The 48,486-nt window shown below is 72.1% G+C and carries 50 protein-coding genes, 1 pseudogene and 2 riboswitches; of the genes and pseudogenes, 28 read left to right on the forward strand and 23 right to left on the reverse strand.

Going from position 1 to position 48,486, the window contains the following annotated elements:
• The 3 genes from ABZ215_RS26295 to ABZ215_RS26305 form a co-directional block, all read left to right on the forward strand.
• A partial coding sequence (locus tag ABZ215_RS26295; protein WP_354952391.1) for a transporter substrate-binding domain-containing protein occupies positions 1-403 on the forward strand: 403 nt, incomplete at its 5' end.
• The gene (locus ABZ215_RS26300; protein WP_354952393.1) at positions 400-1,044 is read left to right on the forward strand and encodes an amino acid ABC transporter permease; all 645 of its coding nucleotides are present in this window, start codon (positions 400-402) and stop codon (positions 1,042-1,044) included. The genes ABZ215_RS26295 and ABZ215_RS26300, both read left to right, overlap by 4 nt.
• 504 nt (positions 1,045-1,548) lie before the next feature.
• On the forward strand, positions 1,549-2,445 hold the full coding sequence (locus tag ABZ215_RS26305; protein WP_354952395.1) for an amino acid ABC transporter permease: 897 nt from the start codon (positions 1,549-1,551) through the stop codon (positions 2,443-2,445).
• On the opposite strand, the gene ABZ215_RS26310 is transcribed toward ABZ215_RS26305, so the two are convergent.
• Together ABZ215_RS26310 and ABZ215_RS26315 are read right to left on the reverse strand one after the other, a co-directional pair.
• The gene (locus ABZ215_RS26310; protein WP_354952397.1) at positions 2,354-4,894 is read right to left on the reverse strand and encodes a nitrate- and nitrite sensing domain-containing protein; all 2,541 of its coding nucleotides are present in this window, start codon (positions 4,892-4,894) and stop codon (positions 2,354-2,356) included. The two genes, ABZ215_RS26305 and ABZ215_RS26310, sit on opposite strands and share 92 nt — an antisense overlap.
• A 236-nt stretch (positions 4,895-5,130) precedes the next feature.
• Positions 5,131-5,769, reverse strand: coding sequence for a TetR family transcriptional regulator (locus ABZ215_RS26315; RefSeq protein WP_354952399.1), 639 nt, complete (start codon positions 5,767-5,769; stop codon positions 5,131-5,133).
• A 72-nt stretch (positions 5,770-5,841) separates the two neighbouring features.
• Here ABZ215_RS26315 and ABZ215_RS26320 point away from each other — a divergent pair, with 72 nt between their 5' ends.
• From ABZ215_RS26320 to ABZ215_RS26340, 5 genes are all read left to right on the forward strand, one after another.
• The gene (locus ABZ215_RS26320; RefSeq protein ID WP_237336485.1) at positions 5,842-7,308 is read left to right on the forward strand and encodes an FAD-dependent monooxygenase; all 1,467 of its coding nucleotides are present in this window, start codon (positions 5,842-5,844) and stop codon (positions 7,306-7,308) included.
• 8 nt (positions 7,309-7,316) lie between these two features.
• Positions 7,317-8,954 (forward strand): DNA repair helicase XPB, encoded by a 1,638-nt coding sequence (locus ABZ215_RS26325; protein ID WP_020416947.1) that lies wholly within the window; start codon positions 7,317-7,319, stop codon positions 8,952-8,954.
• Positions 8,955-9,082: 128 nt separating this feature from the next.
• Positions 9,083-9,547, forward strand: a complete 465-nt coding sequence (locus tag ABZ215_RS26330) for a hypothetical protein (RefSeq protein WP_237336484.1) — start codon at positions 9,083-9,085, stop codon at positions 9,545-9,547.
• 137 nt (positions 9,548-9,684) lie between these two features.
• Positions 9,685-10,461, forward strand: a complete 777-nt coding sequence (locus ABZ215_RS26335; RefSeq protein WP_354952402.1) for a DUF4253 domain-containing protein — start codon at positions 9,685-9,687, stop codon at positions 10,459-10,461.
• A gap of 37 nt (positions 10,462-10,498) precedes the next feature.
• On the forward strand, positions 10,499-11,338 hold the full coding sequence (locus tag ABZ215_RS26340) for a DUF72 domain-containing protein (RefSeq protein WP_354952404.1): 840 nt from the start codon (positions 10,499-10,501) through the stop codon (positions 11,336-11,338).
• Between the two features lie 28 nt (positions 11,339-11,366).
• On the opposite strand, the gene ABZ215_RS26345 is transcribed toward ABZ215_RS26340, so the two are convergent.
• Positions 11,367-11,939: a type 1 glutamine amidotransferase domain-containing protein gene (locus tag ABZ215_RS26345; RefSeq protein WP_027935703.1), complete on the reverse strand. Its 573-nt coding sequence runs from the start codon at positions 11,937-11,939 to the stop codon at positions 11,367-11,369.
• 64 nt (positions 11,940-12,003) lie between these two features.
• On the opposite strand from ABZ215_RS26345, the gene ABZ215_RS26350 reads away from it, so the two are divergent.
• The gene (locus ABZ215_RS26350) at positions 12,004-12,825 is read left to right on the forward strand and encodes an IclR family transcriptional regulator C-terminal domain-containing protein (protein ID WP_237336481.1); all 822 of its coding nucleotides are present in this window, start codon (positions 12,004-12,006) and stop codon (positions 12,823-12,825) included.
• Positions 12,826-12,828: 3 nt separating this feature from the next.
• On the opposite strand, the gene ABZ215_RS26355 is transcribed toward ABZ215_RS26350, so the two are convergent.
• A complete protein-coding gene (locus ABZ215_RS26355; RefSeq protein ID WP_354952406.1) occupies positions 12,829-13,794 on the reverse strand; it encodes an alcohol dehydrogenase catalytic domain-containing protein in 966 nt (321 codons plus the stop codon).
• Positions 13,795-14,141: 347 nt separating this feature from the next.
• On the opposite strand from ABZ215_RS26355, the gene ABZ215_RS26360 reads away from it, so the two are divergent.
• Entirely contained in the window at positions 14,142-15,095 is a 954-nt protein-coding gene (locus tag ABZ215_RS26360; protein WP_354709300.1) for an o-succinylbenzoate synthase, read from the forward strand.
• A gap of 24 nt (positions 15,096-15,119) precedes the next feature.
• Here ABZ215_RS26360 and ABZ215_RS26365 read toward each other — a convergent pair whose 3' ends face one another.
• A complete protein-coding gene (locus tag ABZ215_RS26365; protein WP_354952408.1) occupies positions 15,120-17,453 on the reverse strand; it encodes a xanthine dehydrogenase family protein molybdopterin-binding subunit in 2,334 nt (777 codons plus the stop codon).
• 106 nt (positions 17,454-17,559) lie between these two features.
• On the opposite strand from ABZ215_RS26365, the gene ABZ215_RS26370 reads away from it, so the two are divergent.
• Complete coding sequence (locus ABZ215_RS26370; RefSeq protein ID WP_027935706.1) at positions 17,560-17,760, forward strand: PspC domain-containing protein; 201 nt, start codon at positions 17,560-17,562, stop codon at positions 17,758-17,760.
• 56 nt (positions 17,761-17,816) lie between these two features.
• Here ABZ215_RS26370 and groL read toward each other — a convergent pair whose 3' ends face one another.
• The 4 genes from groL to ABZ215_RS26390 all read right to left on the reverse strand — a co-directional run bounded on the left by groL (position 17,817) and on the right by ABZ215_RS26390 (position 22,361).
• Positions 17,817-19,448: a chaperonin GroEL gene (gene groL / locus ABZ215_RS26375; RefSeq protein WP_020416957.1), complete on the reverse strand. Its 1,632-nt coding sequence runs from the start codon at positions 19,446-19,448 to the stop codon at positions 17,817-17,819.
• Positions 19,449-19,663: 215 nt separating this feature from the next.
• Positions 19,664-21,397, reverse strand: a complete 1,734-nt coding sequence (locus ABZ215_RS26380) for a serine/threonine-protein kinase (protein WP_354952410.1) — start codon at positions 21,395-21,397, stop codon at positions 19,664-19,666.
• Positions 21,398-21,472: 75 nt separating this feature from the next.
• Positions 21,473-21,679 carry a cold-shock protein gene (locus ABZ215_RS26385; protein WP_017985292.1) on the reverse strand — a complete coding sequence of 69 codons (207 nt, stop codon included), beginning with the start codon at positions 21,677-21,679 and terminating at the stop codon, positions 21,473-21,475.
• A gap of 94 nt (positions 21,680-21,773) precedes the next feature.
• Positions 21,774-22,361, reverse strand: coding sequence for an AIM24 family protein (locus ABZ215_RS26390; RefSeq protein WP_020416959.1), 588 nt, complete (start codon positions 22,359-22,361; stop codon positions 21,774-21,776).
• 69 nt (positions 22,362-22,430) lie between these two features.
• Between ABZ215_RS26390 and glp the strand changes: the two genes are divergently transcribed.
• Positions 22,431-23,654, forward strand: a complete 1,224-nt coding sequence (glp, locus tag ABZ215_RS26395) for a gephyrin-like molybdotransferase Glp (RefSeq protein ID WP_354952412.1) — start codon at positions 22,431-22,433, stop codon at positions 23,652-23,654.
• A gap of 63 nt (positions 23,655-23,717) precedes the next feature.
• Here glp and ABZ215_RS26400 read toward each other — a convergent pair whose 3' ends face one another.
• A complete protein-coding gene (locus ABZ215_RS26400) occupies positions 23,718-23,927 on the reverse strand; it encodes a hypothetical protein (RefSeq protein WP_037322861.1) in 210 nt (69 codons plus the stop codon).
• A 215-nt stretch (positions 23,928-24,142) separates the two neighbouring features.
• On the opposite strand from ABZ215_RS26400, the gene ABZ215_RS26405 reads away from it, so the two are divergent.
• From ABZ215_RS26405 to ABZ215_RS26420, 4 genes and pseudogenes are all read left to right on the forward strand, one after another.
• The gene (locus ABZ215_RS26405; RefSeq protein ID WP_020416961.1) at positions 24,143-24,862 is read left to right on the forward strand and encodes a phosphatidylserine decarboxylase; all 720 of its coding nucleotides are present in this window, start codon (positions 24,143-24,145) and stop codon (positions 24,860-24,862) included.
• A gap of 2 nt (positions 24,863-24,864) precedes the next feature.
• On the forward strand, positions 24,865-25,818 hold the full coding sequence (pssA, locus tag ABZ215_RS26410; RefSeq protein WP_020416962.1) for a CDP-diacylglycerol--serine O-phosphatidyltransferase: 954 nt from the start codon (positions 24,865-24,867) through the stop codon (positions 25,816-25,818).
• A gap of 242 nt (positions 25,819-26,060) precedes the next feature.
• Positions 26,061-26,324: pseudogene (locus ABZ215_RS26415) on the forward strand (nitroreductase family protein); the annotation flags it as partial.
• Complete coding sequence (locus ABZ215_RS26420; protein WP_354952414.1) at positions 26,269-26,667, forward strand: nitroreductase family protein; 399 nt, start codon at positions 26,269-26,271, stop codon at positions 26,665-26,667. The pseudogene ABZ215_RS26415 and the gene ABZ215_RS26420, both read left to right, overlap by 56 nt.
• Here the strand turns inward: ABZ215_RS26420 and ABZ215_RS26425 are convergent.
• Positions 26,660-27,595 carry a zinc-binding dehydrogenase gene (locus tag ABZ215_RS26425; protein ID WP_354952416.1) on the reverse strand — a complete coding sequence of 312 codons (936 nt, stop codon included), beginning with the start codon at positions 27,593-27,595 and terminating at the stop codon, positions 26,660-26,662. The two genes, ABZ215_RS26420 and ABZ215_RS26425, sit on opposite strands and share 8 nt — an antisense overlap.
• Positions 27,596-27,679: 84 nt before the next feature.
• On the opposite strand from ABZ215_RS26425, the gene ABZ215_RS26430 reads away from it, so the two are divergent.
• Positions 27,680-28,273: a TetR family transcriptional regulator gene (locus tag ABZ215_RS26430; protein WP_354952418.1), complete on the forward strand. Its 594-nt coding sequence runs from the start codon at positions 27,680-27,682 to the stop codon at positions 28,271-28,273.
• Between the two features lie 4 nt (positions 28,274-28,277).
• Positions 28,278-30,515, forward strand: a complete 2,238-nt coding sequence (locus tag ABZ215_RS26435; protein ID WP_354952420.1) for an AAA family ATPase — start codon at positions 28,278-28,280, stop codon at positions 30,513-30,515.
• 52 nt (positions 30,516-30,567) lie between these two features.
• On the opposite strand, the gene ABZ215_RS26440 is transcribed toward ABZ215_RS26435, so the two are convergent.
• On the reverse strand, positions 30,568-31,239 hold the full coding sequence (locus tag ABZ215_RS26440; RefSeq protein WP_354952422.1) for a LytR C-terminal domain-containing protein: 672 nt from the start codon (positions 31,237-31,239) through the stop codon (positions 30,568-30,570).
• Positions 31,236-31,553, reverse strand: a complete 318-nt coding sequence (locus tag ABZ215_RS26445) for a DUF3263 domain-containing protein (protein ID WP_020416968.1) — start codon at positions 31,551-31,553, stop codon at positions 31,236-31,238. The genes ABZ215_RS26440 and ABZ215_RS26445 overlap by 4 nt, the downstream gene beginning before the upstream one ends.
• 128 nt (positions 31,554-31,681) lie before the next feature.
• Here ABZ215_RS26445 and ABZ215_RS26450 point away from each other — a divergent pair, with 128 nt between their 5' ends.
• Positions 31,682-32,236, forward strand: a complete 555-nt coding sequence (locus tag ABZ215_RS26450; protein ID WP_017985307.1) for a peptide deformylase — start codon at positions 31,682-31,684, stop codon at positions 32,234-32,236.
• A 94-nt stretch (positions 32,237-32,330) separates the two neighbouring features.
• On the forward strand, positions 32,331-33,245 hold the full coding sequence (locus tag ABZ215_RS26455; RefSeq protein ID WP_039791290.1) for a trypsin-like peptidase domain-containing protein: 915 nt from the start codon (positions 32,331-32,333) through the stop codon (positions 33,243-33,245).
• On the opposite strand, the gene ABZ215_RS26460 is transcribed toward ABZ215_RS26455, so the two are convergent.
• Positions 33,242-33,793: a Uma2 family endonuclease gene (locus ABZ215_RS26460; RefSeq protein WP_354952424.1), complete on the reverse strand. Its 552-nt coding sequence runs from the start codon at positions 33,791-33,793 to the stop codon at positions 33,242-33,244. The genes ABZ215_RS26455 and ABZ215_RS26460 overlap by 4 nt on opposite strands.
• Positions 33,794-33,857: 64 nt before the next feature.
• A complete protein-coding gene (locus ABZ215_RS26465; RefSeq protein WP_354952426.1) occupies positions 33,858-34,580 on the reverse strand; it encodes an alpha/beta hydrolase in 723 nt (240 codons plus the stop codon).
• An 81-nt stretch (positions 34,581-34,661) separates the two neighbouring features.
• Between ABZ215_RS26465 and ABZ215_RS26470 the strand changes: the two genes are divergently transcribed.
• Positions 34,662-35,231, forward strand: coding sequence for a TetR/AcrR family transcriptional regulator (locus ABZ215_RS26470; protein WP_354952428.1), 570 nt, complete (start codon positions 34,662-34,664; stop codon positions 35,229-35,231).
• Here ABZ215_RS26470 and ABZ215_RS26475 read toward each other — a convergent pair.
• Complete coding sequence (locus ABZ215_RS26475) at positions 35,174-36,367, reverse strand: MFS transporter (protein WP_354952430.1); 1,194 nt, start codon at positions 36,365-36,367, stop codon at positions 35,174-35,176. The two genes, ABZ215_RS26470 and ABZ215_RS26475, sit on opposite strands and share 58 nt — an antisense overlap.
• 107 nt (positions 36,368-36,474) lie before the next feature.
• Positions 36,475-36,601: riboswitch (TPP riboswitch) on the forward strand.
• On the opposite strand from ABZ215_RS26475, the gene thiC reads away from it, so the two are divergent.
• The 3 genes from thiC (at position 36,594) to thiD (ABZ215_RS26490) (ending at position 39,911) form a co-directional block, all read left to right on the forward strand.
• Entirely contained in the window at positions 36,594-38,237 is a 1,644-nt protein-coding gene (thiC, locus tag ABZ215_RS26480) for a phosphomethylpyrimidine synthase ThiC (protein ID WP_354952432.1), read from the forward strand. It overlaps the preceding riboswitch by 8 nt.
• A complete protein-coding gene (thiD, locus tag ABZ215_RS26485) occupies positions 38,237-39,052 on the forward strand; it encodes a bifunctional hydroxymethylpyrimidine kinase/phosphomethylpyrimidine kinase (protein WP_020416975.1) in 816 nt (271 codons plus the stop codon). Before thiC ends, thiD (ABZ215_RS26485) begins: the two co-directional genes overlap by 1 nt.
• A gap of 25 nt (positions 39,053-39,077) precedes the next feature.
• Positions 39,078-39,911: a bifunctional hydroxymethylpyrimidine kinase/phosphomethylpyrimidine kinase gene (gene thiD, locus ABZ215_RS26490; protein ID WP_354952434.1), complete on the forward strand. Its 834-nt coding sequence runs from the start codon at positions 39,078-39,080 to the stop codon at positions 39,909-39,911.
• A gap of 258 nt (positions 39,912-40,169) precedes the next feature.
• Here thiD (ABZ215_RS26490) and ABZ215_RS26495 read toward each other — a convergent pair whose 3' ends face one another.
• The 4 genes from ABZ215_RS26495 to thiO all read right to left on the reverse strand — a co-directional run bounded on the left by ABZ215_RS26495 (position 40,170) and on the right by thiO (position 42,759).
• Positions 40,170-40,601: a MarR family transcriptional regulator gene (locus ABZ215_RS26495; RefSeq protein ID WP_020416977.1), complete on the reverse strand. Its 432-nt coding sequence runs from the start codon at positions 40,599-40,601 to the stop codon at positions 40,170-40,172.
• 85 nt (positions 40,602-40,686) lie between these two features.
• Positions 40,687-41,448 carry a thiazole synthase gene (locus ABZ215_RS26500; protein WP_051123488.1) on the reverse strand — a complete coding sequence of 254 codons (762 nt, stop codon included), beginning with the start codon at positions 41,446-41,448 and terminating at the stop codon, positions 40,687-40,689.
• A gap of 4 nt (positions 41,449-41,452) precedes the next feature.
• Positions 41,453-41,653, reverse strand: coding sequence for a sulfur carrier protein ThiS (gene thiS, locus ABZ215_RS26505; RefSeq protein WP_020416979.1), 201 nt, complete (start codon positions 41,651-41,653; stop codon positions 41,453-41,455).
• Entirely contained in the window at positions 41,653-42,759 is a 1,107-nt protein-coding gene (gene thiO / locus ABZ215_RS26510) for a glycine oxidase ThiO (RefSeq protein ID WP_354952437.1), read from the reverse strand. Before thiO ends, thiS begins: the two co-directional genes overlap by 1 nt.
• Positions 42,754-42,862, reverse strand: a riboswitch (TPP riboswitch). Its footprint overlaps the gene before it by 6 nt.
• Positions 42,863-42,893: 31 nt before the next feature.
• On the opposite strand from thiO, the gene thiE reads away from it, so the two are divergent.
• Positions 42,894-43,550, forward strand: coding sequence for a thiamine phosphate synthase (thiE, locus tag ABZ215_RS26515; RefSeq protein WP_354952439.1), 657 nt, complete (start codon positions 42,894-42,896; stop codon positions 43,548-43,550).
• A 322-nt stretch (positions 43,551-43,872) separates the two neighbouring features.
• Here thiE and ABZ215_RS26520 read toward each other — a convergent pair whose 3' ends face one another.
• Positions 43,873-44,457 (reverse strand): TetR/AcrR family transcriptional regulator, encoded by a 585-nt coding sequence (locus ABZ215_RS26520; RefSeq protein WP_237336464.1) that lies wholly within the window; start codon positions 44,455-44,457, stop codon positions 43,873-43,875.
• A gap of 75 nt (positions 44,458-44,532) precedes the next feature.
• Between ABZ215_RS26520 and ABZ215_RS26525 the strand changes: the two genes are divergently transcribed.
• Entirely contained in the window at positions 44,533-44,757 is a 225-nt protein-coding gene (locus ABZ215_RS26525; protein WP_354709333.1) for a hypothetical protein, read from the forward strand.
• Positions 44,750-45,661, forward strand: coding sequence for an alpha/beta fold hydrolase (locus tag ABZ215_RS26530; RefSeq protein ID WP_354952441.1), 912 nt, complete (start codon positions 44,750-44,752; stop codon positions 45,659-45,661). Before ABZ215_RS26525 ends, ABZ215_RS26530 begins: the two co-directional genes overlap by 8 nt.
• Before the next feature lie 53 nt (positions 45,662-45,714).
• Here ABZ215_RS26530 and ABZ215_RS26535 read toward each other — a convergent pair whose 3' ends face one another.
• On the reverse strand, positions 45,715-46,611 hold the full coding sequence (locus ABZ215_RS26535; protein WP_354952443.1) for a hypothetical protein: 897 nt from the start codon (positions 46,609-46,611) through the stop codon (positions 45,715-45,717).
• 168 nt (positions 46,612-46,779) lie between these two features.
• The gene (locus ABZ215_RS26540; RefSeq protein WP_017985323.1) at positions 46,780-47,508 is read right to left on the reverse strand and encodes a GntR family transcriptional regulator; all 729 of its coding nucleotides are present in this window, start codon (positions 47,506-47,508) and stop codon (positions 46,780-46,782) included.
• A gap of 127 nt (positions 47,509-47,635) precedes the next feature.
• Here ABZ215_RS26540 and ABZ215_RS26545 point away from each other — a divergent pair.
• The coding region (locus ABZ215_RS26545; protein WP_354952445.1) for an SIS domain-containing protein at positions 47,636-48,486 on the forward strand (851 nt) is incomplete at its 3' end.

Raw genomic sequence — 48,486 nt, forward strand, 5'->3', positions numbered from 1 at the left:
GGACCTGAAGGGCAAGCGGGTGCTGGCGGTGACGAACTCGACCGGCTCGGCCATGGTCCAGCAGTTCGAGCCGGCGCAGGTGATCACGCTGAGCACGAACTCGGAGTGCGTGACGGCGCTGGAGCAGGGGCGCGGCGACGCGTACGTGAACGACCTGACGCAGCTGGCCGGGAACGCGCAGACGAACGACAAGGTGCAGATCGTCAGCGGGACCTTCGGGCAGGACCCTTACGGCATCGGCATCCACCACGGCGACGAGACGTTCAAGCGGTTCGTCAACACGTGGCTGGAGAAGATCCAGGCCGCGGGGCTGTGGCAGGAGGCGTACAAGCAGACGCTGGGGTCGGTCATCCCGGGTGACGCGCCTGTTCCGCCCAAGACGGGTTCCGTCCCGGGCTCGTGACCGGGTGGGGCGATCACCTCGGGGAATTCGCCGAGGGCGCGCTGAACACGGTGCTGCTCACCGTGTTCAGCGCTGTTGGCGCCGTGGTGCTCGCGGTGGTCATCACTGCATTCCGGATTTGCCCGGTTCGCCCGCTGCGAGCATTTGGCACCGGTTACGTCCAGTTGTTCCAGAACATTCCGCTCGCGGTGTGGCTGGTGCTGTTCGTATTCGGCCTGCCGACGGTGGGCATCCGGTTCGAACTGTTCACGACGGCCATCCTCGCGACCGCGTTGTACATGGCTTCGTATTACGCGGAAACACTGCGGGCCGGCGTGAACGGCGTGGAGCGAGGCCAAGCCGAGGCGGCGCGCGCACTGGGGCTCGGCTTCGGACAGTCACTGTCGGCGGTGGTGCTGCCGCAGGCGCTGCGCACGATCATCCAGCCGCTCGGGAACGTCACCATCCAGCTGCTGATGAACACCGCCCTGGCCGCGGCGGTCGGAGTGGTCGAACTGACGGAGGCGACGAACAGGGTCAACCTCGCGCTGGCGGAGCCGCTGCCGCTGTACATCGGCGCGGGGGTTTGCTACGCCGTGCTGGCGCTGGTGATCTCCGCGGGGGCCGGCGTGCTGGACCGGAAGCTGGCGATCCCACGGTGAGAGGGGTGGCGACGGCTGCGCTGGGCACGGCGGGCGCGGCGGTGGTTCGTTTGAAGGACACCGCGCCAATTGGTGGAATCATCAGCGCCACACGATTGACTCAACCGACGCGCGACCGGCCCAGCGCCACACGACCCGCGCAGTCGCACGCTCCGCCGCGCCGCCGTGCCACCCACCCAGGCAGGCTGCACCAGCCGGTGCGCCCAGCCACGCCAGCCGGCCCGCTCAACCTCACCCGCCGCCGCGCCACCAGCCCAGCCAGGCCACACCAGCCGCCCCGCCCACCACGCCAGCCGGCCCGCCCAGCCTCACCCGCCGCCGCGCCACGCCACGCCAGCCGCCCAGCCGTGCCGGCAGGCCCGCCCAGTCACACCCACCGCCGCGCCGCGCCACGCCACCGGCCCAATCGCAGCGGCACGACCTACCCACTCACCCACCAGCGCATGAACCGTCCGACCACCGCTCCACGAGAGGGCCAATCGTGCTGAAACAGGCAGGCCGGCCATGACCTCCGTGCTCTTCGACGATCCCGGTCCGCGCGCCCGGCGGCGCATCCGCATCGCCACCGTGGTCGCGGTCCTGGCCGGTCTCGTGCTCGTCGCGCTGGCGGTGCGGCAGTTCGCGATCAACGGGGAGCTCTCGGCGGAGCGCTGGGCGCCCTACGGCTCCTGGCCCATGTGGCGCTACCTCCTCGGCGGCCTCGGCGGCACGGCTCTCGCCGCGGTGCTGGCCATTGCCATCGCGATGGCGGCCGGGCTCGTGCTCGCCTTCGGGCGCATCTCCCGGCACGCCGTGGTCCGCGCGCCGGCCCGGGCGTACGTCGAGGTCGTCCGCGTCGTCCCGTTGCTCCTGCTGATCTACTTCGCCATGTTCGCGCTGCCCCGGTACGGCCTGGACCTGCCGCTGCTCTGGAAACTCGTCCTGCCGATCGCGGTGTCCCGCGCGGCCCAGTTCGCCGAGATCTTCCGCAGCGGCTTCCGCTCACTCGAATCCGGCCAGGGCGAGGCCGCGGCCGCGCTCGGGATGCGGCCGTCCCAGTCGATGCGGTACGTGATCTTCCCGCAGGCCATCCGCCGCGTGGTGCCCGCGCTCATCAGCCAAGCCGCCGGCGTCGTCAAGGACACCTCGCTCGGGATCGTCGTCAGCTACGCCGAACTCCTGCAGAGCGGCAAGGTCCTCGCCGGCTACAACCGGCTCCTGATCCAGACCTACCTGATCATCGCGCTGCTCTACTTCGCGATCAACTACGCCCTGTCCCGCCTGGCCCGCACTATCGACGCCCGGCAGCGGCTCGCCGGGATCGAACCCGTCAGCTCTCCCGCGCGTCGCGGGCTCGGGCGAACCCGTTCTGCAGCCGCGACATCCGGTGACGAACCTCGTCGGGATCGAGTGAGAGCGTAGGCGGGTCGAACGAGTCGGGCCGCCGCCGCACCTGCTGCGGGAAGTCCGGCGCCTTCCCGTCCACCTCGTCGTCGTCCGCCGACGGCCACTCCGGCTCGGCCGGCCAATCCGGCTGCCCGTTGCCCGCGGCGTCGCGCCGGATCGGCCAGTGCTCGCCCGTCGTGAACCACCGCGACAACACCGCCTGGTACGCCGGCATCCGCTCGGTCGGCTCCTCGTCCTCCGGCGGGAAGGCGTCGTTGTCCGCCGTCGGCCAGTCGACCCGGTCCTCGGTGCGCGCGCGGCGTGGCTCGTCCCGCACCACCGGGATCAACACCGTGTCGTCCGGCTCCGGCTCCGGTTCCGGTGCGGGCTCAGTGTCTGGCGGCGGCTCGGGCAGCGGGATCGGCTTGAGCGACGGCAGCGAAACCGGCACCGGCGGCGGCTCGGGAGCGGCCACCGGCGCGGGCAGCGGCTCCGGCACCGGCGCCACGTTCTCGATCACCAGCTCCGCCGGGACGACGACCGTCGCGACCAGCCCGCCACCGTCCGCCGACCGCAATCGCACCTGGATGTCGTGCCGCTTCGCCAGCGTCGCGACCACGAACAGGCCCATCCGCCGCGACACCTCGACGTCCACCGCGGGCGGGTTCGCCAGCCGCTTGTTGGCGCGGTCGATCTCCGGCTGCGGCATGCCCGCGCCCTGGTCGGTGATGTGCACGTGCCAGGCGCCGTCCTCGGCGAGCGAGCTGACCACCGTCACCGTCTTGTCCGACGGCGAGTAGAGGGTCGCGTTCTCCAGCAGCTCGGACACGACGTGCACCAGGTCGTTGCACGCCTCGCCGCGGATCGCGATCTCCGGCATCGCGGTCAGCTCGATCCGCTGGTAGTGCTCCACCTCGGACAACGCCGCGCCGATGATCTCCTCGGCGGCCACCGGTTCGGCCTTCTCGTCACCGAAGTCGTGCCCGGACAGGACGAGCAGGTTCTCGCTGTTGCGGCGCATCCGCGTCGCGAGGTGGTCGAGTTCGAACAGGCCGCCGAGGGTCTCCGGGTCCTGCTCGTCGGCCTCCATCCGGTCCAGCACGGCCAGCTGCCGTTCGACCAGGTCCTGGCTGCGCTTGGACAGGTTCACGAACATCGCGTTGATGTTCTCCCGCAGGAGCGCCTGCTCACCGGCCAGCCGCACCGCCTGCCCGTGCACGGCATCGAACGCGCGGGCGACCTGGCCGACCTCCTCACGCGTGAACACCGGCACCGGCGCCACACCGCGGTGCGCGGTCATGAAGTCGGGATGCGGGTCGGCGAGGATCTCGTCAACCGCCGCGGGCAGCCGGTGCTCGGCGACGTCGAACGCGTTGTTGCGCAGGATCCGCAGCGGCCGCAGCAGCGATCGCCCGATGACCACGGCGAGCACCGCGCACAGCAGCAGCACCCCGAAGACCACCGCCGCGTTGACGATCGCCGAGCGCCGGGCGTCGGTGGCGAGCGCGTCGCACCGCTGCTGCGTCTGCACCTGCAGGGTCTGCTGGAACTGGTAGGCGAGGTCGATGGTCCCGGTGATCGCCTGGTCCCACTGGCGGGAGTCGAGGCCGGACAGGCTCTGCCCGTTCTCCGTCCTGGTGATGGCCAGCTCGAAGAGCGCGTTCGCCGACTGCACGGCCGGTCCGGCGACGGTCTGCTCGTAGGAGCGCTGCTCGGCCGCGGTGGCGAACTTGCGGTAGTCGTTCTGCGCGGCGGCGAGCTGGGCGTCCGCGCCGAGGAGCTTCCGCAGCCGGTCGTCGGAGACCTCACCCTCCGCGAACGCCTGCCCGAGCACCGCGCGCTTGACCGACATCTGATCCTTCACGCGGGCGAGCGCGTTCGCGGCCAGCCGAAGCCGTGCGACCTCGGCGTCCGCGATCTCGGCGACGGCCTGGTCCGACAGGTCGAGGACACCCGAGATGAGGTCGCTGTAGGAGGTCAGGATCGAATCCGCCGACGAGTTCGAGAACTCACCCGAGTAACGCAGTCCTGGCAGTGCGTCGAGCCGGGACTGGGCTTCCTTCAGCCCCGCGGCGCTGGCCGGGGAGAGCCGCGACTGCTGGGCGGCGAGCTCGCGCGCGAACGCACCGGCGGCCTGGTCCACGCGGGTGCGCTGGTCCCGCACGTCGCTGAGCCCGTTCCGTCGCTGCCCGGCGACGTACCGCACGGTGACGTCCCGCTCGCGCTGCAGTTCGTTGACCACCGCGTTGACGCCCGCATCGACACGAGCGTGCGCGGCGAGCTCGGCCAGCTGTTCCGCGTGCCCGAGGTCGGAGCGCACGTGGAGGGTGATGAGCGCCAGCACGGTCAGCATCGGGATGAGCAGGACGGCGATCAGCTTCGTGCGCAGCCGCCAGTTCCGCAGCCGCCACCGGCTGCCTGCACGGTTGTCCGGCCGCCGGTCCAGCGCCTCACCGCTCTCGGGACGCTTGTGCCGCCGGGCCACCTGACTTCCTTCTCTAGCCGTTCTGCCGGACTCGGATCGGCACCGGCTGGGTCGCCAACCCCGGAGAGGGTAGCGACCCCGGACACACGCGCCCCGCCCGCGCTACTCGTGAAGAGGTCCGCCGGGCGATCGTATTGGCCCGGGAGCGCGGCTTCCACCCACCAGCCGAAATCTTTCGCTGGGCAAGACGTCCGACACTCCCCGTGTCGTTCCCCCGCTGTGGCCTTCGCCACGATCTACCGCGCGCCGAGCCTGCCGAAGCCACTGTCCAGCAGCCTGAACGCCTCGTCCGCGTCCGCCTTGGCCTGCGGAAACACCTCGTCGGCCGACCGGCCGGACGCGATGGACCGGTGGTTCTCGCGCGCCAGGGCCCACAGCACCGAGACGATCGCCGCCGCGGCCACCCGCGCCTCGCCGGGCCCCACCCCGGCAGTGTCCGCCAGGGCGTCTGCCAAGGCCTCCTCCGCCGCCTGGTTGAACTCGAGCATCCGCGCGAGCAACGCCTGCGTGGCGAAGATCATCCGGTACAGCGCGAGGATCTCCGGGGCGTCGTTGAGCCCGGTGATCGGGTCCCGCCGGTCGAGCCCGTCGAAGAAGTGGTCCCGGAGCGCCTCCAGCGGCGTCCGGTCGCCCGGACGTCCCCGGACCACCCGGGCGCTTTCCGTCTCGTGGTCGGCGAACCGGTGGACGACCAGCGACTCCTTCGTCGGGAAGTAGGCGAACAGGGTGCGTCGTGAAACCTCCGCCACGTCGGCGATCTGCGCGATGGACACCTGGTCGAACCCGTGCTCGAGGAACAGGCGGATCGCGGCGCTGGAGATCGCCTCGCGAGTGCGCTGTTTCTTCCGCTCGCGAAGTCCGGCCGGCTCGATCATCACCCCAGACTACCAACTCCTTTCACTCGGTAGTAATTTGCACTCAGTCTACTTTTACACTCGGGAGGATCCATGGACGCCGAGGTCGTCATCGCCGGAGCCGGACCGACCGGCCTCGCCCTCGCTCACGAACTCGCGCTGGCCGGAGTCGGAACCGTGGTCGTCGAACCACTGACCGACCGGATCGAGCAGACCAAGGGCGGCACGATCCAGCCCCGGACCGCCGAACTGCTCGAACAGCGCGGCCTGCTCGACGCCATGCGGGACCGCGCCCACGAACGCGAACCTGTGGGCGGTCACTTCGCCACCCTGCCGGTCCCGCTCGACTACTCGTCCTGGCCGACGCGGCACCCCTTCCCCCTTTCCATTCGCCAGGACCTCGTGGAAGAGGTCCTGGAACAAGCCACCCTCGCCCGTGGCGCGGAACTGCGGCGCGGACAGCCGGTCACCGGCGTCGCGCAGGACACCGAAGGCGTCACGGTCACCGCCGCCGACGACACGCTTCGCGCCCGCTACCTCGTCGCCTGCGACGGCGCGCACAGCCCCGTCCGCAAGCTGCTCGGCTTGCCCTTCCCGGGCCGACCCGGCACCTTCCAGGCCGTGCTGGCCGAAATCCGGCTCGCCTCGGCGTCCGCGCTGGTGCCCCGGCGCGCCGGCCATATCAGCGACCTGACTCGGCACGCCGGCGGCTACTGGTCGATGCTCGTCCCGGTCGGCGGCGACCGCTACCGCTTCACGTTCGGCCGCGAGGACCAGTCCACCGCCCACGACCCGGTGACGGACAACGAGATCACGGACGCCCTGACCGCGGTCTACGGCCAGGACACCGAGCTCGCGCGCGTCCTCACCGCGTCCCGGTGGAGTGACGCGACCCGGCAGCTGGAGCGGTACCGGCACGGCCGGATCCTGTTCGCGGGGGATGCGGCGCACATCCATCCGCCACTGGGCGGCCAGGGCCTGAACCTCGGCGTGCAGGACGCCGTCAACCTCGGCTGGAAGCTGGCGGCCACCGTGCACGGCTGGGCCCCGGACGACCTGCTGGACACCTACCAGGAGGAACGGCATCCGGCGGCGGCCCGCGTGCTCCACCACACCTCGGCCCAGCGCGTGCTCGCCGTGCCGAACCCGTCCGAAGACGTCGCCGCGCTGCGCGACATCTTCACCGACCTCCTGCGACTGCCCGACACGAACCACTACCTGGCCGGGATGATGTCCGGTTTGGACGCCGCGGGCCGGGTGCCCGACGCCGACCTGCGCACCGGCGCCGGAAGCACCCGCCTGTCGGCGCTCTTGCGCTCCGGCCGCGGCCTGCTGCTCGACCTCACCGGCGGCCACCCACTGCCGCCGGGCTGGTCCGATCGCGTCGACCGGGTCCGGGCCGAACCGGACCACCAGCTCACCGAATCCGCCCTGCTGATCCGGCCGGACGGCTACCGGTGCTGGACCCCGGACGGCGGTCCCCTGGACACCGCGCTGACCCGCTGGTTCGGCGCTCCCGCCGATGACCAGCACGGCTCGGCCTCCCGCAACGCCGTATAAAGGAAGACGTGACCGATGGCCCGTTGATCGTCCAATCCGACAAGACCGTGCTGCTCGAAGTCGACCACCCGATGGCCGACGACGCCCGGATCGCGATCGCCCCGTTCGCCGAACTGGAACGGGCCCCGGAGCACGTGCACACCTACCGCGTGACCCCGCTCGCACTGTGGAACGCCCGCGCCGCCGGCCACGACGCCGAGCAGGTGGTGGACGCCCTCACCACCTACTCGCGCTTCCCGGTTCCGCAGCCCTTGCTGATCGACATCGTCGACACGATGGCGCGGTTCGGGCGGCTGCAGATCACCAACAACCCCGCCCACGGCCTGGTCATGACCACGACCGACCGCGCGGTGCTGGAAGAGGTGCTGCGCAACAAGAAGATCAGCCCGATGCTGGGCACCCGGATCGACGACGACACCGTCCTGGTACACCCCTCCGAGCGGGGCCGGCTCAAGCAGGCGCTGCTCAAGGTGGGCTGGCCCGCCGAGGACCTGGCCGGCTACGTCGACGGCGAAGCGCACCCGATGCAGCTGGCCGAGACCGGCTGGGGCCTGCGCGACTACCAGCGGCAGGCCGCGGAGGCGTTCTGGGCGGGCGGCTCCGGCGTCGTCGTGCTGCCTTGCGGCGCGGGCAAGACGCTCGTCGGCGCAGCCGCGATGGCCCGCGCGCAGGCCACCACCCTCATCCTGGTCACCAACACCGTCGCGGGGCGCCAGTGGAAGCGCGAGCTGGTGGCCCGCACCTCCCTGACCGAGGACGAGATCGGCGAGTACTCCGGCGAAAAGAAGGAGATCCGCCCGGTCACCATCGCCACGTACCAGGTGATCACGCGCAAGTCCAAGGGCGAGTACAAGCACCTGGAGCTGTTCGACTCCCGGGACTGGGGCCTGATCGTCTACGACGAGGTGCACCTGCTGCCCGCGCCCGTGTTCCGGATGACCGCGGACCTGCAGTCCCGCCGCCGGCTCGGCCTGACCGCGACGCTGGTGCGCGAGGACGGCCGCGAGGGCGACGTGTTCTCGCTCATCGGGCCCAAGCGGTACGACGCGCCGTGGAGAGACATCGAGGCGCAGGGCTGGATCGCCCCGGCGGAGTGCATCGAGGTGCGGGTGACCCTCACCGACAACGAGCGCCTGCTGTACGCCACTGCCGAATCCGAGGACAAGTACAAGCTCGCGGCCACCGCCCGCACGAAGATCCCGGTCGTGAAGTCCATTCTGGACAAGCACGCGGGCGACCAGACATTGGTGATCGGCGCGTACCTGGACCAGCTCGAGGAACTCGGCGCCGAACTGAACGCGCCGGTGATCCAGGGGTCCACGCGGAACAAGGAGCGCGAGGCGTTGTTCGACGCGTTTCGGCGCGGCGAGATCGACAAGCTCGTGGTGTCGAAGGTCGCGAACTTCTCGATCGACCTGCCGGAGGCGACCGTCGCCATCCAGGTCTCGGGCACGTTCGGCTCCCGTCAGGAAGAGGCCCAGCGACTCGGCAGGCTGTTGCGCCCGAAGGCCGACGGCAGGCAGGCGCACTTCTACTCCGTGGTCTCGCGGGACACGCTCGACACCGAGTACGCCGCGCACCGGCAGCGGTTCCTCGCCGAACAGGGCTACGCGTACACGATCCACGACGCGGACGCCTACCTGTAGCGCTGCCCCGAGAAGGCTCCGCGCGCGTGCCCCGCCTCCGGGCGGAGGCGGCCACAACCCGGTGACCGCACGGTGGACTGCGGCACCCGCGAGGCATAGTCCGCGCGAAACCGTGGAATCCCCTGGACGTGGTTTGGGCAGGGGTGTGCTTCGTCGTCGTGGTGTTCGCCGTAGCGGCCACGGCGATGTGGCGCCGTGCCCGTCGCTCGGACGCGTCGGTGGCGAGCCGTCTGTCGCTCGCGTCGTCGTGGGCCGGCTTCGTGCTCGCGGCCGTGCCCAGCACGGTGTGGCTGGTCCTGTGGCTCTCCGGCGGTGAGCCGAAAGCGCTGATCGGTCTGGCGGGGCTGGTGCTCTCGGCGGCTCCGGTGGTCGCCGGGTACCGGTGGCCGCGCCTGGTCGTGCCGTCATTGGTCCTGTGTCTCCTGGCTTCGATCGGGATGGCTGTCGCCTGGCAGCACTTGTTCGTGTTGCTGCCGCTCGCGCTCGCGTTGACGGGGGCCTGGCTGCTCGCCCTCGCCCTGCACGTGCGGTCCGGTACTCACGCAGGTGCAGGCGAAACCCCAGTTCAACGGCGGGGTGCGACCCGCTCGTGACCGAAGCTACCACGAATCTCGAACACCCGTTCGACCGATCGGGTGAACCGGCGAAAACCAAATCTCGGGGCCGGAAACTGTCGTACCCTCGAACTACTGTTCGACCTCATCGACGCAGTCCATCCCGAGGAGGTCTCGTGACCACCGCCGCCACACCCGAGGAAAGCCTCGTCGCCGAGGCCCTCACCGACATCGAACTGCCGCCCGGCCGCTGGATCGGACGGATGTGGGTCTCCGACGATCCGCTGGCCGACCCCGGCCGGTACCGGGCCTGCATCGCCGGGTTCGACCGGTCGGGGCTGTGGCCCGTCCTGATCCCGCACGACCCGCGTTTCGCCGCGACGGGCGAGGACTGGCTGACCGACCGCGGCCGTCTCGCGCCCGCCGTCCACCGCGTCGGCGACGTCGACGTCGCCGCGACGCTCGCCCGGTGGTGGGACCCGTTCTGCTGCCCGGACGGCACCGGCTGCCTGCGCCCGTACAGCGCCGGTTTCCCCGGCCTGGCGAAGAAGTCCCAGCTGCGGGTGGACCCGCTGGCCGAGGCGGGCAACACCGGCTCGATCCTCGTCCGGCGCGCGCCCCACCGACTCGGCCTGGTGCCGGTCGAACGGCCCGCCGACGTCCCCGCCGCGCTCGGCTGGACGGGCATGATCAAGTCCACGGACGAGGTCGCCGCCCTGTCCGCGGTCCTGCGCAGCTGGGAGGACCGGTTCGGGGCGACGCTCGTCGTGCTCGGGTTCGACGAGCTGGAGCTCTCGGTCGCGGCGCCGCCACGCAACCAGAACCGCTCGCTCGTGCTGGCCGCCGAGCACCGCGCGTTCAGCCTGCGCAGCTTCTCCGGGCAGCCGGGCACCCTCCGCGAGTACGCCGCGGGCCTGGTGCACCGGCGGCACTGGAGGTTCTCCTGGGACTGACGGAAGGGTTGAGGAGGTCACCATCGCCGAAATCCGGGTGGGCACCTCGGGCTGGCGGTACCCGCCGTGGCGGGGCACGTTCTACCCGAAGGGCCTGGCGCAGCGCCGCGAGCTGGAGTACATCTCGCGGCAGGTGAACTCCGTGGAGATCAACGGCTCGTTCTACTCGCTCCAGCGTCCGGAGCGGTACCGGGCCTGGGCGGAGCAGACGCCGGACGACTTCGTGTTCGCCGTGAAGGGCGGTCGCTTCATCACCCACATGAAGCGCCTGGCCGACACGGAGACACCGCTGGCGAACTTCTTCGCGTCGGGGGTGCTGGCGCTGGGCCACAAGCTCGGGCCCATCCTCTGGCAGCTGCCTGCGAACTTCGCGTTCGAACCCGGACGGTTCGCGGAGTTCTTCGCCGGACTGCCCCGGGACACCCGGGCGGCCGCGGAACTGGCCCGCAAGCACGACGACAAACTGAAGGGAGAGGCCCACACCGAAGCCGGAACCAACCGGCCCCTGCGCTACGCGCTCGAACCGAGGCACCCGAGTTTCTCCTCGGACGAGTGCCGGAAACTGTTGCAGGACAACAACATCGCGCTGGTGGCGGCCGATTCGGCCGGCACCTGGCCGAGTTTCGAGGAGGTGACCGCGGACTTCGTCTACGTCCGCCTGCACGGCGACGAGGAGCTCTACGCGAGTGGGTACACCGACGAGGCCCTCCAACGGTGGGCCGACAAGATCCGCCGCTGGCGGCGCACCGGCGGCGGGAAGACACGCGACGTGTACGTCTACTTCGACAACGACATCAAGGTGAAGGCGCCCGGCGACGCCATCGCGCTCGCGACCCGGCTGGGGGTCACGAGCCGCCCGATCGACCTGCCGTCCTGACAAGCCGACCGGGCGTCCTGAAACCGGGTCAGGCGCTCTTCGCCTGGGCGCGGTGCTTGCCCTCCGCGAACTCCTCGACCAGCTTGCGGCAGAAGGCGGGCAGGTCGTCCGGCTTCCGGCTGGTGACGAAACCGGAGTCGGTCACGACTTCCTCGTCCACCCACTCGGCGCCGGCGTTGCGCAGGTCTGTCTGCAGGCTCGGCCAGGACGTCATCCGGCGGCCGCGCACCACGTCGGCCTCGATGAGCGTCCACGGCGCGTGGCAGATCGCCGCGACGGGCTTCTGCTGCGAGAAGAACCCGCGGACGAAGCGGACGGCGTCGGGAACGGTGCGGAGGAAGTCCGGGTTCGCCACACCGCCCGGCAGGACCAGCGCGTCGAAGTCGTCCGGCGAGACGTCGGTGACGACCTTGTCGACCGGGAACGTGTCGGCCTTGTCGAGGTGGTTGAACGCCTGGATGCTGCCCGGCGAAGTGGACACCAACTCGGGCTGCCCGCCCGCTTCCTGGACCGCCTTCCAGGGCTCGGTCAGTTCGACCTGCTCGGTGCCCTCCGGCGCGACGACGAAGGCCACTCGCTTACCGGAGAGTGTGTTCGCCACGATTGCACTCCTTCCGTTCCGGGGATTCAGCGGTGAACTACCCGCGTCCGGGCGGGCGTGAAACATGCGGACGTACGATGAGAACAAGCCGATCGGGTGGCAGTCGGAGGGTTCGATGACGAGCACGACGGCCGGCGAAGGCCCTGGCCACGGCCCGCATTTCGTGCAGGCCGTCGGCCGCGCGTTCGCGATCCTGCGCTGCTTCGGGGCGGACCACCCGGCCCTGACGGCGGGCGCGGCGGCCAAGCGGACGGGGCTGGACCGGGCGACCGCGCGGCGGTTGCTGCTCACCCTCGCCGACCTCGGGTACGTGCGTTACGACGGGCAGGCGTTCCGGCTCACGGCGCAGACCCTGGACCTGGGGTACTCCTACCTGTCCGGGCTCGCCCTGCCCGAGATCGCGCACCCGCACCTGCACGACCTGGCGCACAGGCTGAACGAGACGGCGTCGCTCGCCCTGCTCGACCGGGGCGACGTGGTGAACCTGGCCGTCGTGCCCGGGCACCGGCACGCTCCGCCGACGCTCACCGTCGGCGCGCGACGGCCCGCCCACGTCACCTCCAGCGGGCAGGTCCTGCTCGCCGCGTTGCCCGAGGACGAGCTCGCACGGAGGCTCGACGCGCTGCCGGACATCGCCGGGCTGCCGAAGGAGATCGAGCAGGTCCGGGAACGCGGGTGGGCGATGGCGGAACACGACGTCGACGACGACCTGCGGGCGATCGCCGCGCCGGTGCGGCACCGGCGCGGACGGGTGCTCGCCGCGGTGACGGCGTCGGTGCACCCGGACCGGCTCGGACACGGCCTGGTCGAGCGGGACTACGTACCCGAGCTGCTGCGCGCGGCGTGGTCGATCGAGGCGGATCTGGCGAACCTGCCCGAGGCGTGAGCGTCAGTCGAAGCTGATCCAGGACTTGCCGGCGACCGACTGCACCGACGCGAACGCCTGCGCGGCCTCTTCCAGTGGGAACCGCGCCTGCAGCACCTTGCCCGGCCGGACCTCGTCGCGGTTGAGCAGGCCGACGGTCGTCTCGAAGTCGACCGGGTGGTCGTAGATGAGCGAGCCCTTGAGGGTGTGCTGGCGGTAGACCAGGTCGGCGGTGGTCAGGTCGAGCGGGCGCGAGTTGATGCCGACGAGCAGGGCGGTGCCGCCGCGGCGCAGGCGCTCCAGGCCGGCGCGCAGGGCCTGCGGGACGCCGGAGGTTTCGAAGAGGAGGTCGAACTCGCCCTCGACGCCGGTCTCGGCGCCGAACGAATGGGCCAACTCCGCGCGCCCCTCGTGTGGTTCCTGGACCGCGACCGTCGCACCGAGCGCCCGCAGTGCCAGGCACAGCAGCAGGCCCTGCGAGCCGGCGCCGACCACGAGGACCCGCTGAGCAGGCTCGACGCCGGACCGGCGAATCGCCGACCGCGCGACGGTCAGCGCCTCCGTGCAGACGAGGTCCTCCAGCGCGACCGTCTCCGCCGCGGGCCAGGCGAACTCGGCCGGGACCGCGACGTACTCGGCCAGCAGCCCGGGGTGGTTCATGCCGACGATCACCCGGTCGGTGCAGGCGGAGGTGAAGCCGGCGACGCACGCCGCGCACCGGCCGCAGCAGTAGTTCGGCTCGATCGCGACCTGCTGCCCGACCACGCGGTCCGCCACGTCCGCCCCGACGGCCACGATCTCGCCGACGCCCTCGTGCCCCATCAGCCACGGCCGCTCGGGCACCTCGCGGGCGCCGCGGTAGACGCCGAGGTCCGACCCGCACAGGCCGAGGCCCCGCATGCGCACGAGCACCTCACGCGGCCCGATCTCGGGTTCCGGCAGGTCGACGAGCCGCATCACCTCGGGCTCGGCCAGCACTACGGCCTTCATTCGCTACCTCCACATGTCCGCACCTCGCATGCTAACCGCTAATTAACCAGTTAGTCCATTAGCTGTGAGGCAGGGGCCGGATGGTTCGGCGCTTCCGATGGGTGGTGCACAGGAGGGGCCGATGCAGGTCGGGGTGGTGTGGCAGGCCGGTGCGAGGGGATGACCTTGACCGTGATCGGGTGACGCGGGGCTCTGGAATCGAGCGACACGGCAGGGTTGGGAGATGGTGGTTTCGGGCAGGCGCAGGGTGAGAGAGTGCCTCATACAGGAAAGCCCCACCAAGCCGAGTCGGGCACCACTGCCGTCTCTCCGCGTCTGCGCATGTTCGTACCGCCCGGCGTGCGAGGATGGTCGCCGTGGATGAGCGCCTGGTTTACGCGATCCCGCTGCGGAACCGGTTCCGTGGGATCACCGTGCGCGAAGGGGTGCTCCTGCGCGGCCCCGCCGGCTGGGGGGAGTTCTGCCCGTTCGCCGACTACGACGACCGCGAATCCGCGCCCTGGCTCGCGGCCGCGGTGGAGGCTGCCCAGGTGGGGTGGCCGGCTCCGGTGCGGGATCGGGTCGAGGTGAACACCACCGTGCCCGTCGTGGGCGCCGACGCCGCCTACGAGATGGTCGCCGCGTCGGGGTGCCGGACCGCGAAGGTCAAGGTCGCCGATCCGCGGGCGTCCATTGTGGAGGACTGCGAGCGCGTCGCGGCCGTCCGGGACGCGCTCGGGCCCGGCGGGGCCATCCGCGTCGACGCCAACACGGCCTGGGATGTCGACACCGCGGTGAAGGCGATCCGCGAGCTGGACCGCGCCGCGGGTGGGCTCGAGTACGTCGAACAGCCGTGCCCGTCCATCGACGAGCTGGCCGCCGTGCGGCGGAAGGTGGACGTGCGCATCGCGGCGGACGAGTCGATCCGGCGGGCCGAGGATCCGCTCCGGGTGGCGGTCGCCAACGCGGCCGACGTCGCCGTGATCAAGGTCGCTCCCCTCGGCGGTGTCCGGCGGGCACTCGAGGTCGCCGAGGCCGCCGGTCTGCCGTGCGTGGTGTCGTCCGCGGTCGAAACCAGCGTCGGGCTGGCGGCTGGCCTCGCGCTGGCCGGGGCGCTGCCCGACTTGGAGTTCGCCTGCGGGCTGGGCACGATGTCCCTGCTCACCGACGACACCACCAGCCAACCACTGTCCCCTGTGGACGGTTACCTGCCGGTCCTGCGACAGGCGCCGGAACCGGACCGCGCAGCCGAAACCGCCGCCGACGAGGTCACCACGAAGGCCTGGCTCGATCGGCTCCGTCGCGTCGAGGGTCGACGGTAGACACGACGGCTGACAACCGGTGGGCTAAGCCACTGCCTCGTCCGCGTCCGAAGACGCCGCCGACGAGCGCACGGGCAACGTCTCGAACGCTGGAGGCGGCTCCCGCCACGAAACGGACTCTCCAGCCCTCACAGCGCGCCACACGCGCTGCGGCGTCAGCGGCATGTCGATGTGCCGCACGCCCAGATGAGCCAGCGCGTCGATCACCGCGTTCTGGACCGCCGGCGTTGAACCGACCGTCGCCGACTCGCCGATTCCCTTGGCGCCCAACGGGTTCCGCTCGGTCAGTGTCTCGGTGTTGCTGACCTCCAGCGCCGGCACGTCGGCGGCCGTCGGGAGGTGGTAGTCGGCGAAGGTGGCGGTCACCGGGTTGCCGTCCTCGTCGTAGGAGACCTGCTCCCACAACGCCTGCGCAATCCCCTGCACCGCGCCGCCGTGCTGCTGCCCGCGCACGATCATCGGGTTCAGCACGCGCCCGCAGTCGTCCACGGCGATGTGCCGCAACGGTTTCACGAAGCCCGTCTCGACATCCACCTCGACCACCGACACGTGCGCCCCGAACGGGAACGTCGCCCCGCCCGGCTTGAAGTCCGTCGTCTCCAGCAGCGGACGCCCCTCCGCCGCGGCGGCCTCCACCAGCTCCGCCCAGCCGATCGTCGCCTGCGGGACGCCCGCCACGCCGAGCCGCCCGTCGGTCAGCACGATGTCGTCCACGCCCGCCTCCAGCCGCGACGCGGCCAGCTCGCGAGCGCGCTCCAGCACCAGGTCCGCCGCCTGCCGCACCGCGCTGCCGCCCACCTGCAGCGCGCCACGCGGCACCGCGGCCGTGTCCGACTGCACGAACTCGACCGACTCCAGCGGGATCCCCAGCGCGTCGGCCACCAGCATCGCGAACGACGTCGCGTGGCCCTGACCGTGCCCGGACGTGCCGACCTTGATCGCCGCCGTCCCGTCCGCCCGGACCTCCACCGACGCGAACTCGCCGCTGCCGCCGCCGGTGATCTCGACGTACGCGCTCACGCCGATCCCGAGCAGCCGCGACTCGCCGGCCTCGATGCGCCGCCGCTGCTCGGCCCGCAGCTCGTCGTAACCCGCGACCTCCAACGCCTTCCGCAGCGGCAGGTCGTAGTCGCCGCTGTCGTAGCTCGCGCCGCTGAACGTCGTGTCCGGGAACTCCTCCGGGCGCAGGAAGTTGCGTCGCCGGATCTCCGCCGGATCCATGCCGAGCTCCGCCGCGGCCAGGTCCATCAGCCGCTCCAGCATCGCCGTCGCCTCCGGACGGCCCGCACCGCGGAACGCGCCGACCGGCGCGGTGTTCGTCAGCGCCGCTATCGCCGCGTAGCTGATCTTCGGGATCCGGTACACGCCCTGCGCCATCGTCCTGGTCGGACCGAGCGCCAGCCCGCCGCCGAACCCGGCGTACGCGCCCGCGTCGCCGACCACCCGGCAGCGCAGGCCGACGATCGTCCCGTCGCGCCGCAGCCCCAGCTCGCCGTACTGCACCTGCGCCCGGCCCTGCGGCGAGGCCTGCAGGTTCTCCGACCGCGTCTCCGTCCACTTCGCCGGCCGCCCGAAGCGCCGCGCCGCCTCGATCACCACCGCGTGCTCGGCCGTGACCCCGACCTTCCCGCCGAACGCGCCACCCACGTGCGGCGCGACCACGCGGATCCGGTCGCCGTCGTAGCCGAACAGCTTCGCCGCCGCGGCCCGGAAGCCGTGTGGCATCTGGGTCGACACGTAGACCGTCAGGTCGAACTCGCCGTCGCCGGGCAGTGCGACGATCGCGTTGCCCTCCATCGGCGCCACCGCCAGCCGCTGGTTCTCGATCCGCGCTCGCACCACGACGTCGGCGCCGTCGAGCACCTCGCCGCCCACGGCGTCCCGCTCGCCGGCCGCGATGTTCGAGCCGATTTCCGGGAACTGCAACGGCGCGCCGTCATCCAGAGCCTGCTCCGGGTCGACCACGGCGGGCAGCGGTTCGTAGTCCACATCGACCAGTTCGAGCGCGTCCACCGCGGCGGCCGCGCTTTCCGCGACCACGGCGGCCACCGGCTCCCCGGCGAAGCGCACCCGGTCGGTGGCCAGCGCGTACCGCTTCGCCCGCGGGTTGAGGTCCAGGAACACCGGCAGCTCGGCCAGGTCGAAATCCGCGGCGGTGAGCACCGCGATCACCCCCGGCGCGGCGGCCGCCTCCGCGGTGTCGATGCCGTTGACCAGCGCGTGCGCGAACGGCGACCGGACGAACGCGACATGGCAGACGCCCTCGAACTGCAGGTTGTCGACGAAGGTTCCACGGCCACGCACCAGATCCGGGTCCTCGACCCGCCGGACCTCGGTGCCGAGCAAAGATCCCGCCATGTGATCGACCTTAACCGTCCCGGAGCACCCTGGCCCAGAGGTTTCCGGGTGCGCTCCGGGTTCGTCCCCGATGTGCTGCCCCCCCGCCGCGGCCGACGATGGGGACATGACGAACACAGTGACCACGAAGAAGCTCCGCCGCAGCTCGACCGACAAGATGATCGCCGGCGTGGCGGGCGGCTGGGCCGACCTGCTCGGCGTCGACGCGGCGATCATCCGCATCGTCCTCGTCGCCGCGACCCTGCTCGGGTTCGGCGCGCCCATCCTGCTCTACGCGATCTGCTGGATGCTCATGCCGCAGGAGTAGCGCAGCAAAAAGCCCGGATGCGCTGTGCGCACCCGGGCTTTCGCCGGACTAGTGGATCAGAAGTCCATGCCGCCCATGCCACCGGTCGGGTCGCCACCCGGAGCGGCAGCAGCCTTCTCCGGCTTGTCGGCGACGACGGCCTCGGTGGTCAGGAACAGGCCCGCGATCGAAGCCGCGTTCTGCAGCGCCGAACGGGTCACCTTGGCGGGGTCGATGACGCCGGCCGCGACCAGGTCCTCGTAGTCGCCGGTCGACGCGTTCAGGCCGTGGCCCTCCGGCAGACCCTTGACCTTCTCCGCCACGACGCCGCCCTCGAGACCGCTGTTGACCGCGATCTGCTTGAGCGGAGCCTCGACGGCGACCTTGACGATGTTCGCACCGGTCGCCTCGTCACCCGAGAGGCGCAGGCCCTCGAAGGCAGCCTTGGACGCCTGCAGCAGGGCCACGCCACCACCGGCGACGATGCCCTCCTCGACGGCGGCCTTCGCGTTGCGAACGGCGTCCTCGATGCGGTGCTTGCGCTCCTTGAGCTCGACCTCGGTGGCGGCACCGGCCTTGATGACGGCCACGCCGCCGGCCAGCTTGGCCAGCCGCTCCTGCAGCTTCTCGCGGTCGTAGTCGGAGTCCGACTTCTCGATCTCGGCGCGGATCTGGTTCACGCGGCCCTGGATCTGGTCCGCGTCGCCGGCACCCTCGACGATGGTCGTCTCGTCCTTGGTGATGACGGCCTTGCGGGCCTTGCCCAGCAGGTTCAGGTCCGCGTTCTCCAGCTTGAGGCCCACGTCCTCGGAGATGACCTGGCCACCGGTCAGGATCGCGATGTCCTGCAGGATGGCCTTGCGGCGGTCACCGAAGCCCGGAGCCTTGACGGCGACGGACTTGAAGGTGCCGCGGATCTTGTTGACGACCAGGGTCGCCAGGGCCTCGCCCTCGACGTCCTCGGCGATGATCAGCAGCGGCTTGCCCGACTGCATGACCTTCTCCAGGACCGGCAGCAGGTCCTTGACGTTCGAGACCTTCGAGCCGAACAGGAGGATGTACGGGTCCTCCAGGACGGCTTCCTGGCGCTCGGCGTCGGTGACGAAGTAGCCCGAGATGTAGCCCTTGTCGAAGCGCATACCCTCGGTGAGCTCGAGCTCGAGGCCGAAGGTGTTCGACTCCTCGACGGTGACGACGCCTTCCTTGCCGACCTTGTCCAGCGCCTCGGCGATCAGCTCGCCGATGGTGCGGTCCGCGGCCGAGATCGAGGCGGTGGCAGCGATCTGCTCCTTGGTCTCGACCTCCTTGGCGGCCTTGTGCAGCTGCTCGACGACGGCCTCGACCGCCTGCTCGATGCCACGCTTGAGGGCGATCGGGTCGGCACCGGCGGCCACGTTGCGCAGACCTTCGCGCACGAGCGCCTGGGCCAGCACGGTGGCGGTGGTGGTGCCGTCACCGGCTACGTCGTCGGTCTTCTTGGCGACTTCCTTGACGAGCTCGGCCCCGATCTTCTCCCACGGGTCCTCGAGCTCGATCTCCTTGGCGATGGAGACACCGTCGTTGGTGATCGTCGGCGCGCCCCACTTCTTTTCGAGCACGACGTTGCGGCCACGGGGGCCAAGCGTCACCTTGACGGCGTCGGCCAGGGTGTTGAGTCCGCGCTCAAGCCCGCGGCGGGCGTCCTCGTCGAACGCGATCAGTTTGGCCATTGGGGTGTTGTCCTCCGGTAGTGGTCGCTGCCATGACCTGCTTCAGGACTGGCAGCAGGACACTTAGCTCGGCCAGGCTCGGTGCCCGCGACGGACGACCTGCTCGGTACTCCGAGCCGGCCTCACCGTCCCGACCATTGGTGCGTTGGCACTCGACACCGCCGAGTGCCAACGCCTGTTTAGCACTCTCCGGGGGCGAGTGCAAGAACCGCACGTCAGGGGCTCGGTTTGATGGAGATCGTCGCGGGCGGCGGGCCGCCACCGGTGGATGGGCCGGTCGCGCCGCCGGTGGGACCGACGGGGATGTTGGGCGCGGTGGTCGGCGCGGGCGCGGAGCCGCCGCCGCGATTCACCAGAACGAGGGTCACGACGACCGCCGCGACGACGACGAGCCCGGCCAGGCCCGCCCACAGCCACTTGAGGCCGCCACCCTTCTTCGGCGGCTGCTGGCCGTAGCCGTAGGGCTGCTGCTGGGGCGGCCAGCCCGGGTTCCACGGCTGGCCCTGCGGGGCGTTCGGGTGGAACTGCGGCGCGGGCATGCCGGGGTGGCTTTGCATGCCGGGGTAGCCGTACGGGTTCCCGGGCGCCTGGTGGCCCGGCGGGCCGTAGGGACCCGACTGGCCGGGGTGGCCCGGTTGAGCGGCGCCGGGGCGGCCCGGCTGGTCGCCGTGGCCCTGCGGGCCGCCCGGACCGGGCTGGTGTCCTGGGCCGGGGTGGCCACCGCTGGGGACTGCGCCCTGCTGGCCGCCAGGGCCGGGCTGACCCGGCTGACCCGGCACGCCGGCGCCCGATTGCCCACCGGCCTGGTCGGCGCCTGGCTGGCCGCCCGAACTGGGCTGCCCTGGTTGACCGGCCCCCGGCTGCCCGCCTGCCTGGCCGCCGCCAGGGCCGCCGACGCCAGAGGCACCGGCGCCCGAACCACCAGGGCCCGGCTGCCCGGTACCTGGGCCACCGACACCCCCTTGCCCGGCGCCCGGACCACCGGCGCCCGGTTGGCCGGCGCCGTGCGGGCCGGGGTGGCCGCCCGGCTGTCCCGGCGGGTACGGCTGCATGCCGGCCTCCCGTGTCGCAGCCTGGGGCGGGCCCGGCGGTGTCGTCGAGGCGGCGGCCGGGCCGAGGGCCTTGCGCGCCGCGGTGATCAGTTCGACGCAGTTGTCGTAGCGGTCCGCCGGGGCCTTGGCCATGCCCTTGCGCACGACCTCGTCAACGGCGGCGGGCAGCCCGACCACGCCCGACACCGCGGGCGGTTCCACGGCCAGGTGCCCCTTGATGACCGTCGGCACGTCGCCGCTGAACGGGGGCTGCCCGGTGAGGCACGCGTACAGCACGCACGCCAGCGCGTACTGGTCGGTGCGCCCGTCCAGCGGCTCCCCGCGCAGGTGTTCCGGCGCGGCGTAGGTCGGCGACCCGAGGAAGTCGCCGCCACGGGTGCGGTGGCCGGTCGCGCCGCGCCGCGTCAGCCCGAAGTCGGCGACGTAGACGTGCTCGCGCGCCGACTCCCGGCTGGTGACCAGCACGTTGGCCGGTTTGACGTCGAGGTGGACCAGGCCGCGCTCGTGCAAGCAGTCCAGCGCGTCCGCGACCTGGTCCAGCAACCGCAACGTGCGGTCGGGGGAGATCGGTCCGTCCGCGATGAGACTCGCCAGATCGGCCCCGTCGACGAGGCGCATGGCGATGTAGAGCATCCCGTCGAGCTCACCGAAGTCGTACAACGGCACGACGTTCGCGTGGTCCACGGCGGAGGTGTTGCGCGCCTCGTCCACGAACCGTTCGCGGAACTCGGCGTCGGCACCGAGGTGCTCGCCGATCACCTTCAAGGCCACCTTGCGGCCGAGCCGCACGTCGGTGGCCTTGTACATGACGCTCATGCCACCCTTGCCGAGCACTCCGTCTATGCGGTAGTTGCCCAGCCGGCGACCGGTGAGGTCCCCCGACACATCGCCTGTCACACGGGGCAGCCTACTGCCGGCTTCCACAGCGACGCGAAGCGTCTCCGTTGAGGGTGGTGGCGGAAGCGGCCGGCCCTAGGACACCTTGCGGACGTCCGCTGCCTGTGTCCGGCCGTCCCGGCCCGCCTCGATCTGGAACTCGACTTGATCGCCCTCGTCCAAAGTGCGGAATCCGTCCGACTGGATGGCCGAGTAATGCACGAACACATCAGGTCCCTCGGGGGACGCGATGAACCCGTAGCCTTTTTCGGAATTGAACCACTTGACCGTGCCAACAGCCACGGTTTCCTCCTTGCGAAAACCACCGGGAGCCGTGCCCGCCCGGCTCCCGAAGTGGAAGTCACGGTACCGGAGAAACGCGAAGGATCAATAAGATTCAGCGAGATTTACGCGCTTGCACCAAAAGCGTGCCCGGCCCCGCGAAGTCGATCATGAGTCCTTCGCCCGTCCGGATCGACTGTTGGCCCGAAGGGTCCAACGCCCGCAGGCGGCACTGGACGCTGTCCGGGTAGGCCAGCAGGTGCCCCGGCCGCACGGAGATCAGCTCGCCCGCCGCGAGCTGGAACTGATCCACCGGCCCGGCGCAGGCGAGCACGAGCGGGCCCGTTCCGCTGTAGTGCTCCAGGAACCCGTGCTCGGCGCCGAACATCGCCTGCAGGCCCGGCCAGGAGTCGGTCCGCACCGATGCCGGGCGCGCGAGCACGGCGTGCCGCGCCACGCACCAGCCGGTGCGGCCGTCGAACTCCAGTGGGTAGACATCGCCGGCGCCGGCGGGCGCGAGGTCGAGCCAGCCGCCTTCCTTGGGCGCGGTGAACACCGACGGCGCCTTGCGCCCGCCGGCCACCTCGGTGAGGCCGAAGCTGCTCGCGAACATCGACTCGCCCCGCGCCTGCACGGCCTCGCCGGGACCCAGGATCACTCGGGCGACGCCGAACGCGGGCGTGTGCCGGGTGCGGACCTGCATGCCTCCCCCTCCAGATCAACGAGCGGGGGAAGTGTTGCACGGCCACCCCGGCGAGGCAGGATGGTCCGCGTGATTTCCGTCGACACCTACCGCGCCGCCGTCACCGAGCTGCTCGGCACCGCCGCGGCGACCGCGCTCCCGCTGGCCGAGTGCCCCGGGCTGGTGCTGGCCGAGGACGTCCCCGCGGGCGTCTCGCTGCCGCCGTTCGACAACTCGGCCATGGACGGCTACGCGGTGCGCGCGGTCGACGTCGCCTCCGCCACCGCCGCGACCCCGGTCGAACTGCCGGTCGCCGAGGACATCCCGGCCGGGCGCACCGATGTGCCGCCGCTGCTGCCCGGCACCGCGCACCGCATCATGACCGGTGCGCCGATGCCGCCGGGCGCGGACGCCGTGGTGAAGGTCGAGGACACCGACGGCGGCACCGAGAAGGTGTCCATCCGGGAACCGGCCGCGGTCGGCACGCACCTGCGCCGGACCGGCGAGGACGTCACCGCGGGCACGGTCGCGCTGCGCGCCGGCACCGTCCTCGGGCCGGCGCAACTCGGGCTGGCCGCCGCGGTCGGCCTGGACCGGCTGACCGTGCACGCGCCGCTGCGGGTGCTCGTGGTGTCGACCGGCTCGGAGCTGGTGACCCCGCCCCAGGAGCTGCGGCACGGGCAGATCTACGAGTCGAACAGCATCATGCTGGCCGCCGCGATCCGCGCGCTGGGCTGCCGGGTCGAGGTGGTGCGCAGCGTGGTCGACGACGTCGGCGAGTTCCGGTCGGCCATCGAGCCGCGGCTGGCGGACACCGACCTGGTGGTGACTTCCGGCGGGGTCAGCGCGGGCGCCTACGAGGTGGTGAAGGACTCGCTGACCGGCGCGGGCGTCGAGTTCGTCAAGGTGGCCATGCAGCCGGGCGGCCCGCAGGGCAACGGCCGGTGGCACGGGGTGCCCGTGGTGACCCTGCCCGGCAACCCGGTGAGCGTGCTGGTGTCGTTCGAGGTGTTCCTGCGGCCCGCGATCCTGACCGCGCTCGGCCACCGTCAGGTGGACCGGCTGCGGGTGCGGGCGCGGCTCACCGAGTCCCTGCGCTCGCCCGCCGGGCGGCGGCAGTTCCGCCGCGGGTTCTACTCGCACCACGACGGCGAGGTGACCGGCGAGGTCGGCCCGCGCGGTGGCCCCGGCTCGCACCTGCTCGCCGCGTTCGCGCAGGCCAACTGCCTGATCGAGCTGCCGGAGGACGTGGTCGACGCGCCGGAGGGCAGCGAGGTGGACGTGCTGCTCCTGCCGACTGGTACCTCAGTGTGACTTCTTGTAACAGTTGACCTACGACTGGTTACTGATTCGCTTGCGGAGGCTAAGATTCACCCCCTACGGCACCAGCCCGTCACGCCGGGCCGCTGGGCCGTCGGGGGGTTCAGCGGCCCGGCGCGACGAATCGAGAGCTCGCGCGCAGCGCACCAGCGCGACCGCGGTTTCGGTGGACACCAGCCGGGGTAGCGGAACACTGTCGATGTCCGCACGCCATGCCTGGAACAGCTCGGAAAGGCGCTCTTCACGGATGCGCTCCGGGGCCGACATGACGGTTCCTCTCTGCTGTTACTACGGTCTGCATCGGCCGTCGCCACGAATTGTCAGCAACACCCGCCCCGCTCGGGGGCCCGTTCGGCGGGATGCGGAACGGGCCACGCAGACCTGGCGGTAGCGTGGATACCCGGATCGGCGAATCGGCACGCCTGGCCTGGCGTCACGGACCGGTCACACCTTGGACACGAACCAATCGGGACACCGCTTCGATGAGCAGCACTGCGCCGGACAAGGCGAGCAATCCGATCACCCATGCCCTGAACCTCGCGCGCGAGACCTTGCCACCCATGCACCCCGCCGGGCGGCCGTTCGTCGCCGGCGGGGTCGCGGCCACGCTGCTGCTGCGGCGGGCCTGGAAGCCGCTGGGCGCCGTCGGCGCGCTGGCGACCCTGGCGACCGCCGCGTTCTTCCGCGAGCCGAAGCGCGTGCCGCCGGAGCGGGACGACCTCGTCCTCGCCGCGGCGGACGGCATCGTCTCGCTGATCGAGGAGGCCACCCCGCCCGCGGAGCTGGGGCTGCCCGCCGAACCGCGGATGCGGGTCAGCGTCTTCCTCTCGGTCTTCGACGTGCACGTGCAGCGCGTGCCGGCCACTGGGGTGGTCGAGCGCGTCGCCTACCGCCCGGGCAAGTTCCTCTCCGCCGACCTGGACAAGGCCAGCGACGACAACGAGCGCAACTCGGTGCTGCTGCGCACCGAGGCCGGGCACGAGCTGGTGGTCGTGCAGATCGCCGGGCTGGTCGCGCGCCGCATCCTGTGCCAGGTCGCCGACGGCGAGAAGGTCCAGGCCGGGGACACCTACGGCCTGATCCGGTTCGGCTCGCGGGTGGACATCTACCTGCCGCCGGGCAGCGAGGTGCTGGTGCGCAAGGGCCAGCGGACGATCGGCGGCGAGACGCCCCTGGCTGCGCTGCCGGAGCGAGGAGCCTGATCATGGTCCGGGTGATGACTCCGTCGGTGCGGCTGCTGCCCAACGCGATCACGGTCCTCGCGCTGTGCGCGGGCCTGTCCGCCGCGCAGTTCGCGCTCAACCGGCAGTTCGTGCTGGCGATCGGCGCGATCGGCGTCGCGGCCGTCCTGGACAGCCTGGACGGCCGCATCGCCCGGCTGCTCGACGCGACGTCGAAGATGGGCGCCGAGCTGGACTCGCTGTCCGACGCGATCTCCTTCGGTGTCTCCCCGGCGCTCGTGCTCTACATCTGGTTCGGTGACACCTCCGGCATCGGCTGGATCGTGTCGCTGACCTTCGCCGTGTGCATCGTGCTGCGGCTGGCGCGCTTCAACACGCTCCTGGACGTGGAGAAGCCGCCGTACGCGAAGGAGTTCTTCGTCGGCGTGCCCGCGCCCGCGGGTGGCCTGTGCGCGCTGATGCCGGTGATCCTGACGCTGGAGTTCGGCGAGGGCTGGTGGTCGTCGGCGCCGGTCGTCTACGTGTGGACGGTGGCGATCGCGCTGCTGCTGATCAGCAGGCTGCCGACGCTGTCGCTGAAGTCGGTCAAGGTGCCCGCGAAGGCCGCCGCGCCGCTGCTGGTCGGGGTCGGCCTCGCGGCGGCGGCGATCATCCAGTACCCGCTGATCGCGCTGGCCGTCGCGCTGCTGCTGTACCTGGCGCACATCCCGTACGCGGTGCGGCGCTACCAGTGGCTGGCCAACCACCCCGAGGCGTGGGGCGTGCCGCTGCGCGAGCGCCGGGCGATCCGGCGCAGCACGAGCCGCCTGCGCCTGCGGCGGCCGCGGATCCGCGTGGCGGGCAACCAGCGGCTCGGCGTCCGCCGGACGCCGGACCACGTGGTGCGCGGGGTGCGCACGTACCCGGCCGCGGAGAGCCAGGACCGCTCCCGCCGCCGCAGCTGGCGCCGCATCGGCCTGCGCCAGCGCAACCGCTAGCGCAGGCCCCGGACGAACACGTCGAGCTGGTAGCGGAAGTCCTGCACGCCGTCGAAGCCGGCCAGGCAGGCATCACGCGGTGCAGGTTCGGGTGCCGCTGCGGCGTGACGGTGCGGCGGAACCACTCGACGGCCGGGTGGCGGTTGAGCGTCTCGAACGCGTTGAGCCCGAGCGCGCGCAGCCGCTCGGCCCACGGCAGACCCGCGCCGCGATGCCGTCCAGCAGGTCCTGCTTGTGCGCAGATGGACGCGGACGAGCTGCTGGCCACCACCCGCTCGGTGCGGCGGAAGCTGGACCTGGACCGGCCGGTGGAGCAGGAGGTGATCACCGAGTGCCTGCGCGTCGTGATGCAGGCGCCGATCGCGGGCAACCAGCTGGACGCGATCCGCTGGCTCGTGGTCCGCGACCCGGAGCTGAAGGCCCGCGTCGCCGGACCGGTCCGCGAGGTGGGTGAAGCCGCCCAGCGCCAGTACGGCCACCTGGTCGCGCCGCGCTCGCTCGCGTCGGCGAAGTTCCTGCTGGACAACATCCACCGCGTCCCGGCGCTCGCGTTCGCCTGCCTGGCCGGGCGGCCGGACGAAGCTGACCGGGTTCTACGGGTCGATCGACCCGGCGATCCGGAGCTTCCAGCTCGCGCTGCGCGCCCGCGGCCTCGGCAGCACGATCACCGGCTACCACCTGTTCGGCCACGAGGAGGAGGTCGCGCGCCTCCTCGGCATCTCCGAGGGCTTCACCCAGGTCGCGTTGCTGCCGGTCGCCTACACGACGCAGAAGGACTTCCAGCCCGCCGCGCGGCCACCGGTCGAGGAGATCACCTACCTCGACCGGTGGGACGCCCGCGTCAGCTGACCTCCAGGACGGCCTTACCGCGCAGCCGGCGACCGAGCAGCGCCGCGGTCGCCTCGGCATGCCGGGACCAGTCGCCGCGCCAGGTGATCCCGGCGTCGAGGCGGCCCCCGGCCACCTCGGTGGCGAGCCAGGTGAGGTCCTCGGTGAAGTCGGTCCGCGGGTCGGCGAGCAGGAAGAACGTGCTGATCGACCGGTCGTGGCGGCCGTCGGTGGGCACGAACGCGCCGACCGGGAACACGACGTCCTCCCCCGCCGAATGCCCGACGCTGACCAGCCGGCCGCCGGCGCGCAACGCCGTGAACGCGGCCACCATCTGCTCGCCCTCCACGTTGTCGAGCACGCCGTGGACGGGCCGGCTCACCTCGGCCGGGTGCTTGATCACCTCGTGCGCCCCGAGCGCTTCGAGCACGCTCACCTGAGCCGGGTCCGCGCTGACCGCGACGACCTCGGCGCCCGCCCGAGCCGCGAGCTGCACCGCGAACCGGCCGACGCCGCCGGACGCCCCGGTGATCATGATCCGCTTGCCCAGGGTCTGCCCGAACCGCCGCAGCACGTGCAGCGCGGTCAGCCCGGCCACCGGGATCGTGCTGATCGCGCCGCCGTCCGCCCCCTCCGGCACGGTGCCGATCGCGGTGGTCCGCACGGCCCGCAGTTCGGCCCAGGCGCCGGTCATGCCGAGCGTGATCACACGCGTTCCGGCGGCCGGTCCCGAGCCATCGGCGGCGGCCCGCACCACCACGCCCGTCGCGTCCCAGCCCGGCACGCTCCCGTCGGGCAGCTGACCGGTGTCCACCATGAAGGCCTCGCCGTAGTTGAGCGAGACGGCCTCGACCCGCACCAGGGCCTCGTCCGGCGCGGGCACCGGATCGGGCGCTTCGGCCAGCACCAGCCGGGATTCCGCGGATCGGTCGACGACGAGCGCACGCATGTTCTCTCCTCCGAAAGCGATCTTGCGCCCATAGTGCCACTGAGTGGCACTTGCCATCAAGGCGCATCAACTAGACTGATCGCGATGACCACGACCGAGCAGTCGCTCCCGCTGCGGGAACGCAAGAAGCTGCGCACGCGCCAGGCGCTGGCCGAGACCGCCGTCGCCATGTTCACCGAGCACGGCTTCGACGCGACCACGCTCGACGAGCTGGTCGACGCGGTCGAGGTCTCCAAGCGGACCTTCTTCCGCAACTTTTCGTCCAAAGAGGACGTCGCGCTCACCGCGATCAAGCAGCTGTGGGAGACCTACCTCGCTGTGCTCGCGGAGCGGCCGCCGTCCGGACCGCTGCTCGGCGTGCTGAAGGACGCCCTGCTGACGACCCTCGCCAGGCTGGACGACCACTGGTACCGGCAGTTCCTGCCGACGGTCCGGCTGACCGAGGGGTGCGCCGCGCTGCACGCGCACTCGCTGCGGTACTGCGCGGAGGTCAAGTCCGAGATCGTCCGCGTCCTCGGCGGCGGCCCCGATCTCGAGTTGCGGCTGCTGGTCGAGGTCGTGGTCGGGACGTGGAACTGCGCGCTCGCCGAGTGGAGCCCGTCCGGCGAGCGGGACCTGCTGCCGGTCCTCGTCAACCGCGCGTTCGACACCCTTCCGGCCGCGCTCGCCCTAGAGTGAGGGCGTGAGCGCGCCCCAGATCACGTTGACCATCCGGCACACGCCGTCCGCACTCGACACCCGGCGCGGCATCGTCCGCCTGCATCCGGAGGTCCTCGACGCGCTCGGCCTGCGCGCCTGGGACGCCGTGCACCTCACCGGCGCCCGGGTGAGCGCCGCGCTCGCCGCGCCCGGCGACGCGTCCGGGACGCCCGGGTTCGTCTTCGCCGACGACGTCACCCTGTCCAACCTCGGCGTCACCGAGGGCTCGGAGGTCGTGGTCGCGCCCGCGGACGTCACGCAGGCCCGCTCGGTCACCGTCGCCGGGTCGCGGCTGGCCAGCGCGTCGGTGTCGCCGAACACGCTCCGGCTCGCGCTCACCGGGAAGGTCCTCACGGTCGGCGACGCGGTGTCGCTCCTCCCGCAGGACCTCGCCCCGGCTCCGGGCTCGGACGTGACGACCGTGCGCGGCCAGCTGTCCCGCGCGATCGGCGCCGGCTGGACCACCGAACTGCTCACGGTCACGGCGACCGAACCCGGCGGACCGGTCGTGATCTGCCCGTCCACCGTGGTCAGCTGGCGGGACGGCGCCCAGTCGAGCGCCGAGTCGAGCGTCCAGTCGAGCGCACGGTCGAGCGCACCGGCGACGGTGGCCCCGCGCGTGGAACCCGAGGTGATCGCCGAGCCGGAGGAGCCCGCCCCGCCGGTCAGCGACCTGTGCGGCGCCCAGGACCAGGCCCGCACGCTGGCCGAGTGGGTCGACCTGACGTTCCGCCGCCCCGACCTGCTGGCCAGGCTCGGCACCTCGGCCCGGCTGGGGGTGCTGCTGTCCGGCGCGGAGGGCGTGGGCAAGACGACGCTCGTCCGGTCGGTCGCCGCGGCCGAGGACCTGCGCCTGGTCACGCTGGCCGCGCCGTCGATCGCCGTGCTGGAGCCGAACGCGATCGCCACCCGGCTGCGGGAGGCGATCGACCAGGCCGCCGCGGACGGTCCGGCGGTGCTGCTGATCACCGACATCGACACGCTGCTGCCGGCGACGCAGCCGCCGCCCGTCGCGACCGTGGTGCTCGACGAGCTGCGTGGCGCGCTGACGCGCCCGGACCTCGCGGTGGTCGCCACCACCGCTCGCCCGGAGGCCTGTGACCCGCGGTTGCGCGCGGCCGACCTGCTCGACCGCGAGTTGGCCATCCCGCAGCCGGACGCCCGGATCCGCACCGATCTGCTGCGCGTGCTGCTGCGGGACGTGCCGCTGGAATCCACTGTGGATCTCGGCGGCATCGCCGACCGGACACCGGGTTTCGTGGCCGCGGACCTGCTGGCGCTGCGCCGGGACGCCGCGGTGCGGGCCGCGCTGCGGCAGCGGGACGTCGAGGAGCCGCGCATCTCGCAGCAGGACCTGCTGGACGCCCTGCAGTCGGTGCGGCCGATCTCGATGTCCACTTCGGACAGCCTGGCGACCGGCGGGCTGACGCTGGAGGACGTCGGCGACATGACCGACGTCAAGCAGTCGCTGACGGAGGCGGTCCTGTGGCCGCTGCGGTACCCGGACTCGTTCGCGCGGCTGGGGATCGCGCCGCCGCGCGGGGTGCTGCTGTACGGGCCGCCCGGTGGCGGCAAGACGTTCCTGGTGCGGGCGCTGGCCGGCACCGGCGCGCTGAACGTGTTCGCGGTCAAGGGCGCCGAGTTGCTGGACAAGTGGGTCGGCGAGTCGGAGCGGGCGGTGCGGGAGCTGTTCCGCAAGGCGGCCGACGCCTCGCCGTCGCTGGTGTTCCTGGACGAGATCGACGCGCTCGCGCCGCGCCGCGGCCAGTCCGGTGACTCCGGGGTGTCCGACCGGGTGGTCGCCGCGCTGCTCACCGAGCTGGACGGGGTCGAGCCGATGCGGGACGTGGTCGTGCTCGGCGCGACCAACCGGCCCGAGCTGGTCGACCCGGCCCTGCTGCGCCCCGGGCGGCTGGAGCGGCTGGTGTACGTGCCGCCGCCGGACGCGCAGGCGCGTGCCGACATCCTCCGTGCCACCGCCCGCCACACCCCGCTGGCGTCCGATGTGGACCTGGACGAGGTGGCGGCGAGCCTGGACGGCTACTCGGCGGCGGACTGCGCGGCGCTGATCCGGGAGGCCGCGCTCACGGCGATGCGCGAGTCGCTGGAGGCCGCCGAGGTCACGGCGGCGCACCTGGAGACGGCGCGCAAGGCGGTGCGGCCCTCCCTGGACCCGGCGCAGCTGGCCGCGCTGGAGTCCTACGCGAAGAACCGGGCCTGACACGCGGAAAGGGCGGCCGGTAGCGTCGGCCGCCCTTTCCGGAAACCCGGGCTCAGGAACCCTTGACCTGCGAGCCCTTGTAGTCGTTGGTGACGATCACGATGACACCCGGGCTCGCGTCCTGGATGCCGTCGAACCGCGGCTCGACCTTCATGCCGAACGCGGTGGCCAGCGAGCGCGCCGCGGTCTCCTCGTCCGTGCCCGGCGTGTAGTACACCGTCGTCGTCGGGATGATCCCCTGCGGGTAGTTGCCGACCTCGACGACGTTCCAGCCGTTCGCGCGCAGCTCGTTGGCGGCGCGGGCGGCCAGGCCGTGGATCGTGCTGTTGTTGTAGACCCGCACCGGCACCCACTTGGCGGCGGTCTGGTCGGCGGCCGCTCCGCCGTCGCCCGCGCCAGGGGCGCCCGTCGTGCCGCCCGGCTGGGTCGCCGTGCCACCGGGCCCGCCCGGCGTCGCGGTGTCCGTCGGCTGCCCCGGCGGCGGCGTTTCGGAGGTCGGCGGGACCGGGCTCGGCGGCGTCGGCTCCGTGGGGCTCGCGCCCGTGGTCTCGGTGGGCGCTGTCGTCCCGTCCGTGGCCGTCGGGCTCGGCGCCGCGGTCTGGCCGTTGTCCCCGTCGCCGTTCAGCGCGGTGATGCCGCCGATCACGACCGCCACGAGAGCGACCCCGATCAGCACCACACCGGCCAGGCGCAGCGGGCGGGACAGGCCCTGCAGAAAGTTCATAGCGCTTCGATCCCCAGTCGCCGGGCGACCCGTTTGCGCTGCCGCGCGGAGCGCATCTTGCGCAGCCGCTTCACCAGCATCGGGTCGGCGCGCATCGCTTCCTCTTTGTCGAGGAGCTGGTTGAGCAGCTGGTAGTACCGGGTGGGCGAGAGGCCGAACTCTTCGCGGACGGCCTGTTCCTTGGCCCCCGCGTAGCGCCACCACTGGCGTTCGAACGCCAGCACCTTGAGCTCACGGGGCGTGAGCCCGCCCTCGTCGCCGGTGGGCTCGGGCGACGGCCGGTCGCCTCCGGCCATCGACTCCGCGGCGTCCATCTGACTCCTCAAGTCGCAAACCACACGGTTGTGATCCCGCGGGCGCCATTCAACCACGGGTCGAGGGTCCGGTTGTGGGATCACGGCCCGGCGCGTCACGGCTCGTCCGCTGGGTACGATCGCGGATTGTGACCATCCACCCGATCCGGATCGCCGGCGACCCGGTGCTGCACAACCCCACCCGCGAGGTGGAGAAGTTCGACGACGAGCTGCGCACCCTCACCGACGACATGTTCGAGACCATGTACGCCGCCGAAGGGGTGGGGCTGGCGGCCAACCAGATCGGCGTCGACCTGCGTGTCTTCGTCTACGACTGCCCCGACGACCAGGGTGTGCGGCACAAGGGCCTGGTGGTCAACCCGAAGCTGGAGACCTCCGAGATCCCGGAGACCATGCCCGACCCGGACGACGACTGGGAGGGCTGCCTGTCCGCGCCCGGCGAGTCGTACCCGACCGGGCGGGCGAGCTGGGCCAAGGTCACCGGCTTCGACCTCGACGGCAACCCGATCGAGGTCGAGGGCACCGGGTACTTCGCGCGCTGCCTGCAGCACGAGACCGACCACCTGGACGGCTACATCTACCTGGACCGCCTGGTCGGCCGTCACGCGCGCGACGCGAAGCGCATGCTCAAGCGCAACAAGTGGGGCGTCCCCGGTCTGTCCTGGCTGCCCGGCTCGGAGTGAGCTTTCGCCCTCGGTGAACGAGAGGGCTTTCCGCGTGCCCACGAGCGCACACTGGTTATTGATGTAACTGTGTAATCGCGGGGTGGTGGTGGCGGTGGATGACACCGATGCCCTCGACGCCTACTCACGCTCGGTGAGCACGGTGGCCGCCGAGGTGACGCCGCACGTGGCGAGCGTGCGGCTGTCCCGGGGCAGTGGTTCGGCGGTCGTGTTCGCCGACGACGGGCACCTGGTGACGAACGCGCACGTGGTCGGCGGCGGCACGCACGGCACGGCGACGTACTCGGACGGCACCGAGGCGCGGTTCACGGTGGTCGGCGCGGATCCGTTGTCGGACCTGGCCGTGCTGCGCGCATCGGAGGCGCCGAGCGCGGCCCGGATGGGCGACGCGGACAAGCTGGTCGTCGGGCAGCTGGTGGTGGCGATCGGCAGCCCGCTCGGGCTCGCCGGTTCAGTGACCGCGGGCGTGGTCAGCGCGCTGGGCCGGTCGCTGCCGGTGCGCACCCGCAGCGCCGGGCGGGTGATCGAGAACGTGATCCAGACCGACGCGGCGCTGAACCCGGGCAACTCGGGCGGCGCGCTGGCGGATTCGGCGGGCCGGGTGGTCGGCGTCAACACGGCGGTCGCCGGGTTCGGCCTCGGTCTGGCGGTGCCGATCAACGAGACCACCCGGCGGATCATCGACACGCTGCTGGTGGAGGGCCGGGTGCGGCGCGCGTACCTCGGGGTGGTCGGGGTGCCGGCGCCGTTGCCGGACGAGGTCGCCGAGCACACCGGGCAGCGCGCGGGGCTGCGGATCGTGGAGGTGGTGCGCGGCGGGCCGGCTGAACGGGCGGGGCTGCGGCCGGGCGACCTGGTGCTGACCGTGGGGCGCTCGCGGATCACGGACGCGCAGGACATCCAGCGGCAGCTGTTCGCCGAAGTGATCGGCACGAGGCTGGCCATCACGGTGCTGAGGAACGGCGCGATGGTCGACGTGTTCGCGACGCCGAGCGAGCTGGTGAGTTAGAAGGCCGCGGTCGCGAGCACGAGGTCGAACGGCGCGGGAAGGCGGATCTCCTCGCCGAAGGAAACCTGCTCCGAGCGGCGGTAGTGCCCGTCGACGGGATCCGAGAACAGGGTGACCGACGGCTTCGGCTCGGCGTACCGGTCGATCAGGAGGTAGAGGGGCACCGGCGCCTGGGCGTAGGCCCAGAGCTTCTCGACACGATCAGTGCGCGCGTTGCCCGGGGAGACGATCTCCACCACCAGTTCCGCGGCCTCCGCCGGAACGGGCACGTTGTCCGGACGGGACAGCAGTTCGTGGTGCGGAACCACGACCAGGCCGGGCACGTAGAGCCGGCTCGCGCTCCGAATGGAGACGCCGAGCTTCTGCAGGATGGCCCGATCCTCCGGGACCGCCCGCACCAAGGCGCGATGGACCGACGCGGCGATCCTGCTGTGCCCGTTGTCGACGGGCGGCGTCAGTGTCACCCCTGCCGGGGTGATCTCCGCCCGCCAGCCCTCGGGCACGTCGAGGTTCTGCCACTCGCGAAGCCGGGTCTCCCAGTCGCCCACGTGCCGCAGCCTAGAAGGGCGTTTCCCGTGGTCAACCGCGGTCCGGCACGTCTGCCCGCGGCGCTCAGGCGAGCTTCAGCAGCAGTTCGCTCAGCTCCACCGGCGTCGTGATCATGCAGTCGTGGCCCGTGGGCAGTTCCCAGACCTCCGCGGGCGTTCCGTTGGGCTGCACGGCGGGCACGGGGCGGCGCGAGAAGCCCTCCGGTTTCACCGTGCAGTGGATGTGCGTCCGCGGGATCGCTCGCGTCGCCGGGTTGTCCAGCCGCACCGGTTGCTGCAGGCAGCGCACCGGCTGGTCGGACAGCATCGTGCGCAGCCAGGCGATGTCATCAGGATCCGTGACGCCGAACAGGCCGGCCGGCGGCGGCAGCTCGGGCATCGGCGGGACGCGCCAGCCGCTTTCGGAGGCCAGCGCCAGGTCGATCAGCCCCTGGGTGACGGGCAGGACGTCCGCCGCGGATTCGCCGTCCTCCGGGACCATCGCGTCCAGGTACACCAGCCGCGCGACCCGGTCCGGCAGCTCGTTCGCCACCGACGAGATCACCAGCCCGGCGTAGCTGTGCCCGACGAGCACCACGTCGGTGAGGTCCTCCGCGCGGATCAGCCCGGTCACGTCCGCGACGTGCGTGTCGAGGCCGACCTCGGGGCCGGCCAGGTGCGCCGTGTCGCCGTAGCCGGTCAGCGTCGGCGCGAGCACGCGGTGCCCGGCCGCCTCCAGCAACGGCGTCACCCGCGTCCAGCACTCCCCGGTGTGCCACGCGCCGTGCACCAGCAGGTAGGTCGTCATCGTTCGCTCCGATCAGAAACGGGACACTGTCCCGGTTAACATACGGGACAGTGTCCCGCTTAGCTACCACCGGGTGGGAGAATGGACGGCGTGGACGACAGCGCACCCAAGCGGGCCGACGCGCGGCGCAACCAGAAAGCCCTGCTCGACGCGGCGGCCGCGGTCTTCGTCGCGTCCGGGGTGGAGGCACCGATCCGCGACATCGCGGCCAAGGCGGGCGTCGGGACCGCCACGATCTACCGCCACTTCCCCACCAGGGCGGACCTGATCATCGCGGTCTACCGGCACCAGGTGGAAGCGCTCGCCGAGGCCGGTCCGGCGCTGCTCGCCGCCAGCGCGACCCCGTACGCCGCCCTCGCGGAGTGGCTCGACCGGTTCGTCGACTTCGTGATCACCAAGCAGGGCCTGCCCGCCGTGCTGCAGTCCGACGACCCCTGCTACGACCCCCTGCACTCCTACTTCCTGGAGCGGCTCGTCCCGGTCTGCACACAGCTGCTCGAAGCCGCGTCGGGCGAGATCCACGGCGACCTCGACGCGTACGAGCTGATGCGCGGCATCGGCGGTCTCTGTGCGGGCGCGAGCAGCAAGCACCCCTACGACGCGCGCCGCCTGGTCGGCCTCCTCGTCGCCGGGCTGCGCCGGCCGGACTGAAAACCTCGGGCGCGGTGGAGAGCTGACACGACCAGCCCGCCGAGCACGCCGACCGCGCCCAGCAGCGGCAGCGCGCCCAGCGCGGCGCCGGCCGACAACGCGCGCCCGCCCAGCCACGCGCCCGCGCTGATGCCCAGGTTGAAGATCGACGTGTAGACCGCGACCGCCAGCGTCGGCGCTCCGGCGGCGGCCACCACCACCCGCGTCTGCAACCCGGGGACCAGCGCGAACGCCACCGCGCCCAGTGCGAACACGCCGACTACCGCCCCGGCTCGCACCGAAGCGATCGCCGCGAAGAGGACCATCGCCGCCGCCAGCGCCGCGATGAGCACCCGCAGCGAAGCCCACGGCCACCGGTCCGCGAGCCGCCCGCCTGCCAGGTTCCCGCACAGCGCCCCGGCGCCGAACACCATGAGCAGCACGACCACCCCGCCGGGCGGGAAGATCCGGCCGAGGATCGGCGACAGGTAGGTGTAGGCCACGAAGAACCCGGTCTCCGTCACCAGCGTCACCGCCAGCAGCACCAGCACCGGCCGCGTCACCAGCGCCCGCAGCTCCGGTCCCAGCCGCGGCGGTTCCGCGGTCCGGGCGGCGGGCACCAGCAGCGCCACCGCCGCCATCGCGGCCAGCGCCACGACCGCCAGCAACCAGAACGACGTCCGCCACCCGTACGCCTCACCCACTAGGGTGCCCAGCGGCGCGCCGAGGACGGTCGCCAGGTTCAGCCCGGTCGACACGAACGCGATGGCCCACCCGCGCTTCGACGGGTGGACCATCGACGCGGCCAGCACGAGCGCGATCGCGAAGAACGTGCTGTGCGTCAGCGCGGTGACGACCCGCGCGGCCAGCAGCACGCCGAACCCGGTCGCGCTCGCCGCGAGCGCGTTGCCCGCCGCGAACACCGCGACCAGCCCGAGCAGCGCCGCCTTTCGCGGCACCCGCAGGGTCGCGGCCGTCACGAGCGGACCGCCGATGGTCACCGTCAGCGCGTACCCGGCCACGAGCAGGCCGGCCGAGGGCACCGGCACCCGCAGGTCGGCCGACAACGCGGGCAGCAGTCCGATCACGAGCGTCTCCGCCGTGACGACCACGAAGAGACAGGCGCCGAGCGCGATCAGCGCGGCCGTGGTTCGCATGATCGTCAACCTAGAGGCTGACACCGGTGTGAAACTCCAGCGCGGGTGAGCGGTCTCACCGTCGTGCTCTTGAGGTCTGCCGCGCGACGTGGCATGGTCGGACGGACAACCGAACACGCGGGAGCTCGCGCCTTGGCGGGCTGAGAGGGCGGCTGGTGTCCGTTGGGACCCGGCGCCGCCGACCGCTGAACCTGACCGGGTAATGCCGGCGTAGGGAGTATTTCTAGTGACGACGCTGGAAAACGGCAAGAACGTCGCGCCGACCGTGACCACCGGGCCGATCACCGGATCCCGGAAGGTCTACCACCACACCGAAAACGGGCTGAAGGTCCCGGCCCGCCGCATCGAGCTGACCAACGGCGACCACTTCGACGTCTACGACACCTCCGGCCCGTACACCGACCCCGACGTCGCGATCGACGTCCACAGTGGACTAGCGCCGCTGCGTGCCGACTGGATCGCGAACCGGGAGCACAACACGCAGCTGGGCTTCGCCAAGGCCGGCGTGATCACCCGCGAGATGGAGTTCATCGCCGCGCGCGAGCGGGTCACGCCCGAGTTCGTGCGCGACGAGGTGGCCGCGGGTCGGGCGGTCATCCCGGTCAACCGCAACCACCCGGAGAGCGAGCCCGCGATCATCGGGAAGAACTTCCTGGTGAAGGTCAACGCGAACATGGGCAACTCGGCCGTGTGGTCGTCGGTCGAGGAGGAGGTCGACAAGATGGTGTGGGCGACCCGCTGGGGCGCCGACACGATCATGGACCTGTCCACCGGCAAGCGCATCCACGAAACCCGCGAGTGGATCATGCGCAACTCCCCCGTCCCGGTCGGCACCGTGCCGATCTACCAGGCCCTGGAGAAGGTGGACGGCGATCCGGCCAAGCTGTCCTGGGAGGTCTACCGGGACACCGTGATCGAGCAGTGCGAGCAGGGCGTGGACTACATGACCGTGCACGCCGGCGTGCTGCTGCGCTACATCCCGCTGACCGCGAACCGGGTCACCGGCATCGTCTCCCGCGGCGGTTCGATCATGGCCGCGTGGTGCCTGGCGCACCACAAGGAGTCGTTCCTGTACACGCACTTCGAGGAGCTGTGCGAGATCCTGCGCGCCTACGACGTGACGTTCTCGCTCGGCGACGGCCTGCGCCCCGGCTCGATCGCGGACGCCAACGACCGCGCCCAGTTCGCGGAGCTGGAGACGCTCGGCGAGCTCACGCACACCGCGCGCGCCCACGACGTCCAGGTGATGATCGAGGGCCCCGGCCACGTGCCGATGCACAAGATCAAGGAGAACGTGGAGCTGGAGGAACGGCTCTGCGGCGAGGCCCCGTTCTACACGCTCGGTCCACTCACGACGGACATCGCGCCGGCCTACGACCACATCACCTCCGCCATCGGCGCGGCGCAGATCGGCTGGTACGGCACGGCGATGCTGTGCTACGTGACGCCGAAGGAGCACCTGGGCCTGCCCAACCGGGACGACGTGAAGGCGGGCGTGATCGCGTACAAGATCGCCGCGCACGCCGCTGACCTCGCCAAGGGCCACCAGTACGCCCAGGACTGGGACGACGAGCTGTCCAAGGCCCGCTTCGAGTTCCGCTGGACCGACCAGTTCAACCTCTCGCTCGACCCGGACACCGCGCGCTCGTTCCACGACGAGACACTGCCCGCCGAGCCCGCCAAGACGGCGCACTTCTGCTCGATGTGCGGGCCGAAGTTCTGCTCCATGCGGATCACCCAGGACGTCCGCAAGTACGCCGAGGAGCACGGGCTGTCCACTGTGGATGCGATCGAGGCCGGGATGCAGGAGAAGTCGGCCGAGTTCGCCGAGAACGGCAAGCAGGTCTACCTCCCGGTGGTCCAGCCGTAATGAGCGTCACCCCGAAGACCGCGCTGACCATCGCCGGGAGCGATTCCGGCGGTGGGGCGGGGATCCAGGCCGACCTGCGGGCGTTCTTCGCCTGCGGGGTGCACGGGATGACCGCGATCACCGCGGTCACCGTGCAGAACTCCGTCGGTGTGCAGGGCTTCACCGAGATCCCGCCGGACGTCGTGTCGGCGCAGATCAAGGCCGTTGCCGGGGACATGGGCGTGGACGCGGCCAAGACCGGCATGCTGGCGACGGCGGAGATCATCACCGCCGTCGCCAAGACGCTCGACGAGGTCCACATCGGACGCAACGCGGACGTGCCGTTCGTGGTGGACCCGGTGGCGGCGTCGATGCACGGGGACGCCCTGCTGCGCGAGGAGGCGCTGGAAGCCATCCGCACGGAACTGTTCCCGCGCGCGACGCTGGTGACCCCGAACCTGGACGAGGTCCGGCTGCTCACCGGCGTCGAGGTCACCGACAGGGCCAGCCAGCGCGACGCGGCACGGGCGCTGCTGGCGCTGGGTCCGATGTGGGTACTGGTCAAGGGCGGGCACCTCTACGACGACCCGGAGTGCGTCGACCTGCTGTCCGACGGCGTGCAGTTCATCGAGCTGTCCGCGCGGCGAATCGACACGCCGCACACGCACGGCGGCGGCGACACGCTGGCCTCGTCGATCACCGCGTTCCTCGCCAAGGGGCTCGGGGTGCCGGACGCGGTGGACGAGGGCAAGCGGTTCATCGAGCGGTGCGTGGCCGAGGCGTACCCGCTGGGCGAGGGCGTCGGGCCGGTGTCCCCGTTCTGGCGGCTCGCTTGATCGGCGGGTTTGCGACACTGGGGGCATGAGCCAGAACGCGAGTCCGCCTGCCGCCCTGACCATCGCCGGATCCGACTCCGGTGGTGCCGCGGGGTTGCAGGCGGACCTGCGCACGTTCCTGACCTGCGGGGTGCACGGCCTCGTCGCGGTCACGGCGGTGACCGTGCAGAACACGCTCGGCGTGCACGACCGGTCCGACATCCCGGCGCGGATCGTGGCCGGGCAGATCGAGGCCGTGGCCGCGGACATGGGCATGCAGGCGGCGAAGACCGGCATGCTGGCCTCCGCGGAGATCATCGAGGCGGTCGCGGAGGCGTGCGACCGGGCGGAGATCGGGCGGGACTCGAAGGTGCCGTTCGTGGTCGACCCGGTGGCCGCGTCGATGCACGGGCACCCGCTGTTCGACGCGGCCGGGCTGGCCGCGCTGCGGGACCTGCTGCTGCCGCGGGCCGCGGTGATCACGCCGAACCTGGACGAGGTGCGCCTGCTGACCGGGATCGAGGTGACCGACCGCGCGGGCATGCACGACGCGGCGGTGGCGCTGAAAGAGCTCGGGCCGAAGTACGTGCTGGTGAAGAGCGGTCACCTGACCAGCGACCCGGAGTGCGTGGACCTGCTCTACGACGGCCGGACGTTCATCGAACTCCCCGGGCCGAGGTTCTCCACGCCGCACACGCACGGCGCGGGCGACGCGATGGCGTCGGCGCTGACCGCGGGCCTGGCGCGGGGCATGTCGATGCCGGAGGCCGCGCGGTTCGGGAAGTGGTTCGTCAGCAACGCGGTCGCGAACTCCTACCCGATGGGCGCGAAGGTCGGCCCGGTGTCGGCGTTCTGGAGGCTGGCGCCGGAGGATCGCTGAGCCGCGAGGTTCCCACACCCGCGGGTTTCGGGCTCAGGGCTGGGAGGTCCGCGCTCCGGTCCATGGGGCCCACGCTCCGGGGCGCGGGTTCCGCGCCGCCGCCCCGCGGGTCCCACGCTCTCGGGCGGAGTCGCACGCGAGTCCCGCGCTCCCGGCGCGAGTTCCGCACTCCCCGGCGCGAGCCCGCTCTCCGGTCGCGAATTCAGCACCCCCGGCCGCGAGCGACGCCTCCCCGCCACCGCGCACCCCGGGCGCGGGTCAGCTCTCGTCGCCGGCCAGCAACGCCTCCAGCGCCGGCAGCGCCTGACCCAGCGCGGCCTGGTGCTCCGGCGACAGGCGGTCGATCCGCTTCTGCAGCTCGTGCACCCGCGTCGACCGCAGGTCCAGCAGCATCCGCTCGCCCTGCGGGGTGGCCGTCGCCAGCCAGGCGCGCCGGTCGATCGGGTCGGGCTCGCGGCTCGCCCAGCCGGCGTCGACCAGCGAGGCGACTATCCGCGACATCGTCGCGGCCGCCACGCCCTCCTTCGCCGCCAGGTCGCCGAGCCGCATCGGCCCGAAGGCGACCAGCGTCGACAGCGCGGAAATGGAGCCGTGGCCGGGCCCGGGTGTGCCTGCCTGCCGCAGCGACCGGGACAGCCGGCCGACGGCGAGGAACAACCGCCCAGCGACGTCCTCGGTTGACTCAACCACTCTCGAGCTCCTTCGCCTCGCCGACCGCTCGGGTGCGCTAAACCATACGTGCTCGCCGCGGCAAACCGAGGTGAAGCCGGGTTTTTCAGCGCGGCGGGCTGGACGCGTGCGCCCAGAACCGCTGCGGGATCCGGCCCGCCTGCCGGGCCAGCCGCCCGGCGACCACCGCCGAGCGCATCGCGTACGCCATCCGCTCCGGGTCCTGCGCCCTGGTCACCGCCGTGGACAGCAACACCGCGTCGCACCCCAGCTCCATCGCGAGGGCCGCGTCGGAGGCCGTGCCGATGCCCGCGTCGAGGATGATCGGCACGCCCGCGCGGGCCACGATCAGCTCGATGTTGTGCGGGTTGCGGATGCCCAGCCCGGTGCCGATCGGCGCGCCCAGCGGCATCACCGCGGCGCACCCGGCCTCCTCCAGCCGCAGCGCGAGCACCGGGTCGTCGTTCGTGTAGGCGAACACGGTGAACCCGTCGGCGACGAGCTGCTCGGCCGCGTCGAGCGTCTCGACCGGGTCGGGCAGCAGCGTCCGGTCGTCGGCGTGCACCTCGAGCTTGATCAGGTCGGTCTCCAGCGCCTCGCGGGCCAGGCGCGCGGTCAGCACGGCCTCCGCGGCGCTGCGGCAGCCCGCGGTGTTCGGCAGGAGCCGGATCCCGAGGCGGCGCAGCAGGTCCAGCACACCGGAGCCGCCCTCGGCGTCCGCGCGGCGCAGCGCGACCGTCGTCAGCTCGGTGCCGGACGCGACGAGCGCCCGTTCCAGCACCGACAGGTTCGCCGCGCCACCGGTTCCGATGATCAGCCGTGACCCGAGCTTGTGCTCGCCGATCACGAGCTGGTCGCCGTCGAACATGACCTCACCCACCTTGCACCGCCGTCAGGATCTCCAGCCGCGCGCCGGCGGGGACGGTCCTGGCCGTCCACTCGCCGCGTCGCACGACCTCGCCGTTGAGGGCGACCGCGACGCCGCGCTCGGGCGCGTCGACCGCCTTGAGCACGTCGGTCACCGTCGCGTCGTCGGGGACCTCCCGCCACTGCCCGTTGACTTGCACTTCCATCAGACCCCTCCTGTTCCGAGCCGGGCCGGGTCCGCCGCGAGCGCCTCCTCGGGCGGTTTCTCCCCGGCCAGCCAAGCCACGACGGCGTCGGCGGTCACCGGCGCCATGAGCAGACCGTTGCGGTGGTGACCGGTCGCGGCGAGGACGCCGTCGCCGAGGTCACCGATGAACGGGAGCGTGTCGGTGCTGGCCGCGCGCAGCCCGGCCGCGGTTTCGATCAGCTCGTACTCGTCGATGCTGGGGAAGATCCGCTCGGCGCCTTCGAGCAGCTCGCGCACGCCGCGGGCGCTCACGGTGTCGTCGAAACCGGCCTCGTACTGCGTCGCGCCGAGGACCAGCTCGCCGCCTTCGCGCGGCACGAGGTACACCGGTCGCCCCTCGACGACGGCGCGCACCGTGCGCGTGGGCGGTGGCAGGCTCGTGCGCCGCGCGCGCAGGCGGAGGATCTCGCCCTTGAGCGGACGGACACCTCGCGCGAGCACCGGGTGCAGCCGGGCGCTGTGCGCGCCGGCGGCGACGACAACGACGTCGCACCGGACCTCGCAGTGGGCCGTGCGGACGCGGCCGGGCTCGACAGCCACCGCCTCGTCGCCGGTGAACTCGGCGCCGTGCTCGAGCGCGGCGGCTTCGAGGGCGCGGAGCAGCTTTCGGTTGTCGACCGCCAGGTCGCCGGGCACGAGCAGGCCGCCGCGCACCGCGCCGAGCCCGGGTTCGAGCGAGCGCAGCCTGCGGCCGGTGACCTGCTCGACCTCGCGGCCGACCGACCGCAGGTAGCCGGCGAGGATGTCCAGCTGGTCGGCGTCGGCCCGGTCCAGTGCCACGACGATCGTGCCGGCCCGGGACAGCCCCGGGTCGCCGCCGTCTGCCGCAAGCGCTTGCGCGAACGTGGGCCAGCGCCTGAGGGACTCCTCGCCGAGAGCGAGGGAGTCCTCCTCGCCGGGCCAGGCCTCGGTGACGGGGGCCAGCATGCCGCCGGCGACCCAGGACGCGCCGCGGCCGGGCGCGGGGTCGACGACGGTGACGCGGTGCCCGGCCGCCGCGGCGCGCCAGGCCACGGACAGGCCGATGACCCCGCCGCCGACGACGGCCACGTGCTGGTTGCTCATGAGAATCACGCTCCCTGCGCCGGCATGATCCGGATCAGGTTCCACGGTCGGAGCGCTGGCAGCTCCCTCTCAGCCCGTGGCTCGGGCTCCCGTGCGGACACCTCCACCCTAACGTGCGAGATAGGGTTCAGGCCATGCCAGGGCTCAGTGGTGACGAGATCAGGAAACGCCTCGACGCGGCGCGGCTCTACCTGTGCACCGGGGACCGGCCGGACCTGGCCGAGTTCGCCGACGCCGCACTGGCCGGCGGCGTGGACATCATCCAGCTGCGGGACAAGCGGGACGGGGCGCCGCTGGAGGCCCGTCAGGAGTTGGCCGCGCTGGAGATCCTGGCGGAGGCGTGCGCGCGGCACGGGGCGCTGCTGGCGGTGAACGACCGGGCGGACATCGCGGCGGCCGTCGACGCCGACGTGCTGCACCTGGGGCAGGACGACCTGCCGGTGCCGCTGGCGCGGCGGGTGATCGGCGACGAGCCGGTGATCGGCCGCTCGACGCACGACCGTCCACAGGCCGAGGCCGCGGCTGTGGAAGAAGGTGTGGACTACTTCTGCACCGGCCCCTGCTGGCCGACGCCGACGAAGCCCGGCCGTTCCGCGCCGGGCCTGGACTTGGTGCGCTCGACCGCGGCGCTCGACACCGCGCGCCCGTGGTTCGCCATCGGAGGCATCGACGCCGAGCGGCTGCCGGAAGTGCTGGCGGCGGGCGCGTCGCGGATCGTGGTGGTGCGGGCGATCACCGAGGCCGAGGATCCGGCTGCGGCCGCTCGCGCGCTGCGGGCACAGCTGGACTGAGCCGGGCAGCTCGGCGCCTGCACCTCAGGCTCCCGACCGCACGCGCTGGCGAACGGCCGCGCCCTCACCGCCACCCGCGCGCGGCTCTCTGGCCCGGACACGGGCGGGCCGCCAGCGGCCGTCACGCGACCGGCTGCCCGAGGAGCTGGCGGCGGCCGCCTCACGATCGTGATGGCTCGCGCCATCACCGCCGCCCGCGCGCTGCGGGCACAGCTGGACTGACACGGGCCGTCGTGGCCGTGGCTCGCCCGAGCGGTAGCCGAGTGTGGTTCCGCCGCGGTCAAGCCAGACCGACGGACGCCCCAGAACGGCGGGGAGGCTCTCAAGCCACCCGCAGGCGGTCGAGCCGCTCGTGCAGCATCGCGCGAGCCGACTCCGCCGTGCGGCGGCCGAGCAGGATCTGCACCGTGAGGCCGTCCGCGAGGGCGATGAGCGTCTCCGCCTCCGCCGGGACATCCACGCCGGCCCGCACCTCGCCGGCGTCCTGCGCGGCCCGCAACAACACGGCGAGCAACTCCGCCAGCCCGGCGTAGTGGCCGCGCTGCACCTCCGCCAGCGCGGGGTCGACCGCCGACTGCGCGGTGAACGCCATCCACACCCGCGCCTCCACCGGGTCGTCGGCCGCGAGCATCGCCGTCAGCGTCTCCGCGAGCATCGTCACCGGTGACGCGGAACCGCCGATCCTGGCCTGCGCCCGCTCGCTGATCCGCCGGTTCACGTGCTCCTGCGCGAAGACCAGCATGTCCTCCTTGGTGCTGAAGCACCGCTGGACCGCGCCCATCGACACGCCCGCCTCACCGGCCACCTCGCGCAGGCTCACGCCCTCCAGCCCACGCCGGCTGATCAGCGCGCACACGGCGTCCGCGATCTGCCGCCGCCGGTCGTCGTGGTCGATCTTCCTGGGCATGCCGCCACTGTACCGATGCGAGCGCATCGGATCGTGCTACGGTTTCGATGCAGTCGCATCGGAAACGGAGGCGCCATGAACAACGCCCAGAAAGCCCGCTGGATCGTGGGCACGCTCCTGTTCGTCCAGGGCTTCGGCTCGGCCGTCACGGACGCCCTGTGGAACACCACGTTCGGCGTCGCCGGCCTGCTCCGGGCCGCCGGCTTGCCCGGCTGGTTCGACCACGTGGCCGGCACCGTCGGCGCGATCCTGCTGATCTGGGCGCTCACCCGAACCAGCAGGGCGACCGGCCGTGCGTGAACTCGGCCGCCGGGCCTTCCTCGGCACGACCGCGCTCGCGGCCGCGGGCTGCACCCCACCAAAGGCAACCACGGCGGACCCGGTCTTCGTGCTCGTCCACGGCGCCAACGGCAACGCGGGCTCCTTCGCCCCGGTGGTCGCCGAACTGACCCTCGCCGGCCACCGGGCCCTGGCCGTCGACCTCCCCGGCCACGGCCCGCGGGGACACTTCCCGGTCAGCTACCAGACCCCGCAGGACCTGGCCGTCTTCGCGGCCGAACCGTCACCGCTCGCGGGGATCACACTGGCCGACACCGTCGCGCACGTCACCGCCGTGGTCCGCCGGGCGGCGGCGCTTGGCCCGGTGGTCCTCGTCGGCCACAGCCTCGGCGGCGCGACGATCACCGGCGTCGCCAACCAGGTCCCCGGCCTCGTCGCCCGGCTGGTCTACCTGTCCGCCTTCTGCTGCGTCCGCCTGCGCAGCGTTCTCGACTGCTTCCTGACCCCGGAAGCGGCCGGCTCGCTCCTGCCCGCCATCCCCGGCATCGGGGATCCGCAGGCCAACGGCGTGGGACGGACGAACTGGCGGTCGGCGGACCCCGCGTTCCTCGCGGCGGCGAAGGCCGCACTCGCTGCGGACTACGCGGACAGCACGTTCCGCGCCGCCCTGAACGCGATGGAGCCCGACGAATCGTGGGCCCTGACCACCGGTGACGCGCGCGGCGACCCGGCGACGTGGGGCCGGGTGCCGCGCACCTACCTGCGCTGCACGCGGGACCGGGCCATCCCCCTCGCGCTGCAGGACCGGATGATCCGGGAGGCCGACGAAGCGACCCCGCGCAACCGGTTCGACGTGCGCGACCTGGACGCGCCCCACCTCGGCCCCGAGGACCCGCGCGAACTGGCCGTCCTGCTCGCCGGCTGACACGAAACAGGCCCTTCGCGAAAACTCGCGAAGGGCCTGTGGCCGGTTTCGGATCAAGGACTGCTCGGTGCCGTGGTCGCCGTTTCGGATGCGGCGGACGGCGTTTCCTGGACGCTGGTGCTCGGCGTCGTCGTCACGGGGGACTCGGTCTCCTCGGCGCTGGACGACGTCGTCGGCGCGCTGCTCGTGCTCGCCGGCGCCCGCTCGTCCTCGCTCGTCGAGCTCTCGGTGACCGTCGTGACCTGCGTGGTCGTCGTCTCGGCGCCGCCGGAACCGCCGACCACCCGGCCCAGCGTCGTCCCGGTGCCGCCGGACACGGTGCTCCCGGTCGCCGCCTCGAAGCCGGTGATCGCCAGCATCCCGACCACGAACGCCACCACACTGGTCGCGACCGCGAGCGTCCACCGGCTCTTCCACCAGGGCTTCGCGGCGGCGGGCGGCGCCTCCTCCTCGACCGGCTGGTCCACCGGCTTCGGGATGAACACCGTCTTCTCGCCGCCCCCGGAACCGCCCTGCCCGGCCACCGGCATCCGGCGCGTCGTGCCGGACAGCGGTGGCGTGATCGGGTGCACGACCCTCGTCGGCATCTCGGTCAGCTGCGTGGCCGGTCTTCGCTGCGCGGCCCCGTTCTGCTGGTGCCTGATCAACGGGTGCGTCGACCGCGGCGCGACCGCGGGCGGCACGACCTTCGTCTGCTGCCGGGTCTCGGCCACGGCCAGCAGCTCGGCCGTCTTGCGCGCGGCCGCCCGCGTGCTGCGCAGCGAGCGCAGATAGATCTCGCCACCCACGGTCGTCACGATGCTCGCGACACCGGCGCCGATGACCGTGCCCGCCACCCCCAGCGTGGAGCCCAGGAAAGCAGCCGTCACCGCGGCCAGCGCCGACGCCACCACCTGCGCCGGAGACAGCCCGGACTTCTTCTCGGCGCTCTCTTCCTTCTCCTCGGTCATGATCGCGGTGTGTTCGCTCTCCCTCTCGTGTTAACCCCATCGTGTCCAACGTGTTTGTCGATTGAGATGCTCCCAGCGTTGCCGGAAGGTGACGCAGGCCACTCTCAACGTCCACAGTGGACACGACGGGCTTAACGATCCCTTGACAACGCAAGGGATCTTGGAGAGTTACGGGCGCCGCAGCGTGGTCACGAACTTGTACCGGTCACCGCGGTAGATGGACCGCACGAATTCGACCGGTTTGCCGTCCGCGGCGAACGAATGCCGCGACAGCAGGAGCATCGGGGTGCCGACGTCGGCGCCGAGCAGGTCCGCCTCCTGCGGCCCGGCCAGGGCGGTCTCGATCGTCTCCTCGGCGCTGTCCATCTCCACGCCGTAGTGCTCGCGCAACACAGCGTACAGGGAACCGCCCGCCGACACGTGTTTGCGCAGGCCGCGGAACCGGCCGAGCGGCAGGTGCGTGGTCTCCAGCGCCATCGGCTCGCCGTCGGCCAGCCGGAGACGGCGCATCCGCAGCACCTTCGCGCCGTTGCGGATGCCGAGCAGCTTCGCCAGCTCGGGCTCGGCCGTCAGCTCCTCGACCTCCAGCAGCTTCGACGACGGCTCGCGACCCTTCGCCCGCATGTCCTCCGTGTAGGACGACAGCTGCAGCCGCTGCGCGAGCTTCGGCTCGGCGGCGAACGTGCCCTTGCCCTGCACCCGGTGCAGCCTGCCCTCGGCGGTGAGGTCCGCCAGGGCCTGCCGCACCGTGGTGCGGGAGACCGCGAACTCGGTGGCCAGCGAGCGTTCGGTGGGAATCGGCGAACCCGGCGGCATCGTCTCCAGCAGGTCGAGCAGATGCTGCTTCAACGCCCAGTACTTCGGTTCGCGCTGACCGCGCGTGGCTGACTCCAACATGACCGACTCCTCCTCGAACCGCGCCTCCGGCGCAGGATGAAACTACCCTTTCCGGATGGAACCGCGCCCGGGGTAGCATTGGTCTAGACCTCCGAAGGGATCCAGCATGAGCAACCCCGGACAGCACATGGCCGCGGAAATCGCCGAACAGCCCGCCGTTCTGGGCGGCCTGGTGGCCCGCCGCGGGGAGATCGCCGACGTCGCCGCCGCCATCTCCCGGCGCCCGCCGCGGTTCGCACTGCTGGCCGCGCGCGGCTCCAGCGACCACGCGGCGCTGTACGCGAAGTACCTCATCGAGGTCCTGCTCGGGCTGCCGGCCGGGCTCGTCTCGCCCTCCACGGTGACCCTCTACGGGGCGCGCCCCGACCTGCGGGACGTGCTGCTGGTGTCGGTCAGCCAGAGCGGCGGCTCGCCCGACCTGCTGGAGTTCACCCAGACCGCCCGCAAGCAGGGCGCGCTGACCGTCGCGGTCACGAACACCCCGGCCTCGCCGCTGGGCGGCGCCGCCGAACTGGCCGTCGACATCGGGGCCGGCACCGAGACCGCGGTGGCCGCCACCAAGACGTACTCCGCGACGCTGCTCGCGTTGTACCTGCTCATCGACGCCGTCCGGGGCGGCGACTCGTCCGCCGCGGCCGAGATCGAACCGCTGGCGCGGCAGGCGCTGGAGGTCGACGTGCAGCGCGCCGTGGACCGGTACCGCTTCGTCGACCGGATCATCACCACCGGTCGCGGCTACTCCTATGCGACCGCGCTGGAGTCCGCGCTCAAGCTCGCCGAGACCAGCTACCTCGCCGCCCGCGCGTACAGCGGCGCGGACCTGCTGCACGGGCCGGTCGCGGCCGTCGACGAGGAGACCGCGGTGCTGGCGATCACCGGTGCCGGGCGGGGCGGAGCCGCCCTGCGCGACGTGCTCACCGCGGTCGCCGAGCGCGGCGCCGACGTGCTGGCGCTCGGGTCGTGGGGGGGGCTGGTGCC

This window comes from Amycolatopsis sp. NPDC006131, from assembly GCF_040614175.1.
Taxonomy (GTDB): Bacteria; Actinomycetota; Actinomycetes; order Mycobacteriales; family Pseudonocardiaceae; genus Amycolatopsis_E; species Amycolatopsis_E tucumanensis.

What these genes read in the sequence shown, in the direction of transcription:
- ABZ215_RS26445 (WP_020416968.1), bottom strand. Translation starts at nt 31,553, where the DNA reads ATGGACGCCGCGGAGTCGATGGCCGGAGGCGACCGGCCGTCGCCCGAG.
- ABZ215_RS26540 (WP_017985323.1), bottom strand. Translation starts at nt 47,508, where the DNA reads ATGTTGGAGTCAGCCACGCGCGGTCAGCGCGAACCGAAGTACTGGGCG.
- thiE (WP_354952439.1), top strand. Translation starts at nt 42,894, where the DNA reads ATGCCAGGGCTCAGTGGTGACGAGATCAGGAAACGCCTCGACGCGGCG.
- thiO (WP_354952437.1), bottom strand. Translation starts at nt 42,759, where the DNA reads ATGAGCAACCAGCACGTGGCCGTCGTCGGCGGCGGGGTCATCGGCCTG.
- ABZ215_RS26350 (WP_237336481.1), top strand. Translation starts at nt 12,004, where the DNA reads ATGCGGACGTACGATGAGAACAAGCCGATCGGGTGGCAGTCGGAGGGT.
- ABZ215_RS26355 (WP_354952406.1), bottom strand. Translation starts at nt 13,794, where the DNA reads ATGAAGGCCGTAGTGCTGGCCGAGCCCGAGGTGATGCGGCTCGTCGAC.
- ABZ215_RS26520 (WP_237336464.1), bottom strand. Translation starts at nt 44,457, where the DNA reads ATGCCCAGGAAGATCGACCACGACGACCGGCGGCGGCAGATCGCGGAC.
- ABZ215_RS26405 (WP_020416961.1), top strand. Translation starts at nt 24,143, where the DNA reads ATGAGCAGCACTGCGCCGGACAAGGCGAGCAATCCGATCACCCATGCC.
- ABZ215_RS26470 (WP_354952428.1), top strand. Translation starts at nt 34,662, where the DNA reads ATGGACGGCGTGGACGACAGCGCACCCAAGCGGGCCGACGCGCGGCGC.
- ABZ215_RS26305 (WP_354952395.1), top strand. Translation starts at nt 1,549, where the DNA reads ATGACCTCCGTGCTCTTCGACGATCCCGGTCCGCGCGCCCGGCGGCGC.
- ABZ215_RS26475 (WP_354952430.1), bottom strand. Translation starts at nt 36,367, where the DNA reads ATGCGAACCACGGCCGCGCTGATCGCGCTCGGCGCCTGTCTCTTCGTG.
- ABZ215_RS26370 (WP_027935706.1), top strand. Translation starts at nt 17,560, where the DNA reads ATGACGAACACAGTGACCACGAAGAAGCTCCGCCGCAGCTCGACCGAC.
- ABZ215_RS26430 (WP_354952418.1), top strand. Translation starts at nt 27,680, where the DNA reads ATGACCACGACCGAGCAGTCGCTCCCGCTGCGGGAACGCAAGAAGCTG.
- ABZ215_RS26500 (WP_051123488.1), bottom strand. Translation starts at nt 41,448, where the DNA reads ATGTTCGACGGCGACCAGCTCGTGATCGGCGAGCACAAGCTCGGGTCA.
- ABZ215_RS26360 (WP_354709300.1), top strand. Translation starts at nt 14,142, where the DNA reads ATGGTCGCCGTGGATGAGCGCCTGGTTTACGCGATCCCGCTGCGGAAC.
- ABZ215_RS26440 (WP_354952422.1), bottom strand. Translation starts at nt 31,239, where the DNA reads ATGAACTTTCTGCAGGGCCTGTCCCGCCCGCTGCGCCTGGCCGGTGTG.
- thiD (WP_020416975.1), top strand. Translation starts at nt 38,237, where the DNA reads ATGAGCGTCACCCCGAAGACCGCGCTGACCATCGCCGGGAGCGATTCC.
- ABZ215_RS26390 (WP_020416959.1), bottom strand. Translation starts at nt 22,361, where the DNA reads ATGCAGGTCCGCACCCGGCACACGCCCGCGTTCGGCGTCGCCCGAGTG.
- ABZ215_RS26425 (WP_354952416.1), bottom strand. Translation starts at nt 27,595, where the DNA reads ATGCGTGCGCTCGTCGTCGACCGATCCGCGGAATCCCGGCTGGTGCTG.
- ABZ215_RS26320 (WP_237336485.1), top strand. Translation starts at nt 5,842, where the DNA reads ATGGACGCCGAGGTCGTCATCGCCGGAGCCGGACCGACCGGCCTCGCC.
- groL (WP_020416957.1), bottom strand. Translation starts at nt 19,448, where the DNA reads ATGGCCAAACTGATCGCGTTCGACGAGGACGCCCGCCGCGGGCTTGAG.
- ABZ215_RS26525 (WP_354709333.1), top strand. Translation starts at nt 44,533, where the DNA reads ATGAACAACGCCCAGAAAGCCCGCTGGATCGTGGGCACGCTCCTGTTC.
- pssA (WP_020416962.1), top strand. Translation starts at nt 24,865, where the DNA reads ATGGTCCGGGTGATGACTCCGTCGGTGCGGCTGCTGCCCAACGCGATC.
- ABZ215_RS26315 (WP_354952399.1), bottom strand. Translation starts at nt 5,769, where the DNA reads ATGATCGAGCCGGCCGGACTTCGCGAGCGGAAGAAACAGCGCACTCGC.
- ABZ215_RS26400 (WP_037322861.1), bottom strand. Translation starts at nt 23,927, where the DNA reads ATGTCGGCCCCGGAGCGCATCCGTGAAGAGCGCCTTTCCGAGCTGTTC.
- thiD (WP_354952434.1), top strand. Translation starts at nt 39,078, where the DNA reads ATGAGCCAGAACGCGAGTCCGCCTGCCGCCCTGACCATCGCCGGATCC.
- ABZ215_RS26365 (WP_354952408.1), bottom strand. Translation starts at nt 17,453, where the DNA reads ATGGCGGGATCTTTGCTCGGCACCGAGGTCCGGCGGGTCGAGGACCCG.
- thiS (WP_020416979.1), bottom strand. Translation starts at nt 41,653, where the DNA reads ATGGAAGTGCAAGTCAACGGGCAGTGGCGGGAGGTCCCCGACGACGCG.
- ABZ215_RS26535 (WP_354952443.1), bottom strand. Translation starts at nt 46,611, where the DNA reads ATGACCGAGGAGAAGGAAGAGAGCGCCGAGAAGAAGTCCGGGCTGTCT.
- ABZ215_RS26465 (WP_354952426.1), bottom strand. Translation starts at nt 34,580, where the DNA reads ATGACGACCTACCTGCTGGTGCACGGCGCGTGGCACACCGGGGAGTGC.